Below are 57671 nucleotides of genomic sequence, written 5' to 3'. Positions count from 1 at the left end.
ATTTTGTTTTTGTGATTGATAAAAATAATAAAGTTCACCGACAAGTTGTGACGACCGGTCCTATTGATGGGGTGGATCGAATAGTTATTACCTCTGGCGTCAAAACCGGGGAACAAGTGGTCACAACGGGGGTCGATAACCTCTCCAACGGTAGTGTGGTGTCGATCATTGCTGCTGATAAGGCTGCTCAATGAATCCATCAAGACTGTTCATTCAGCGTCCTGTTGCCACTATATTATTGATGGTCGGGGTGTTACTGAGTGGCCTGTTAGCCTATAAAATGCTGCCAGTATCCGCTTTGCCACAGGTCGATTATCCCACTATTCAGGTGACGACGCTTTACCCAGGAGCTAGTCCGCAGGTGATGGAAACTGCAGTGACGGCGACTTTGGAAAGACAACTTGGCGAGATGTCAGGGCTCAGTCAAATGTACTCAACCAGCTCCGGTGGGGCCTCGCTGATCACCCTTAAATTTAATTTATCGCTATCATTGGATGTGGCTGAACAAGAAGTTCAGGCTGCGTTGAATTCGGCTAATTCATTGTTACCTTCAGATTTACCGAATCCACCTACCTACAAAAAGGTTAATCCAGCCGATAGTGCCATTATGACGATTGCGGTCACGTCTACGACATTGCCTTTAAATAAAGTACAGGATTTGGTGAATTCACGGATTGCGTTAAAAATTTCGCAGATCTCAGGAGTGGGTATGGTCTCGCTGGCCGGCGGGCACCAATTGGCGGTACGCATTGACGCAGACCCAAATATCCTTGCGGCGCATCAGTTAACTTTGGCTGATCTCTACAGCGTGGTCAAAGCGGGTAATGTCAATGGTTCGAAAGGGGGGTTTGATGGTAAATATCATTCGGTCAGTATTGATGCCAATGATCAACTGCGTAGCCCCCAAGAATATGGCAATTTGATTGTCAAATATGACAATGGCGCACCGCTTCGACTCAAAGATGTCGCAACGGTGACCGAGGGCAGTGAAGATGAATATCAATCCGCGACGGCCAATGGCAAGCCGGCTATTATTCTTCAAATTCGCCGTCAACCTGGGGCGAATGTAATCAATGTGGTATCGCGGATTAAGCAGTTATTACCACAACTTAAGACGCTATTACCGCAGAGCATTCAATTAACTATTTTATCAGATCGTACCCAGACGATTCGCTCGTCGATTGCAGATGTACAGTTTGAGTTGATGCTATCCATTGCCTTGGTGGTGATGGTGACCTTTTTATTCTTACGCAATATAGCGGCGACTTTGATCCCCAGTGTGGTCGTGCCACTCTCGCTCATTGGTACGTTTGGGGTGATGTATTTGTCGGGGTTTAGCTTAAATAATTTAAGCTTGATGGCACTGACGATTGCTACCGGATTTGTGATCGATGATGCAATTGTTGTAGTGGAAAATATCACTCGTTATCTTGAGCAAGGTGACTCGCCGCGCAGTGCAGCGTTAAAAGGTTCTAAACAGATCGGCTTTACTATTATTTCACTGACCTTTTCGCTAGTCGCAGTACTTATTCCGCTCTTGTTTATGGGGGATGTGGTTGGTCGATTATTCCGTGAATTTGCCATTACGTTGGCTGTTTCAATCATCGTGTCGATGTTCATCTCGTTAACCTTAACGCCCATGTTGTGTGCTTATTTATTGCGCCATATTCCAGAAGAGCAGCAGAGTCGATTTTATCAAAAAGGGGGCCAGATTTTTGATGCTGTGTTAGCTGGCTACGAGCGGCTATTGAATATAGTCCTTGATCATCAGCGTCTCACGTTAGCTTTTTTTACCTTGATTTTGGCATTGACTGTTGGTTTATATGCGCTGGTCCCCAAGGGTTTTTTCCCAGCGCAGGATACGGGTACCATTCGAGGGATCACGGTTGCCAGTGATGGGGTCTCTTATCAAAAAATGGCGCATTTACAACAACAGGTGGTCAATAAGTTACTCAGCGATCCAGCAGTAGCTAGCATCAGTGCCACAGTAGGGGTGGATGGACAAAATATCAGTCTTAATCGGGGCCGGCTTTTAATCGATTTAAAACCATTTTCACAACGTCAAGAACGCGCACCCGCAATTATTAAGCGAATGCAACAAGAGGTGGGCGGCATTGCGGGGATTCATTTATATCTGCAAGCACTGCAAGATCTTACCGTTGATGACCAGGTGACACCCAGCCAATATCAATTCACCTTAGCGGATACGGATAAAAGTTCGCTGATAAAATGGACGCCGAAGTTTATCAGCGCAATGCGTCAAAGTGGGCAATTTAAGCAGGTAGTCAGTAACTTACAGATGCAAGGCCGCGTCGCTTATGTAACCATCCATCGGGATGTCGCCTCTCGTTATGGGATTAGTGCCGATGATGTGGATACGGCGCTGTATAATGCATTTGGCCAACGGCTAATTTCAACGATTTTTACTCAGTCTAATCAGTATCGGGTGGTGTTGTCGGTAGGTGCTAATCATCAGCAAGGCCCTGTAGATCTGAATGACATCTATCTGGCGGGGACTACGAGTTCATCGACAAGTACATCTGCTAGCTCATCAAGTAGCCAAACAGTGATGGTTCGTCTAACCGATATCGCTTCAGTAAAACTACAAAATGGATCACTGATGCAGGCGCGGCTTAACCAAATTCCTGCAGTGACTATCTCATTTAACTTAGCTGATGGTGTGTCGCTTGAGCGCGCGCAGCAGAGTATTGCTCATATTCAACAGCAATTACACTTGCCGGAGCGGGTGAGTTTAGCTTATCAGGGCTCGGCATTGGCCTTTGACCATGCGACGGGCAATACGTTGTGGTTGATTTTGGCAGCGTTACTGACGATGTATGTGGTACTTGGCATCTTGTATGAAAGCTTTATTCATCCTGTTACGATTTTATCGACACTCCCAACGGCGGCAGTGGGTGCCTTTTTGGCTCTTTTATGTACCCATACTGAATTTAGCTTGATTGCGTTAATTGGGGTGATTCTGCTCATTGGTATTGTGAAAAAAAATGCCATCATGATGATCGATTTTGCTTTGGAAGCTGAAATCAAACAGCGTCTGAGTGCCCGTGATGCGATTCATCAAGCTTGCTTGCTGCGATTTCGACCCATTTTAATGACGACTATGGCCGCGTTACTCGGTGCATTGCCGCTGATGTTTGCGCATGGTTCAGGGGCTGAATTGCGAGTGCCACTAGGATTGGTGATTGTGGGCGGGTTGATCTTTAGCCAACTGCTCACCTTGTTCTCAACGCCGGTTATTTATTTAATGTTCGATCGTCTGGCCCATCGCCGGGGGCGTGGATGAATATCTCGCGTCCGTTTATTATGCGGCCGGTAACCACTTGGCTACTCAGCTTGTCATTGATGCTCTTAGGGGGAATTGGCTTTCAACTGCTTCCTGTCGCACCGCTGCCGAATGTATCATTCCCAGTGATTATTGTGCGGGCCAGTTTAGCGGGAGCGAGTCCTGAAACTATGGCCGCCACGGTCGCCACGCCGCTTGAGCGGGCATTTGGTCAGATTGCCGGTGTCAATGAGATGACCTCGAGAAGCTCAAAAGGCTCAACTCAGGTGGTGTTACAGTTTGATATCAACCGTGATATTAACGGTGCTGCGCGCGACGTTCAGGCTGCCATTAATGCTTCTCGCAGCATGTTGCCCAGCAGTATGCGCACACTCCCAACCTATTTTAAGGCTAATCCTGCTGCTGCGCCGGTGTTAATGCTGTCATTGACCTCTAAAAGTGCCAGTCCTGGAGCTATGTATGATCTGGCTTCTAGTCAGTTAGAGCAGCGTATTGCACAGGTCAAAGGCGTTGGCGAAGTTTCCTTGTTTGGTGCGTCGTTGCCCGCGGTGCGTATCGATTTGCACCCTCAGGCACTGACTCATTATGGCATTTCGTTAGAGACTGTGCGTAAGGCGATTATTTCTGCCACTAATATAACGCCCCAAGGGGTTATTCAAAGCCAAAATTATGCGTGGATAATCGATAGTAATGGGCAACTCACAAATGCCAACGATTATCGTTCGCTGATTATCACCTATAAAGATGGGGCTGCGATTCATTTAAGCGATGTTGCGCATATCTATGATTCGGTGCAAAACCGATTTAATGTCGCCTATTACAATAATCAGCCAGCCATTAACATCGGTATTTCGCTCTCAGCGGGGGCTAATATGCTCTCCACAATTGATGCGATTAAAGCCAAACTGCCGGTTTTTAGACAACTGCTACCAAGCGATATTCAGTTACACACCGCACTTGATCGCTCGCCGACAATTCGCGCCTCATTGCACGAGACCGAGCGCACCTTAATGATCGCTGTATCGCTGGTGATTGCTGTGGTTTTTGTATTTTTACGTAATGGTCGCGCGTTATTTATTCCGGCGGTTGCCTTGCCCTTGTCATTGGTGGGAACCTTCGCGGTGATGTATCTACTGGGTTATAGTCTGGATAATCTCTCGTTGATGGCTTTGATTGTTGCTACGGGCTTTGTGGTGGATGACGCGATTGTGGTATTGGAAAATATATCGCGCTATTTAGAAGAGGGGTATGGGCCAGTTCGTGCCTCGTTAAGCGGTTCCAAAGAGGTCGGTTTTACGGTCTTGTCGATGACACTCTCTTTGGTGGCTGTATTTATTCCACTGCTGTTAATGGGCGGGATTATCGGACGATTGTTTCGCGAGTTTGCGGTCACTTTGACCGTGTCGCTGTTAATTTCGATGTTGATTTCGTTGACATTGACCCCGATGCTTTGTTCGCGGATGTTACGGCGTCAATCACCCAAGTCTGCACCGCGCTTTTATCAGTGGATAGAGCGCGGATTTAATCACTTACAAAGTGGCTATCAGCGATCGCTGCGCTTTGTGTTACGCCATCGTCGACTGACGATATTATCGTTGTTACTGACTATTTTCTTTAATGGCTACCTATTTACTATCGTCCAAAAGGGATTCTTCCCCGCACAAGATACAGGGATCATTTGGGGTGGTTTATCGGCTGATCAGAATACTTCTTTTGCCCAGATGGTGCCGCGACTGCGTCAATATACCGCGCTGATTCGAAGTGATCCGGCTGTGGCTAGTGTCTTAAGTTCGGTGAGTAGTTCTGGACATGGGGGCAGTAATTCAGGGCGATTTTATATTCGCCTCAAAGCGCTCGATCAACGTCAAGCCTCAGCGGCGCAAGTGGCCAACCGACTCTACGTTAAAGCAAAAAAAATGGCCGGGGGAAATCTGTTTTTGATGGCGGCTAGTGATCTACGTTTTGGCGGTCGTCAATCAGATGGGAGTTATCAGCTCAGTTTGCAATCTGATAGTTTAACGCAGTTAAGAATATGGGCGCCAAAAGTCCGCAAGGCGTTGGCCCAACTCCCTCAGTTGTCTGGCGTGAATAGCAACCAGCAAGATGGGGGCCAGCAAGTTAAATTAGTCATTGACCGCAGTGCTGCTAAACGTTTAGGTGTGTCGGTTGAGGATATAGATGCGCTGCTAAATAACGCCTTTAGTCAGCGTCAAATTGCTAATATTTATCAGCCACTCAATCAATATTCTGTGGTAATGGGCTTAACGCGAGACTATACGGACAATAGTGATGTCTTAAAATACTTACAGATAGTCAATAACTCAGGGAAAGTGATTCCACTGAGTGATTTTGTCACGATTAAAGGTTCGAATGCCCCCTTAGAGGTTAATCATCAGGGACATGCGGCAACCGTTACGATTGCTTTTAACACTGCCGATGGGGTGGTGCTGCAGCAAGCACAGCAAACGATAAAACAAGCGATCGCCAAGCTGCAATTACCCAGCTCTGTAGTCGTAAACTATGCCGGTAATGCGATGTTATCCAATCAATTTGTGAGCAATATACCGTGGCTGATTTTAGCCGCCTTAGCCACTGTCTATATCGTGCTGGGAATGCTTTATGAGAGCTATATTCATCCGTTGACTATTTTATCGACGCTGCCGTCGGCGGGAGTTGGCGCGCTATTGTTGATGGAATGGACCAATACGCCCTTGACGGTGGTGGCATTGATTGGGATTTTATTGCTGATTGGGGTCGTGAAAAAGAATGCCATTATGATGATCGATTTTGCGCTAAACGTCCAGCGCACGCAAAATAAGACGCCTGAAGAGGCTATTTATTTGGCTTGTAGCAAACGTTTTCGACCGATTTTAATGACGTCGTTAGCGGCCTTTTTTGGTGCCTTGCCGTTGGCTCTTGACTATGGCGGAGATGCCGACCTGCGTCGGCCACTTGGGATTGCTATTTGCGGTGGGTTAGTGGTTAGTCAATTATTGACCTTGTTTACCACGCCTGTGGTGTATCTGTATATGGATAAATTGAGCCGGTTGACGCGTGGTCTGTGGCGTCGAATGATGTCTAAAAAGCCTGCAACTGATGAGTAAGGATAGATCTTTGCAAATGAAAAAACAGTGGAAACATGGCGCTATCACGTTCCTGATGGTGAGCTCGCTGGCTGGGTGCAGTATGGTCGGGCCTGATTATAAGCCGCCCAAAGTGGATCTTTCTTTGCAATATAAGGCTGCCAAAGGTTGGTTGGTGGCCACGCCGCAAGCAGCCCAAGCGAAAGGACCGTGGTGGCAGGTGTATCATGATCCAGAATTGTCGCAATTAATGAGTAAAGTTGCCGTTAATAACCAAAATGTTGCTCAGTATGCTGCTCAATATCAGCAAGCGCGATCATTAGCTGTTGAAGCGGGCGCCAATTTAGCACCTGAACTTTCTGCGAGTGCCAGCCAAAGCCGAGCGCGTTCTAGCAGTAACGTGAGTTCAAGCCACTCATTGAACGCTTCGCTGAGCTGGGAGGTTGATTTGTGGGGAAAACTGCGCCGAACACGCCAAGAACGCCAAGCGAGTGCGCAAGCCAGTGCCGCTGAGCTTGCCTCCGCTACATTGAGTGCGCAGTCTGAGTTGGCTCAAGACTATTTTCAAACACGGGTATTGGATGCTCAGATCAAGCTCTATCGTGATAATATTGAAATTTATCAGCGTTATCTTAAAATTGTAAACAACCAATATAAAGCAGGGAAGGGTTCTCAGGCTTCAGTGGCTCAAGCTAAAACGCAGCTTTATAGTGCGCGTGCATCTATGCTGGCACTCACCTGGCAGCGTGCTCAGTTAGAACATGCGATCGCGGTGTTAATGGGCCAGCCGCCAGCGACATTCTCGCTTGCGGTGAAACCTTTGGACTACCATTTACCTTCAATCCCAGCGAGTATCCCTGCTTCACTATTGCAGCGTCGTCCAGATATCGCGAATGCCGAGCGGAATATGGCATCGGCCAATGCCGCCATTGGCGTGGCGATTGCGGGCTATTATCCAGAACTGTCGTTATCCGCCAGTGGTGGTTTTTCCAGTGGTAGTTGGAAAGACTTATTAACATGGCCAGCCAGAATGTGGTCAATTGGTCCATCTGTAAGTGAAACGCTATTTGATTTTGGTCGTACTAAAGCGCAGGTTAATCAGGCTAAAGCAAACTATCAGGCTAAAGTCGCCAATTATCGACAAACGGTTTTGGATGCGCTCAAAGAGGTGGAAGATTATCTATCTGAAACGCATATATTAAGTAGCGAAATGCAGGCACAGCAACAAGCGACCGCTTTTGCCAAAGAGTCAGCTCGCGTCACCTTCAACCAATATCGTGCCGGGATGATTGCCTATTTAGATGCGGCGACTACGCAAGTGACTAGTTTGAATCAGCAGCAAAATCTATTAACATTGCAAAAAACGCAGTTAGTCACGAGTGTAAAATTGATTGCAGCTCTTGGCGGGGGATGGAGCAAAGCTGCCATAATGAGAAGTGGATCGACTAACTCCCTTGATTCAGCAGCAGCCAGCGCAGTACCGAATACAGCGCCAACACACTAAACAATGTGAGACTGAACCACTGCTTGATCTCAAGTGGTGGTTTGCCAACAATTGTCCCATTGGCTAACTGGACACGAGTGACGGAGCGACGGGCATGCCAATGTCCCAGCGTTACAATCATCGGTTGACCGGTGAGTAAAGCTGCATAGACTTCGGTTTTCATCAATAATGGTCCTTCGATCAGGTGCCCATCGGAAAACTCAATGTAAGCGCAGCGCACCCATTGATGCTGCGCTTTTGGACAGATTGTCAAATTATTCTGACCGACTTCTCTTACTTGTCCCTTGATGATCATAACCGAAAATACTCAAAGTAAATATACGTCTATTTTATAGCCAATTTGGAAAAATATCAGCTTTTGTTCATTATTTATCTAAATCGTTCATGTTGCACCGCGACCCATTCCCTCTGATGGAAAAAATGCGCATTACGGCGGTTAAATAAAGGGCGTTTTTTATCCCATGGATGAAACGAGTGTTATTTTTACTCACTGATAGTCAATGTTTTATTCTCTATGATTGGGAAATAGTTGCACTTGCTAAACCACTGTATATACTGACAGTGACTGTATAAAAAAACAGGTTTGCTATGAAAGCACTTACAAAGCGACAAAGTCAGGTTCTCGATATAATCAAAACTCAGCTGCTTGCCACTGGTATGCCCCCTACTCGGGTTGAAATTGCCCGTGAATTGGGGTTTCGCTCGGCGAATGCTGCCGAAGAACATCTCAAAGCCTTAGCTCGTAAAGGAATGATTGAGATGATCCCAGGTGCCTCTCGGGGGATACGTTTGGTAGAACATGAACCCGCCCAACCCGCTCAAGAGATACCAAAAGAGTTGAATTCTCAGATAAGTGAATCAGCGAATGATAACTTAGGGCTGCCACTGGTGGGCCAAGTTGCCGCTGGCGAGCCAATTTTAGCGCAGCAACATATTGAATCTCATTACGCGGTAGACCCTGCCTTATTCCATCCTCACGCCGATTTTTTGCTCCGTGTTCGCGGCGAAAGTATGAGAGATATCGGTATTATGGACGGTGATCTACTGGCTGTTCATAAAACGCAAGATGTACATAACGGCCAAGTGGTTGTGGCACGAGTTGGCGATGATGTCACGGTGAAACGTTTTGAAAAACATCATCATAAAGTGTTACTTCATCCGGAAAATAGTGATTATACCTCTATTGAAGTGGACCTTTCATGTGAAGAACTTAGCATCGAAGGGCTTGCAGTTGGGATCATCCGCAATTCTGATTGGTTATAAATGATTAGCATTGATATTGGCATTAAGTGGCGCTCGCAAGGATGCGTCTTAAGGTAACATTCAATCAAGGATTTAGTGCATGCTAGTTGATCGGCTGCAAATTAAGGCGATCCTAGCTATCGCCATCCCCATGATACTGTCAAATATAACAGTTCCACTATTGGGCCTGGTGGATACGGCAGTGATTGGTCATCTCCCCTATAGCTATTATTTAGGCGGTGTCGCCATTGGTTCAACGGTGATTTCCTTTATCTTTTGGATGGCTGGCTTTTTGCGAATGTCGACCACTGGGATGGTTGCGCAGGCGATAGGACGAGAAGATTATCTGCATGGTGTGCAGACGTGGCGCCATTCGGTCTTTTTAGGTTTATTGGCGGCGCTGGTGCTGATTATTTTACAGCAACCGATTTGGCATGTTGCTGCCCAATTAGCCGGCGCTGATCCGAAAGTGGCCTATTATGCGCATATTTACTATCAGATCCGTATTTGGGGCGCGCCTGCTGCATTATTAAATTTTGCCACTTTGGGTTGTTTGCTTGGCATGAAACGAGCCCGAGCGCCGATGTTGCTACTGATCGTCACTAACGTCATTAATATCGTTTTGGATCTGTGGTTGGTGATGGGGTTGCACTATGGTGTGGCTGGGGCGGCGAGTGCATCGTTGGTTGCCGACTATGTGAGTGCGTTGTTGGGTCTTTGGATCCTCGCTAAATTGTGGCATGAGCGCGGTCAAACGCTGTTACCTCAGTATCTTCGCGGTATCGTTCATTTGAGCCAAATGATGGCGTTGCTGCGACTGAATCGGGATATATTTTTACGCACGTTATCGCTGCAGCTGTGCTTTAGTTTTGTCACGTTTGAAGGGGCCAAGCTTGGCACTGTCGTGGTGGCGACAAATGCGGTCTTGATGAACTTTATGATGTTTGCCTCTTATGCGCTCGATGGTTTTGCCTATTCTGTCGAAGCCATCGCGGGGAGCGCTGCAGGGCGACGAGATCGCCACGCATTTAATCATTGCGTTGTGTATACCCTGACGTTGGGTGTGTTAACTAGTGTGGGCTTTTCTATTATCTATGCACTATTTGGTCAACAAATTGTCGCGAGCTTAACGAGTATTGATAGCATTCGCCAAAGTGCTGACCTGTATTTACCCTGGTTGATTGCTATGCCATTATTGGCCGTGTGGAGTTACATTTTTGATGGCGTTTACATTGCTCTGACGCAAGGGCATGTGATGCGCAATGGTATGTTGGTTTCTGCTTTTGTGATCTTTTTCCCCGTCTGGTGGTTCACCCAATGGCTGGGCAATCATGGTTTATGGCTTGCGCTAAGCTGTTTTATGTTGGCGCGCGGCGTCACGTTGATGATCCATTATGGCTGGCGTGCTTCTCGTTGGTTTGATAAGCCTATGGCCACGGCTCGCTCGGACAACCCCCTCAATTAGTTATCACGCTAGACAGATACGAAAGCCACGCAGTTGTATATAATGAGGCGATTGTATGGTATTCAAAAGAGGTTGTTGTGTTTCATATTGCGTTGTTTGAGCCGCAGATTGCTCCAAATTGCGGTAATATTATTCGTCTTGCGGCGAATAATGGCTGTCAGTTACATCTCATTGAACCACTGGGATTTGATCTCGATGAGAAGAAGTTGCGTCGAGCGGGTCTGGATTATCATGATCTGATTAATCTGACCACCTATCCTGACTATTGGAGCTTTGCTAATGCGATGGGAGAGCGGCGAATTTTAGCGTGTACTACCAAAGGCTCTCGCCCTTATACTGAGATCCACTATCAGCCTGAAGATGTGCTACTTTTTGGTGCTGAAACCCATGGATTAGCTCCCGATGTGATGGCCTCAATTGAACCTGAACAGCGGATACGTATTCCAATGTTGCCGACTAGTCGGTGTTTGAACTTATCGAATTCAGTGGCCGTCATCAGTTATGAGGCATGGCGTCAACAGGGGTTTATTGGGGGACAATAGTATGGCGTATGGACGATAACGTCAATTCTTTGTCCTAAGTCAAATCTATGACACTTTTCCCCTCTATTATAGATGCTTTCGAGATCGCTATCGAAAGCATCGACAAATCATTTGTTACTTCGTTTAGTTATTTTCCGCTTAATGACCTATGTGGTCGATTTGTTTGACAGGGATGTGTTATGCGCCAAAATTTACCGGTGACGGAGCATGAAGTACTTTTTCCACAGCATTACAATTTACTTTCAACGACAGATCTTAAAGGCATTATTACCTATGCAAGTCCTGACTTTTGTCAAGTGTCGGGGTATACCCAAGCAGAGTTAGTTGGCCAAGCACATAATATTGTGCGTCATCCTGATATGCCAGAGTTGGCATTTGCCGATCTATGGCAAACCATCAAAGCGGGGCGTGCTTGGCATGGAGTGGTTAAAAATCGCTGTAAAAATGGTGATTTTTATTGGGTTGATGCGTTTGTATCGCCTGTCACGGAAAATGGTCAAGTTATTGAATACCAGTCAGTGCGACTGAAGCCTTCACGAGAGCATGTTAAGCGTGCTCAGCATGATTATCAGCAATTACGCAAGAATGGCTCTTTTCAACACAGCAAATTGCGGCAGATGTCACTGGCAACTCGCCTTATCGGTGCGCAGCTATTGTCAGCGATGGTTTCGCTTCTGGTCGAATATCGCTTTGGCGGCGCGGCGGGGATTGCAAGCTTCACCCTATTGGCATCTGTGGCTTGTTATGCGTTGACGCGGCGGTTGGCTCAATTAAGCCAGCAGGTTCGAAGTTCTGTTAATCATCCGTTGGTGACCAAGATTTATCAGCAATATACTGATGATGTCGCATGTATTGCTCAAGCGTTCAAAATGGGGCAAGCTGAGCTCAACGCGGTCATTGGCCGGATCCTTGATTCAAGTGAGCGGATCCGCCAGTTTGCGGCTGATTCACACGATAATAGCCAATTGAGCTTAAGCCAGCTCTCAAACCAAGTGAATGAGACGCAATCGGTCAGTACGGCGGTTAGTCAAATGCGTCAGGCCACGGATGATACGGCCGAAAATATGCAGGTGACCGCTGATGCTGCACAGCTTGCATTGCAAATGGTTGAGCAATTGTCGCAAGGTGCCATGTCAGGGACACAAGCCACAAGCGATCTGATTGTAAAACTGAATCAAAGTAAAGGGAGTCTGCATGCTTTACATCAACAAGGTCAGCAGATCCAAGACGTGTCACAATCGATTACGCAAATTACCGACCAAATTAATCTATTGTCGCTGAACGCGGCGATTGAGGCAGCTCGTGCTGGGGAACATGGTCGCGGGTTTGCTGTGGTCGCCGATGAGGTGCGTAGTTTAGCCCATACCACCCAGCGCTCGACCGTGCAAATTCAACAAGTCACGCAGTCTATTTTAGAGCAATCGCAGCAGGCGGTTATCGCGATGGAACAAAGCGAAAAGATGGCTGCATTTTGTCAGAGTCAATCACAGCAAGCCTATCAGCAGTCGCAGCAGACCCAACAGCAAGTGCAAACTATCAATGAGCGTAATCAGCAAATTGCGGTTGCAGCGCAAGAGCAGGCACAAGTTAGCCATGAAATAGAACAAAATATCCGGAAAATCCATCAGTTGAGTCAACATTGTAGTGAACTGACCGAACAAACAGTGGCTCAATGCGATCAACTGGCGGGCTCGATGGGCGAACAAACACGTCTTGCCCATCAACTAAGGCGTTTAAGTTAGGCGCTAGTGCGCCGTTAAGGGGCTAGGCCTGTGCGCCGAGGTAGACGGATAGTGACACATAGGCCATTGTGATGGGAGCGATTATGCGCGGCGATATTACCGCCATGTTGGCGCACCGCCCAGTCGGCGATGGCAAGCCCGAGACCGACGCCACCAGAGTCACGATCACGAGCTGCACTAGCACGATAAAAAGGCCGAAAGACTTGGACCAACTCATTGTCGGGGATCCCTGGGCCATCATCGGTGACAGTAATAATAATGTTATTGCCTTGTTCTATGATGGTCAGCTCAATCTGCTGCACGGCATATTTGATGGCATTGCGACATAGGTTTTCGATGGCGCTCAGTAATGACTCAGGGAAACAGTAAAGCGTTTTTGGACCATGATGGGTAAGTTGAAAAGTTTTACCTACTTGACTGGCCTCAAATTGACAATCGTTATCGAGATCACTAAGCAGCTGCGCTAAATCTTGTTTTTCAATTTTACTTTCATCTAGTTGCATCCGCGATAAACCAAGTAGTGCATGGATCATCTCCTCGAGTCGTCCCGATTCACGTTCAATACGGCACAGTTCGTTAGTTGAACCGTAACGCTTATAACTGAGAGCAACAGCCATATTCAGCCGAGTGAGTGGCGATCTGAGTTCATGAGAGATATCACTGAGTAAACGCTGTTGGTTAGTGATGGCATTGGCAAGAGTGTGCGACATTTGCGACAAACTATCTGCTAATTGCCCGACTTCATCACGACGATGAATATTGGGCAGCGTTGCACTTAAATCCCCCACGGCAATTTGATTGGCCGCATTGCGCAGCTTCTTAAGAGGAGTCGCAATATGCCAAGCGAGAGCCATACACGCAATTAAACTAAAAATAATTAAAGCGCCCAGTAAGATCACTGGGCGCATCGCAAAGCGACTGAGCTGATCAAAGCGAGGCTGACTGATGGGTCGGTGTATATACAACAGATAGGTTTGGGTGCCCCGCTGGATAAGCCTTGGGCCAAAAATAACTTGTTGGTGTCTGAGAACCTTCAGTTTAGGGGTATGCGGATCATCGCTACTTAATACAAAACGCAAAATTTCACGGCGATCACCATTGAGAGGCACTGCATTGACGATCTGCCCCGATTTATTGACGAGAATAAACTCAGCTTGTAAAGGTGGTAATGGGTGGCCGAATTCGCTCACCATCGGTGGGGGAAGGAATTCAGGCGCAAATTCTTTTAATCTGAACATAAAATCACTATGTTCAAGTTCTTGTTTCGCCCACCCTGGCAGGCGATGGTCACTATTAAGACCAAGTTGAATGATCAATAGGGCGGTGATCAAGGTTAATAGTAAGATCACCCAAAATGACAATAAGATTTTAACAAAGAGGCTGTTGGCCCACTGCCATAGCCGATTTACCATTGCAACCATAGATACCCTTTACCCCGGATCGTCTTGATACGGGGGTGTTGATCATTGCGATCAGGAATTTTTTTACGCAAATTGGAAACATGCATATCGAGGCTACGATCAAAGGGCATCAGCTTCTTCCCCAGTACCTGTTCGTTAAGCTTGGCTTTATCAAGGATTATTCCAGGATGACGCAGAAACTGTTCGAGTAGTGCAAACTCAGTACTGGTCAAATCGAGCGGTTGATCATAGTGAAGGACTTCTTGACGGCGGGGAGAGAGTACTAAGTCATCATGACAAATTTTATCATCATTACTTTCATCACCTTGATTGGCTTTACGTGTGCGGCGTAAAATTGCTTTAATCCGTGCTAATAGTTCGCGATCGCTAAAGGGTTTAGGAAGATAATCATCGGCGCCCAATTCTAGGCCAAGCACGCGATCAAACTCATCCCCTTTGGCGGTTAGCATTAATACGGGGAGCTGTGACCGTGATAAACGTAGCTCACGTAATATGTCAAATCCATTTTTGCCGGGCATCATCACATCTAGCAGAAGTAAGTCGACATTTTTATCTTTTAGTTTCTCAAACGCGAGTGAACTGTCGTTGCATGCTTCAAATTCAAATCCCTCTAGTGTGAGTAAGTCACAGAGTAATTCACAGAGCTCCTGATCATCGTCGATCATCAGCAGTTTCATAATGTTATTCCTTATTTGGTGAGCTTATCGCTCCCATGATGCGGTTGTAGTCTGAATCTGTATCAATCGCTCAGTGTTGTTTTATCACTTTGCGCTCTATTATCAAGGCAGTGTAGCGAAATTGTCGCAGCTAATTTGCTGGTTTTACCCTCTTTTACGTAATATAACGGGTTTTGACAGCATATGCGTAAGTCGATGGTATCTATGCGGTAAATCTGGGCCCAAAAATTAATAAATCGGTTACAATAAAGCGCACTGTCGATTATAGATTAAGGAACGCCGTGGCCAATCAAAATTACTCTAAGCTGGTTCGATCAGCGAGTCTACTTGCAACATGTACAGCTATTTTATTGCTGATGATTAAGAGTGTCGCGTATTTGATGACGGGAGCTGTGAGTATTTTAGCCTCGCAAGTGGACTCATTAATGGATATCGGCATGTCGCTGATTAATTTGTTTGCGGTGCGCTATGCGCTGCGACCACCGGATAATGAACATCGTTTTGGTCATGGTAAAGTGGAGCCTGTCGCGGGGCTTATTCAGGCCGCATTTATCTGTGGGACGGCTATCATTTTGTTTTATACTGGGGTCGCCTCGATTTGGGCGCCCAAGCCATTGACGCAATCGGGTATCGGTATTGTTGTGATGTTGATCTCCACCGTTGCGACCTTACTTTTAGTCCTCTATCAGCTTTATGTCGTGCGTCAGACACACAATAGTGTGATTAAAGCGGACTCACTGCATTATAGCATTGATATTTTGATGAATTTAGCGGTAGTTGCTGCATTGGTCTTAGATGAATTCGGTTGGCGCTGGGCCGATGGCGTGTTTACTATCGCTATCGCTGTCTATGTGTTGCACAGTGCTTGGCAAATTGGCATTGATGCATTTAATCACCTATTAGATCGTGAATTGGATGAAGCGACCAAAATTGACATTCTGGCGATTTCTCAGGGGGTCGAAGGCGTGGCGGGTACTCATGATTTACGCACCCGCCAGGCGGGACACATCAAGTTCATCCAACTTCATTTGGAACTTGAAGATGACTTGACGCTAATTCATGCACATCAGATAGGCGTGGAAGTTGAAAAACGACTAATGGCACGCTGGCCACAAGCTGATATATTGGTTCACTTAGATCCCTTGTCTGTTGTGGGCGACGATGTGCGCTCAGAGTATTATTATTAGCCAGATAGTGATTTGAGTCTATAAGGAGTGCAACGAAAGCATCATGACATTAACTCGTCAGCAAGTTTGGGAACATATCTTAAAAGAAGCACGTCAATTAACCGTTGATGAGCCGATGTTAGGCAGCTTTTTCCACGCGACAATTTTAAATCACAAAAGCTTACGTTCAGCATTAAGCTTTCAGCTCGCGAGCAAACTTGATAGTACAACGGTACAATCGATTGTATTGCGCGAGATTATCGAAGAGGCTTTTCGTAGCGACACCGATATACTCGAAGCGGCGACAGCGGATATCGTGGCTGTGGTTGAGCGAGATCCGGCGGTCAGCTTATATGCTATTCCGCTATTATATTTAAAAGGATTTCATGCGCTGCAAGGGTATCGAGTGGCTCATTGGTTATGGACGAATAATCGCCAGTCACTAGCTAGCTATTTGCAAAATCAAATTTCAGTGGTATTTGGGGTCGATGTTCATCCTGCAGCAGTGATTGGGCGGGGTATTATGTTTGACCATGCAACGGGCATTGTGGTAGGTGAAACGGCGATTATTGAAGATGAAGTATCTATTTTACAATCGGTTACGTTGGGTGGTACCGGCAAAGAAGGCGGTGATCGTCATCCAAAAATTCGTCATGGTGTGTTAATTGGTGCTGGCGCTAAAATTTTGGGGAATATCGAAGTGGGTTGTGGCGCAAAAGTTGGTGCAGGCAGCGTGGTCTTACAAGCGGTTCCGGCACATACTACCGTGGCTGGGGTCCCTGCTAAAATTGTTGGTCGTCCTGAATGTGATTGCCCGGCAACCACTATGAGTCAGTCTATTTAGCAATGTGGGTGATTATCAGCGTATGCACCGCGCTGATTTATGCTGGAATTTGCCAGCTTAATCAAGGTAAAGCGCATACAGCTTGCCCCGTTTTTTTCGGCAGGTTGATTAAATAAGCTTAACGGTCGTACCCAAAGTGCTCGCTCGCCATAGCAGGGGCGATAGAGCACCATCCACTCCTCTGTTTCACTATGGCGAACCACATCTAAAACTTCGTAATTATTTCCCTTAAAATGGCGATAAAGGCCGGGGAGAGGAATGTTGTTGTCTTTTTCGACAGATGGTGAGTCACTCATCTGGTTCTCCTTGTTGACTAGCCTTGACAAGGGTATGCTGCAGGCAGGCAGTTAATTGTATATTTTGCATTGGCCATTTTACTTGATAGGAGCATCTATGTCGTTTGAATTACTCGAAGAACTGGAAGGCAAGATCCAGAGTGCTGTAGAAAATATTGAGCTATTACGCATGGAAATAGACGAACTCAAAGAGCAAAACAGTCAGTTAAGCGACGAAAATAGTCGCCTTCACCAAGAGCAAGACGCATGGCAAGAACGGCTCAAGTCATTACTTGGGCGTATGAGCAATGTGAATGCCGAGTCATAATTGACGACGAACCACGCAACAGTATCTGCTACTTGCTGCTGCGTGGTTTAGGTCTATTATTATTCAATATCTAATGGGTCAGGAGAGAGGATGATGCCGGTGGTATCGGCATAAAGATGATCCTCAGGTAAGAACGTCACGCCAGCAAAATTCACTGGAACGTTGATCTCACCATACTCATCTTCAAAATCAGCCCCGACAGGAATTGAGCCAATTGACTGGATCCCGATATCAAGATCTTCGAGTGCGTCCACATCGCGAATACAACCGTAAAGCACAATGCCTTCCCAGCCATTTTCAATCGCAGTACTTGCGATTGCTTCATCAACGAGTGCGCGACGCATTGAACCGCCCCCATCAACGAGCAGTACTTTTCCTTCGCCATTTTCTTGAATGACTTGATTAATGAGACCGTTGGCTTCAAAACATTTGATAGTCACAATAGAACCGCCAAATGAAGTGCGACCACCGTAGCTGGCAAATATGGGTTCAACTACATCCACTGTGTCTGCGTAGATATCACATAATTCTGATGTGTTGTATTCCATAACTGAGATCCTGCTGCTGATGACTTATGGCCCAAGTATAAACCCTAAGTTGCCGTTTTCAATTGAAAAAATATGACGAATTGATGAGATTGCCCACTGTGTGCTCATTTTTTTGAAAAATTGTAAGAAAAACCAGTTGTTAAAGTGAGTTAATAGAGTTGGGTTTTATGACGGTGAAATAGCTTAGTGAGGAAAAAGAGTAATGAACCAGCGACAAAGCTGGCTCATTACCGTTGATTTATAAGATGAAGCGGGTGAGATCTTCGTCTTCAACCAATTGATCTAAGTGTTGATTGACATACGCAGCATCGATGATGATGGTTTCACCCGCATGGTCCGCGGCGCAAAAGCTAACATCTTCAATTAATTTTTCCATCACTGTATGCAAGCGGCGTGCGCCGATATTTTCGGTACGTTCATTCACTTGCCAAGCGGCGTTAGCGATGCGCTCAATCCCACTTTCGGTAAACTCGACATTGACGTTTTCAGTGTTTAGCAGTGCTTGATATTGCATCGTCAGTGAGGCATTTGGTTCAGTGAGAATGCGTACAAAATCACCGGCGGTCAAGGCATGCAAGTTGACGCGAATGGGTAAACGACCTTGTAGCTCAGGGATCAGGTCAGATGGTTTTGAGACCTGAAACGCACCTGAAGCAATAAACAGAATATGGTCGGTTTTAACCATACCATGTTTGGTATTGACCGTTGACCCTTCAACTAAAGGTAACAGATCGCGCTGAACTCCCTCACGGCTTACATCAGGCCCTGAGCTTTCACCGCGTTTACAGATTTTATCAATCTCATCTAAGAACACGATCCCTTGGTTTTCGACTGCAGCTAATGCCTTTTCTTTGAGCTCTTCTGGGTTAAGAAGCTTCGCTGCTTCCTCTTCGATCAGCACTTTAAACGCGTCTTTAATCTTCATTTTGCGTTTTTTAGTGTTTTGCTGACTTCCCAAATTCTGGAACATGCTCTGTAGCTGGTTGGTCATCTCTTCCATGCCAGGAGGTGCCATGATTTCGACACCGACTTGAGGCTGAGCTACATCAACCTCGATTTCTTTGTCATCGAGCTGACCTTCGCGTAATTTCTTACGGAACACTTGACGGGTATGACTACTCCCTTCTTTTTCCTCGTGCTGACCCTCGCTCCAACCGGTATTTTTAGCTGGGGGCAGCAGTACATCTAAAATCCGTTCTTCGGCGTGTTCTTCGGCGCGATAACGCATTTTTTCCATCTCATGTTCACGCGTCATTTTCATGGCGACATCGGTGAGATCGCGAATGATAGTGTCGACTTCTTTACCAACATAACCCACTTCGGTAAATTTAGTGGCTTCAATTTTGATAAATGGTGCTCGGGCTAATTTGGCTAAGCGGCGCGCGATTTCGGTTTTCCCTACACCTGTTGGCCCAATCATGAGAATGTTTTTGGGTGTAACTTCTTGGCGCAACTCAGGATCAAGTTGCATGCGGCGCCAACGGTTTCGCAGTGCAATTGCGACGGCTCGCTTGGCTTCAGCTTGGCCGACAATATGGCGGTCGAGCTCGGATACGATTTCGCGGGGAGTCATTTCAGACATAACAGAGTCCTGTAAATCAGTAGTTATTCGGTATCGAGTTCTTCAATCGTTTGGTTGGTATTGGTAAAGACACAGATACCCCCAGCAATTGTTAAGCTTTTTTCAACGATTTCATGTGCCGATAGATCGGTGTTTTCCAGCAGCGCCAAGGCAGCTGATTGAGCGTATGGCCCCCCTGAGCCCATCGCAATGATGTCATGCTCGGGTTGGAGTACGTCACCATTACCAGTAATAATAAGCGAAGCGGTTTTATCTGCAACGGCCAATAAGGCTTCGAGGCGGCGCAGCGCTCGATCAGTTCGCCAATCTTTTGCTAACTCAACGGCTGCTCGCATCAATTGCCCTTGGTACATCTCTAATTTTGCTTCAAAACGTTCAAATAAGGTAAACGCATCAGCTGTGCCGCCTGCAAAGCCAGCTAATACTTGGCCATTATAGAGCCTGCGAACTTTGCGTGCGTTGCCTTTCATAACGGTATTACCCAAGGAAACTTGGCCATCACCGCCCATGACAACTTTGTTGCCGCGACGTACGGATACAATTGTAGTCACAATAAACCTCTCTGTTGCTTTATGTGATCATCTGCGATCAGCAAATAATGAAGAAGATATGGGGGAGGAATCGGAATTTTTCAAGGGAAAAGTAGGGATTATCCTCCTGCCTCTGAGAAGCAGGAGGTGCTTAAGCGTTAATTATTGTTCCAATACCACATCTGACAGCCATTGATGCCATTGCGTTGTAATAAATGGCGGTCACTATCTCCCGCGCGGCGATTGGGGTATGGGCCTAACATAACGCGAAACCACACACCACTTTTGCCTTCACTGCGCTTCACCTGACTGGACAGGCCTGTAAATGCAACTTTCGCCTTGAAACGTTCTGCATCCTCACGATTACGAAAGGATGCGCATTGCAGTTGATACTGATGCGTTGATTTTTTCTGCTCAGGTACTTTAACCGTTACCTGTTTATTTTCGAGCTCGGTAATATAATCAGGCGCTTTGGGCTGCTTTGGCAAAGGCTTGAGCGTCACTGGTTTAGCCGTTTTAGGCACCACTGCTTTAGGTAATGGTGCGGGCTGTTTAGCGCTATGATTAATCTTCCACAACACCGTTACAAAGGCGGCAATAGCGACCACTAAGACCACAATAGCGGCTACCGGAAAACCTCGTTTCGGTGGCGTTGGTTTTTTACTATGACGTTTATTTCCGGCAGGCTTTCGCCCGACATAATCACGAGCCATGGTTACATCCGTTCTAACGTATTAATGCCCAACAAGGCAAGCCCTTGTTTGAGCACTTTAGCGGTTAATGCAGCCAGTTGTAAACGTGAGGCCTTTAGTGAGTCTTGTGCGCTGAGCATTGGGCAAGCTTCATAGAAACTCATAAATAAGCCGCTTAAGTCATACAAGTAGTTACAGAGTATGTGTGGCATGCCTTTGTCAGCCACTTGATGGACCACATCATTAAAGGCGATTAACTGCTGCGCAAGGGCTTCTTCTTGGGGCTGATTAAGTATAACGGCGGCGTTATGCTGGTCTAAATCCACATCGGCTTTGCGGAAAATGGCACAGATCCGTGCATAAGCATATTGCAGATAGGGTGCGGTGTTGCCATTAAATGCCAACATGTTGTCCCAGTCAAAGATATAGTCCGTGGTGCGACTTTTGGATAAGTCGGCATATTTGACAGCAGCTATGGCAATGGTCGTAGCGACTTGCGCTTGCTCGTCGGCAGTTAAATCAGAGTCGCGCTCTGAGATCATCGCTTCGGCCCGGGTCTGCGCTTCATCGAGTAGATCGCGCAGCTTAATTGTTCCACCACTGCGTGTTTTAAATGGTTTGCCATCTTTACCGAGCATCATGCCAAACATGTGGTGTTCTAATGAAACCTGTTCGGGAATATAACCGGCTTTACGCACAATTGACCACGCTTGCATTAAGTGCTGATGTTGACGGCTGTCGATAAAATACATCACTCGGTCGGCGCCAAGGGTCTGGTAGCGATATTTAGCACAAGCAATATCGGTGGTAGTATACAAGTAGCCACCATCTTTTTTGCGGACAATCACGCCCATGGGCTCGCCATCTTTGTTTTTAAACTCAGGTTGCATCACCACGATGGCCCCATCATTTTCTTGTGCAATCCCGCGTTTGAGCAGATCATCAACAATCTCGGGTAGCATATCGTTATAGAGACTCTCGCCCATTACATCTGATTTACTAAGTGAAACTCCCATGCGATCATAGGTTTGCTGATTGTGATTTAAGGTGATATCTACCAATTTGCGCCACATTTGATGGCAATACTCATCGCCACCTTGCAGACGGACTACATAGTTACGAGCGCGCAAGGCAAATGTTTCGTCACTGTCATAACGCTGTTTGGCTTGCCGGTAAAACCCTTCTAAGTCAGCTAAACTGATTTGCGTGGGATCAATTCCTTGTTCTTTAGCAACATCTTCAAGATTGGCAATCAGCATCCCAAACTGAGTGCCCCAGTCACCGATGTGGTTGGCGCGAATGACTTTATTGCCCAAGCTTTCTAAAACTCGAACCACTGCGTCGCCGATAATGGTCGAACGGATATGCCCAACGTGCATCTCTTTGGCAACGTTTGGCGCTGAGTAATCAACGACAATCGTTTGCTGCTGATCGTGGATAAGGCCTAAGTGCTCTGAGCGAGCCATTTGCTCAACTTGCCCTGCCAGCCAATGGCTATTTAAATAAAAATTAATAAATCCGGGCCCTGCGATCTCAGTTTTTTCCACTAATGCTGATTCAGGTAGATGGGCAATAATAAGTTCAGCGAATTGGCGAGGATTTTGACCTGCTTGTTTGGCGTTGACCAAGGCTAAGTTGGTGGCTAAGTCACCATGACTTTTATCTTTGGTTTTATCGACCATGATACGAGCGTTCAGATCACTCGGCACCAGTGCCTGTTGCTTGAGTGAGTTGATCGTATCTTCGAGAAGGTTATGGATGAGCTCTTTCATGGTTGGATAATACCTGTTTAACGTCATTGGTTGGGATAAATTTCAGGGCGATTATTTTAGCGTCAAATCACCTGAAACACTACTGCTCATTAGTCGTGCTGTTGCGTATCAACTACAGCATGTCGATTGGGTCAATATCGACTGACCACCGGACTTGTTTGGCTTGCGAAGATTGCTCGAGCCAATCAATCAATATGCTGACTAACTGATGCAACTGGCGCCGATTCGGTGCTTGCAGTAGCTGTTGCTGACGATATTTTCCTGCGCGCTTAGGAATCGGAGATTCGGTCATAGGGAATACCCAACATGATCCAGGGTTAGATTGCTTGGCTAGCGTCTCTAGAGGCTGCGCTAGTTGTTGCAGCTTTTCTAGCGCGGTAGCTTCAAAGCGCAGTAAGGCGTGATAACTAAAGGGCGGAAGTTCAGTGGCTTGGCGCTCGGCTAAGGCAAACCGAGCAAAATGCCCATACCCGTTATTAACCAGATCTTGCAATAATTCATGCTCTGGGTGGTGGGTTTGCAGTAGGACTTTACCTGCTTTTCCTGCCCGTCCAGCTCGTCCAGCGACCTGAATAAACAATTGTGCGAGGCGCTCGGACGCGCGAAAGTCGCTGCTAAATAACGCATGATCGATGTCAACAATAGCCACCAATGTGACATTGGGAAAATGGTGACCTTTGGCCAGCATTTGGGTGCCGATGAGGATTTGATGGCGATTATCACTAATCGATTGCAACATTGTATCCAACGAACCTTTTCGACGAGTACTGTCACGATCGATGCGGGCAATGGAATAGTCGGCAAATAACGTTTTGAGCTGACTTTCTAATTGTTCGGTCCCCACGCCAGTGGTGACGAGATTCGTCGAACCACAATGCTGACACTGCACGGGAATGGGACGCTGTTTACCGCAGTGATGGCAGGCCAGATGTGGCGGCGCCTGATGCAGCGTATAAAATCGCTCGCAGCGATCGCATTCGACGACTCCGCCACATTCATGGCATAACAGCGCAGGTGCATAACCACGGCGATTGAGAAACAGCATGACCTGTTGCCCTTGGCGCAGCGTTTGTTGCACCGCGGCGAGCAGCTGAGGCGATAGCCCAGCTTGCAAGGGTTGGTGGCGAATATCAATCAGCTCATATTTAGCTAATGCGGCATTGCCGGCGCGCTCGGTTAGCTCCAGATGTTGGTAGCGGCCAGTGAGGGCGTTATGCAAGGTTTCTAATGCGGGCGTTGCTGTTCCCATTACCACGGGGATTTGTTCGAGTTTCGCCCGCATTAATGCCACGTCACGGGCGTGATAACGAAACGTATCTTGCTGTTTAAATGAGCTATCATGTTCTTCATCAATAATGATTATGCCGGGGGCTTGCATTGGCGTAAAGAGCGCTGAACGAGTCCCGATAATAATCGCTGCATCACCATTTCTAGCGGCCAACCATGCATCTAGCCGCTGGCGGTCATTGAGTCCGGAGTGAAGTACCACCATCGGAAGCTCAAAGCGCTGTTTAAAACGAGCGATAGTTTGAGGTGTTAAGCCAATTTCAGGAACGAGAATAAGTGCTTGGCGCCCGGCTTTTAAAATGGGCTCAAGGATCTGTAAGTAGACCTCTGTTTTTCCCGAACCGGTGATCCCCTCTAATAGATAAGGGGCAAATTGCTGCACGTTTTGATTGATAGCCGCGACGGCCACCGCTTGTTGACGGTTGAGTGTTAGGGGCGTTTGTGCCAGATGCACGTCTGCTTGCCAGTTTTGTGATTGAGGATGAATAACTTGAGTACGGATCCACCCTTGTTTTTCCAGCGTTTTAAGGGTTGCTCTGCTTATCTTCGCGGCGCTAAACAGGCTGTGAGGTTGGGGCTGCTGACTGTCATCAAACAGTGCCAGTGCTTGGCGCTGTTTGGGCGCTTTGGCCGATTGCGAGAGCTCAATCAAACGAGCTTGGCCTTTATCAGTGATTTGCCAAGCGTCAATCGGAACGGGGCTCGCAGGCGAGCCTTGGCGTAATAATTTTGGCAGCGCCTGTAAATAGACATCCCCCAGATTATAATGGTAGTAATCGGCTGCCCAAATAAGCAGTTGATGCAAAGAATGTGGTAGCAGTGCTTGCGTGTCAATAATGTGATGAATTGGGCGTAGTTTGTCTGCCGCCACAGTACTTTGGGTAGGATGTGAGAGTACAATCGCCGTCATCTGACGATTACCAAATGGGACACTCACTCGGCTACCCACCGCAGGCAGCTGGGTCTGTGCCGGGAGGCTATAATCAAAATTACGGCGCAGATGCGTCGCCATGCCGACACGGATCAAATTCATGACAGGATAATTCCTTGCGATCTTATGGCTTCGATGAGACGACTTAGTGTAATCAGCTCTGTAGGCAGATGCCATAGTTAAACCGATTCGTGCTATGTATGGTGAAAAAATCAGCGTAAACTGATTGCCTGATAGCGCTGGATCAGCTAATATGCGCGCCCTGAATATAAGAGTATTTCTCTTTTTTATAATGATTCGTGTGGTGTCTGGCTACGGGCTGGATAGCGACACGGCCTGACAATGAGGTTTCCCCATGAAAGATGGTATCCACCCAGAATATGCAGAATTGGTTGCGACCTGTTCTTGCGGTAATGTCATCAAGACTCGTTCAACTCGCAGCGGTAACATCAGTTTAGATGTATGTGGCGCGTGTCACCCATTCTATACTGGTAAACAACGTGTTGTTGATACTGGTGGTCGTGTTGATCGCTTTAACAAACGTTTTGGTAAATTCGCTAAGTAATAGCGGATTTAAGTACGTTTGGCTCAGTTGTAACCATTAAGCATGTTACTCAATGGATCAACCGACTGGACGTACAGGTTTAAAAAAGTCCGATGATTGAGCGATCATTGGACTTTTTTATGCGTGCAACGGAAGGCAATTTTCACGGTTATGCAGTACCTCTATTTGCTTTATCTAGCCTCGATGACTATCGAGTCATTGCCATGAACTGATCTGTAAGGGGTGTCTTAAGGATATGACGCCGAAGTTAGATATGGATTAGTGCACTTCAATTACTTCTGATCATGATAAGCAATCTGGACTAAGGCTGCGTTTGCACTCAGCTGTAGTGTTCTCATACCCCAATAAATACAACATGGAATCAATTAGTGGCATCGTTGCCATGATAATTCTCGGCAGGCGCCATAGCGCTTTGCGTTGATTTGGACAATTTATAAAAATGACAGAACAAACAGAAACTGGTGTCGTGCCAGAGCAGGTAACTATACATAAAAAGCGGGCGTTTACCGCCTTGTTCATGATCGAAATGTGGGAGCGTTTTGGTTTTTATGGAATGCAGATCCTGATTGTGGTGTTCGCCATCAATTATTTAGGATTTGATGACGCCCGTGCTAATTTAACATGGGGAGCTTTTGCTGCGATGATCTACCTGACGCCCGTGCTAGGGGGATGGATTGGTGATCGCATTTTAGGCGCACGGCGCACGACTATTCTGGGCGGCATTGTATTAGGAATAGGCTATGCACTATTAGCGACACCTTGGGATCAATGGTTTCAGATGACGTCACACACCATGGTTTTTCTCTCAATGGGCGTGATTGCGGTTGGAGCTGGTCTGTTTAAAGCTAACCCGAATAACTTAGTGGCAAAACTTTATGAAGATGATGAGTCGCAGCTTGATGGCGCATTTACCATGTACTATATGTCTATCAATGTTGGGGCGTTCATGTCGCAGCTGTTGACCCCCATTATCCGGGTTCATTATGGTTGGCATTGGGCCTTTTTAGTTTGTGCGCTGGGTCTATGTTTTGGGGTTGCGCAGTTTTTATTGCAGAGTAAATTTTTACAAGGTGTTGGTTCCAAGCCTGATTTTGCCCCCATGCATATGGGTAAGCTGATTGCAGTTTTAGCCAGTGTGGTGGTGTTGTCCGTGGCGGTTGGCAATGTGATCGAACATTTGGAGTTGGCTAACTGGGTGGTGCGTATTGCAGGGATAGGCTTGGCGCTGTTTTTTGTTATTTTACTGGTGCGAGCGAGCTCGGCTGAGCGTAGCGGATTGATCGCGATGGTGATCCTAACATTACAAACCATTCTGTTTTTTATTTTTTACCAACAAATGTCCACTTCATTAACGTTGTTTGCTAAAAATAACGTTGATTTAATCCTCTTTGGTTACCATATCCCCCCTGAACAATTTCAAGTGTTAAATCCGTTTTGGATCGCCGTGATGAGTCCTGTTTTAGCATGGTTGTATGGCTCGCTAGGCCGCCAAGGTAAAGATCCGTCTTTGGCCAGTAAATATGCGTGGGGTTTTGCGTTATTGGCGATTGGCTTTTTCCTGTATGGCATAAGTGGCATCAGTCAGCATCATGGATATGTGTCGCCGATGTGGATGGTGGGTGGGTACTTCTTTCAGTCGGTCGGAGAGCTGCTCATTTCTGGTTTAGGCTTAGGGATGGTCGCGCGCTACGTGGCACCCTCTCTACGAGGCATGATGATGGGCGCTTGGCTGCTGGCAACGGGGTTGTCGCAATACCTAGGGAGCGTCGTTGCCAACTTTGCTAACATCCCTAGTGGTGTGGCCAATCCCATTGAAAGTTTGGGTATCTATACCAAGTTATTCCGAGAGTTAGGTTTCGTAGCCGTTGGCGCAACATTGATTGCAATAGCGTTAATTCCTTATCTGAAACGCCTTGACCAGCAAAGTAAGGTGTAGAGCCATCCATGCTCAAGCCAGCAGTGCTGGCTTGAATGCTGTGCGTGTAGTCTTCAAGCTATCTCGCATCAGATGCTATCTAAAGCACTTGCCTGATATGCTTCTTTGGCCGCGTTGTCTCATGCCGTCACGTGGTGATAGGATGGGTAATCATGATAGCCTAATTGACTCGATAGTGTCGCCGCAGCTTCATGTAACATGGCGATATATTCATCACGCCGAGCAATGTCGAAGCGAATCGTTGGAAATGAAATACTCATCCCTGCAATAACGACCCCAAAGCGATCAAATACAGGTACCGCTAAACAGCGCAGTCCCTCTTCTTGTTCTTCACAATCCTCACCGACTGCCTCTTGGCGAACTTTGGCTAGTTCTTCAATAAATGCATCTAAATTTTTTAAAGTATGTTGGGTGTGGGCAATGAACTCAATGTTTTTGAGGATTTGTCGAACCTCATCTTCAGGGCGATAGGCTAATAGCACTTTACCAATTGCGGTACTGTAGAGTGGGTTTCGTCGACCAATTCGTGAATACATGCGTAAATTATAACGCGAGTCGATCTTGTGAATATAAATGATGGCATCGTCATCAAATGCCCCTAAATGCAATGCTTCACCAGTTTTTTTTGTGATTGAGCGCATTTGACGATCGGCTAAGGCGATCATATCAACATGCTCTAAGGCTTTTGATCCGAGCTCAAAAAGTTTGAGAGTGAGAGAATACTTTTCACTGTCCCCTTCTTGGGAGACGTATCCAGCGGTTTTCATCGTTTGTAAAAACCGATATACCGTGCTTTTGGACATCATTAATCGCTGCGCTATATCTGTAATACCGATCTCTTGCTGTTCACCGAGTGCTTGTAAGATCCCAAATACCTTGAGTACAGAAGACACTGACTCAATCTGTTTTGTTGTGCCCATAATAGTCGTTACCTTTATATATATATAAATTTTTAGGCTTATTTACATTTAAGAAAAGGGCCTGAACTTTAAGACGACGATCAGCAGGCCGCTTATGAATAAGAGTACGCTAGTTTTCATATTTTATAAAACATGATTTTAGCCGTACAGAGAATAAACTTCAAAAAAATTGTGAGCTAGATCGCTAACTCAAATTATGAAAATAAAACACCTTTTCATAATCATTGAAAAGAAGGTTCTCTAGCGTTATATTAAACATCAACAGATACCTATGATGGTGTGTTCCGATTAAGTGAGGAAATTCGAATGATTCTGAATAAATTTGATTTGGCTGGTAAAGTTGCAATTGTTACAGGCTGTGATACTGGTTTGGGTCAAGGTATGGCATTGGGGTTAGCCCAAGCAGGTTGTAAAGTTGCGGGAATTAATATTGCGGAGCCAAGCGATACCATTGCAAAAATGGCTGAAGGCGAACATCAATTTCTCGATATCCGTGCTGATATGTCCGATATAAGTCAATTTGATGGCCATGTAGATAAAGTGATCTCAGAATTTGGTCAAGTCGATATTTTAGTGAATAACGCTGGGATCATCCGTCGTCAAGATGCTATCGAATTCACAGAAAAAAACTGGGACGATGTGATGAATTTGAATATCAAAGCGGTATTTTTCATGTCTCAGGCCGTTGCCCGTCAATTTATCAAACAAGGCCATGGTGGTAAAATTATCAATATCGCTTCGATGCTCTCTTTCCAAGGTGGGATCCGCGTTCCTTCATATACCTCTTCAAAAAGTGCGGTAATGGGTGTAACTCGTCTATTGGCTAATGAATGGGCCCCTCACAACATTAACGTCAATGCGATTGCCCCAGGATATATGGCGACTAACAATACTGCGGCGCTGCGTGCTGATGATGATCGCTCTAGCGAGATCCTTGAGCGGATCCCTGCTGCTCGTTGGGGCACACCAGAAGATGTCGCTGGCCCTGCAATATTCTTAGCGTCATCGGCTGCTGATTATATTAATGGCTACACTGTGGCTGTTGATGGTGGTTGGCTAGCGCGATAATTTAGGGATCATTAACCGCGATGATGTATTGATTAAACTATGATCGTTATCATGGTTGAGCGCCGCCATTGGGGGGCGCTTTTTTATGCGATGGAACCATTGTATGGATCCACAGTCCAAGAAAGTGAATATAGTATGATCAGCGTTTATATTGCCTTCCAAGGGGCCGTATCTCGCTATAACAAGCCGGTTAACATCGCATCTTTCGATAGACGTAATCGCGAAGTTAAGTATCAGGGTTAGTCTAGATAGACAATGTGATTGGCTTTGGTAAACTATTATTAATATCGGTGTGCGGGTGGGGCTAGGCATTGGCAATGCGAGAGTCTACATGGTAGACTCATAATCAGTATGACCTAGTTATTTCATCATGTGTTGAGGTTAGCGAATGAGCGATAATTTAACGTCGATGGCTTTAGTTCCCCAAGGGAGCATTGAAGCGTATATTCAAACTGTCAACGGCATTAGCATGCTGACAGAAGAAGAAGAAAAGGCGTTGGCACTTCGCTGGTGGGAACAAGGTGATCTGAAAGCGGCTCGACGCTTAGTTATGTCCCATCTGCGGTTTGTGGTGCATATTGCCAAAGGTTATTCTGGGTATGGGTTACCTCAATCTGACCTCATCCAAGAAGGCAATATTGGCCTGATGAAAGCGGTGAAACGCTTTGATCCGCATCATGGTGTTCGGTTGGTGTCATTTGCGGTCCATTGGATCAAAGCTGAAATTCACGAATATGTGCTGCGTAACTGGCGTGTGGTTAAAATTGCTACAACAAAAGCACAGCGCAAACTATTTTTTAACTTACGTAAATCTAAAAAACGTCTCGGGTGGTTTAACCAAGATGAAATTGCGACCGTTGCTAATGCACTGGGCGTGTCTGAGCGTGAAGTGGTCGAGATGGAATCACGGATGTCGGCTCAAGATCAGGCCTTTGATCTGAGTAATGATGATGATGAGCGTGAAGGCAGCTTTGCTCCTGTACAATATTTGCAAGATAAATCATCAGATATTGCCCACAGTATTGAGCAAGACAACTGGGAAGTGCATGCCGCTAATAAATTATCCAGTGCACTTAATACATTAGATGATCGTAGCCGTCATATCGTCACGCGTCGTTGGCTCGATGAAGAGAAATCGACATTACAAGAACTTGCTGACGAGTATCAAGTCTCGGCTGAACGTGTACGTCAGCTGGAAAAAAATGCAATGAAAAAACTACGTCAATCGATGCAGTTATAATCGTGATTTAATCCCATGAAACCTCGCCATTTAGCGGGGTTTTTTATTGTTTTGATATTGTTCGCGATTTGATGATTAACAGCACGCTTAAGTTTCTTTATACTTTGAACCAGATTGCATAAATATTGGTCAAATGTATGAGTGAACCGTTCGATACCCGCCAAGTCAATTTTATTGTCGATGCCAAGGGCCACCGCCAAGCGGCGATTATGCCTATTCGGATGTATCAGCAATTGCTCGCTTTGCAGCAATTACTCGACAGCTCCAGTTCTACCACCAAACCTAGCGGTGATTTTCAATTTGAAGTGAAACAAGCAAAAGCATTTGGCTACCCAGTCGGCAGTAAAACTCGGCCACGGTTTGTCGTGGTCAAAGGCTCCAGCGCCAATTTGGGTTTGACAGATTCGATGCGCCCAGCCGTGCGAGCCTTGCGTGAGCAATTAATCGCTGATGGGGTGTTAGCTGAGGGCCCTAATGGATATGATTTTTTACGTGATTATCAGTTTGCTAGTCCTAGCTTAGCGGCTTGTTTGATCGCGGGAAATGCCCGCAGCGGTTTAGATGCCTGGCACGATCAGTGGGGACGCAGCCTAAAAGAGCGAGGGTATGGCAAAAAGCAACGCAGTGAATCGCGTGCAAAGGGATGATAGCGGCGGTCACTTTAGCCAATCTTTGTTGTTAGGTTAAAAGGACCAAGGGATCAACATAGTCAATATTCAAACTTTCGGCGACCCTGAGGTCAGTGATCCGTCCCTGATGAATATTTAAGCCATCTTTGAGACCGGGATTATTTCGCAAAGCGGCTAACCCTAAATCTGCAATTTGTTGAATATAGGGCAAACTGGCTTGATTCAATGCTAGCGTAGCCGTACGGGATACTGCTGCAGGCATGTTGGTAACACAATAATGAACAATCCCATCCATCAGATAGGTGGGATTTTGGTGGGTGGTGGGCACTGATGTTTCACAACATCCTCCTTGATCAATGGCCACATCGACGATCGCGGCTCCAGGTTGCATCAAACCGACTAGCTCGCGCGTGATCACTTTCGGAGCTTTAGCGCCGGGATTGAGTACCGCACCGATGACTAGATCGGCATCACTGAGCACTTGTTTAAGGGTGTGCGGATCGGCGTAAGCGGTTTGGACTCGCCCATGATAGTGTTGTTCTAACTGTCGTAACCGATGAATATCTTTATCTAATACATACACTTGGGCACCCATCCCAAGGGCAATCATTGCTGCATTACTTCCCACCACGCCACCGCCGACAATGACTACTTTAGCCGCAGGGACACCCGCAATGCCACTTAATAGCACGCCTCGACCTGAATGCAGCCGTTCTAATGACATAGCGCCTGCTTGAATGGAAAGTCGTCCAGCAATTTCTGACATGGGTTGTAGCAGTGGTAATCGTTGCTGTGAGTCGGTAACCGTTTCATAAGCAATACAAGTCACCCCACAGGCAAGTAATTCTTCTGTTTGAGTGCGATCAGCGGCCAAATGTAGATAGGTAAAGAGTATTTGATCGCTATGCAGCTGTGCTCGTTCTGTGGCCTGGGGCTCTTTGATTTTGATGATCAGCTGAGCATCACTAAATATTTCTTCCACGTCATAGCAGATCAGAGCCCCTACTTGCTGATAGTTTTGATCGGTGAAGCCACTGGCTTTACCTGCATCATGTTCAACTAATAGATGATGCCCACTCTGTACTAATTGGCCGACGCTCTGGGGTGTTAGTCCGACGCGATCTTCTTGATGCTTAGTTTCTTTAGGAACGCCAATACGCATGAAAACTTCCAATGAGTTACTGATAAGCTTGGGTATAGCTGATCGCTATCCGATCTGGGTCAAAGACTAACTAATGTGTGATCTTAGTAAGATGCCAAGAACCCTTGAATGATAGAACTGTGATCCTGCATAGCTGAGTCTTGCTCATGAACCTTGATTGCTTCACCTGTTGCATGGATGCCTAGAGTGTCTGTAGCGGTTCTATGATAAAATAATAGATTCTTTCTATATTTCAGGGAATAACCTGTCGTGAATCAAGAGCTTGTCTATCGTTTTGCCGAAGTTACTGAAGCTGCGGCTTTAGCTGGATTTAACTGGCTGGGGCGCGGGAATAAAAATGCTGCTGACGGCGCTGCCGTTACGGCCATGCGGCAGTGTTTGAACCAACTATCTATGCAAGGTGAAATCGTCATTGGAGAGGGCGAGATCGATGACGCTCCCATGCTTTTTATTGGCGAAAAGCTCGGTCAAGGCGGCGTTTGCGTGGATATTGCAGTTGATCCTATTGAGGGAACCCGTATGACGGCGATGGGACAAAGCCATGCTGTTGCAGTTTTAGCTGCCGGCGAGCAAGGCTCGCTGCTACGTGCACCAGATATGTACATGGAAAAGCTGGTCGTTGGCCCCAAAGCTCGCGGCGTGATTGATTTACACAAGCCTTTATTAGATAACATCAAAGCGGTAGCTGAAGCACTTAACAAGCCTCTGTCAGAGTTGACGCTTATCACCTTGGCCAAGCCACGTCATGCAGCATTAATTAGCGAGCTACAAGAGCAAGGTGTCCGGGTTTTTGCTGTACCTGATGGGGATGTCGCCGCTGCATTATTGACGTGTACTCCAGAAAGTGGCATCGATATGATGTATTGCGTGGGAGGTGCGCCAGAAGGCGTAGTTTCGGCGGCTGCGATTCGAGCATTAGGCGGGGATATGCAAGCACGTTTGTTACCACGTCATCAGGTTAAAGAGAATAATGCGGCTAATCGGATGATTGCTGATAGTGAAATGACGCGCTGCCAAGCGCAAGGCGTTCATGTCAATCAAGTCTTGTTGCTCGAACAATTGGTTAAAAGCGATCGCGTTATGTTTGTCGCAACAGGGATTACGCAAGGTGATTTACTGGCAGGTATTACTCGTAAAGATGGCCAATTGTGCTGTGAAACACTGTTAATTAACGGCTTGGGTTCGGCTAAAATTCGTCGTCTACAATCGTGGTATCCTCTTGATCATGCTATTCATGTATAGAAATAACCCCAGTCATCTAGGGCCTGTGTATGGATAAGCCCGCATGCCGAGCCGGCTGTGGTGCTTGCTGCATTGCGCCGAGTATCTCATCGGCTATTCCGGGTATGCCACAAGGGAAAGCGGCCGGTGAGCGCTGCGTGCAGCTAGATGACAATAATCTGTGCCGTTTATTTGGTCGCCCCGATCGGCCACAGGTTTGCTGTGACTTCCAGTTCAGTGAGTGGGCTTGCGGGACGCATCGTGATGAAGCGATTGCCATTTTAACCGATCTTGAAACGCTAACCGGCGCTGACTAATCAGCGCACGAAGCGATGTGGGTTTTCGACTTGTGATTTATATCGGATCTGGAAAAATAACGATGATTGCTCTTGACCGCCAGTGCTACCGACCGTTGCAATCTCCTGGCCTTTTTTGATTCGATCGCCCACTTTATGTAACAGCGTTTGATTGAAACCATAGAGCGTCAAATAGTTATGGCCATGGCTGAGTACAATCACCAATCCATAACCGCGCAGCCAATCAGCAAAGACCACTTTCCCATCCGCAACCGCTTTGACAGGCGTTCCAGTATCGGCCTTAATAACAACGCCATCCCAACTGTTACCACCAATTTGTGGTGAGTGATAATCATGGATAATGCTCCCTTTGACCGGCCAGCTTAGGCTATTTCGTGATAAACCGTTGAGCGAAATCGCTACATTTTGCGGTGTATCTTTGATTTGTTGGTTGAGATAATTTTTAGCTTGGGTGAGCTGCTCACTTTTGAGCTGATTATTGGCAAGTAATTGGTTGGTTTGCTTGAGCGTTTGTTGGCGTTTCTGCCGTTTTGCCAGTAACTTTTGCTGTTGGTCTTTTTGGGTGTTGAGCAATGTTTTTAGCTGAGCAAGCCGTTGCTGTTGCTTACTTTGGTTGGTTTGCAACTGCTCCGTCGTGGCTTTTAATTGCAAGATGGCTTTGAGTCGTGATTGATTCAGGTATTGATAATAGGCCATCAGGCGTTCCATCTCCGCCATTTTATTTTGGTTCAGCAACATTTTTAGGTAACTGCCTTGCCCCATCTGATAGGCCGCGGCAACTTGATCGCTTAATAGTTGTTGTTGATGATGTTGCTGTGTTTCCAGGGTCTGGGCTTGTTGCTGAAGCTCGCTCAGTTGTTGCTTGGTCGAACTCAGTTGACCAGCCGTACTTTGTATTTCACGCTGTTGACTTGCGAGTGCTAGTTCGTCTTGTTTGAGTTGACGCTGTAATTTGGCTAGTAACTGCCGTGCCTTTTGAGTCACTTGGTGGGTATGGCGTAGCGATTGGGTCACACTATCGAGTTGCTGCTGACTAATATTATCAGCAAAGACGCTGGTCGCAATCAGCGCGCAGCCAAAAGTGCCAGCTATTAAGCTGGCACGAACAAACCGACTGAACTTTAAAACTATGTGCTTCATAAGCGCATTATTTCAAAACCACCAATGGCTGACCAGTCATTTCAGCAGGAATTTCTTCACCCATTAAAGTCAACATGGTTGGTGCGATATCGCTCAAACGGCCCCCTTCTTTCATGGTGGCATCTCGACCAACATAAATAAAAGGCACAGGAAGACTGGTATGAGCGGTGTGAATGCCACCTGTTTTAGGGTCAACCATCTGTTCTGCGTTACCGTGATCTGCTGTGATTAAGCATTCGCCCCCAACTTCTTTGAGTGCTTCAACCACGCGTCCGATACTTTGGTCAACTGCTTCACATGCTTTCACTGCGGCTTCCATGATCCCAGTGTGGCCAACCATATCACCATTTGGATAGTTACAGATAATCACATCATACTGACCGCTTTTAATTGACTCGACCATTTTATCGGTCAATTCTTGAGAGCTCATCTCGGGTTGCAGATCATAGGTCGCAACCTTTGGTGAAGGAATGATTTCGCGGTTTTCACCCTTAAATGGTTCTTCTTTACCACCATTGAAAAAGAATGTGACGTGTGCATATTTTTCAGTTTCTGAAATACGCAGTTGTGTTTTACCCTTTTTCTCTAGCCATTCGCCCAACGTATTGACTAGATCTTCAGGTGGGTAAGCAGATTGGGTGGCAATGTCAGCCGCATACTGCGTGAGCATCACAAAATCACATTGAGGCTTAGCGCTGCGAGAAAAGCCTGTAAAGTCACTATCGACAAAGGCGTGAGTGATTTCACGAGCGCGATCCGCACGGAAGTTCATAAAGATGACCGCATCGCCATCGTTAATAGTGATTGCGTCACCGATTTGAGTGGCCTTGACAAATTCATCGTTTTCACCGCGAGTGTAGGCATCCGCCAGTGCTTGGGTGGCCGTCGTGGCGCTAAATTCACCATGCCCTTGCGTGAGTAGGTCATAAGCTGCTTGCACGCGTTCCCAGCGGTTATCGCGATCCATCGCATAATAGCGACCAATCATTGACGCGAAGCGCCCTTTGCCCAACTCTTTAAATTTGCTTTCAAATAAGTCAATCGAACCTTGCGCACTTCGTGGGGGCGTATCACGGCCATCGGTGAATGCGTGCACGTAGATCTGTTCGGCGCCTTGTTTTACTGCCAATTCCACCATAGCGAGCATATGTTGTTCGTGACTGTGTACGCCGCCTGCTGACAACAGCCCTAAAATATGCACCGCTTTACCGTTTGCCACCGCCTTATCAACGGCAGGTTTAAGCACGGGATGGTTAAAGAATGTGCCTTCAGCGATATCTTTATCAATTCGCGTCAGATCTTGATAAACGATACGTCCGGCGCCGATGTTGGTATGGCCCACCTCTGAGTTGCCCATTTGACCATCGGGTAGGCCAACATCTAAACCTGAGCCTGAAATATGAGTATTGGCGCAAGTAGCCGTTAAATGATCCAGCACTGGGGTCTTGGCTTGTGCAACCGCATTATTGGTTTGGTCAACTCGATAGCCCCAGCCATCCATGATGATCAATGCTAATGGTTTTTTGCTCGCAGACATAATAAGTACCTGTATTGAATTAAAAGTTTGTTAGTGATTGGGTAGCTTTGATTCATGAATATCATGCTTTGATGAACACTCTCATGATGTAGCCCTCGATCGAGTAACTTTTTCGTAATTTGAATGAAATTTTACTACATTTTTGGGCTTCGTCACCTGTCAGTTTTTAAAACAGATCAATTTATCGCCAGAATTTAGTACTACTGACATAAAAATTGATTTAAATTCGTGCGCTGAGTTGGCTGATCTTGCTAAGCGCTCGGTGTATACTCAGCAGCGAGTTATTGTTTAACCAAAGGATTATTGTTGGGAATGCAGCAAATTATTGAGTTTGTCCATCTTCATCCGATGTTATGCTTGATGTGGGGTGTGTTATTAGTAGCGGTTGTTTATAGCTATCTATTGCCTCTTATATCAGGTGTGAAAGGGGTGCCATACCAACAGGTGACCCAGTTGATCAACCGGCACGACGCAGTTGTGCTTGATATCCGTCCTGCTGAGCAATATCGCAAAGGACATATCGCTGGGGCAGTCAATGCACCACAAAGTCAGTTAAAAGCAGATCAACTTTCTGCTTATGACAAATATCGAGAGCAGCCTCTTGTAGTTGTTTGTGATATGGGAAATAAAGCTTCCTCTGTGGCGCGAACTTTCACTAAAGCAGGTTTTAAAGAAGTTTATTACTTGCAAGGTGGGATGGGTGCTTGGACGGGTGCTAATCTACCATTAGTAAAAAAATAACAACATCATTGCATGGGATGGTGGTTCAACGCTCTTCCCTGATGATGACTTACCATTTCAAATAAAGGGTTTTTATTATGGCTGATGCCAATACTGAAAATATGGAAGTTGAATTTGCAATTCAGCGGATTTACACCAAAGACATCTCCTTTGAAACACCTAATTCTCCCGCTGTTTTTCAGCAAGAGTGGGCCCCTGAAATCAGTGTTGATTTGGATAACGATGTCACCGAATTAGGTGAAAGCGTTTATGAAATCGTATTGACGTTGACTGTTACCGCTAAGCACGAAGAAAATGTGGCGTTCTTATGTGAAGTTAAACAAGCTGGGATCTTCACTTTAGGAAATATGGAGCCTGCGCAATTGGCTCATGCTGTGAATGCGTACTGCCCCAATATTTTGTTCCCGTATGCTCGTGAAGTCGTCGCAGGTCTAGTGAACCGTGGCTCATTCCCACAATTGAACTTGGCCCCCGTGAACTTTGATGCCATGTTTGCTAATTATTTGGAACAGGCTTCTGAAGAAGAAGACGAAACGTCGACTGTCCAACATTAATATGAAACAGCTACGCAATGCGCCACTGGCTGTGTTAGGCGCCGGTTCTTATGGAACGGCGCTCGCTATCGCAGTTGCTCGCAATGGCTACCCAACTATATTATGGGGTCATCAGAGTAAGCATGTCGCGACATTGGCCGCAGAGCGGCAAAATAACGCGTTTTTGCCCGGTTGCCCATTTCCGGATACATTACAGTTGTGTGATGATTTAGCGACTACATTGGCACACTCTCAGGATGTGCTGGTGGTGGTGCCAAGCTCTGCATTTGCTGATGTATTAACTGATATTAAGCCGCTATTAAGTGAACAGGCGCGTCTTGTTTGGGCGACCAAAGGATTAGTGCCTCATACTGGCCAACTACTTTCAGATATTGCGACTCAGATCTTAGGGCCACAGCGTACTTTTGCGGTGATTTCTGGGCCGACCTTTGCCAAAGAGTTAGCGCAGGGCTTACCAACGGCGATTTCAGTGTCATCTGCTGACAATCAATGGGTGAGTGATTTGGCCGCATTATTGCACAGTGAGCGCAGTTTTCGCGTTTATACCAATCGTGATATGGTCGGTGTGCAGCTTGGCGGTGCGGTCAAAAATGTGATCGCTATCGGCGCGGGAATGGCCGATGGCTTAGGTTTTGGTGCGAATGCCCGCACTGCCTTGATTACTCGCGGTTTAGCTGAAATGATGCGCTTAGGGTTAGCCTTAGGGGCGCAGTCTGATACCTTTATGGGGATGGCAGGTCTTGGCGATCTGGTGTTAACCTGTACGGACAATCAATCTCGTAATCGTCGTTTTGGTTTGGCACTGGGCGGTGGTTTGTCAATTGCTGATGCGCAGGCACAGATAGGCCAAGTGGTGGAAGGCTATCGGAATACCCAAGAAGTATATCGCCTTGCCCAGCAATACCATATTGAGATGCCCATTATCGAACAGGTGTATCAAGTGCTCTATCAAGGTAAATCAGCCCAAGATGCTGCTGTTGCCTTGTTGGCGCGTGCTCAGCGCGATGAATAAAAATCATATATAGAGTGACTGGCATGGGTCAATCACTCTATTATTGAGAGCCTCTATTACTAGCCATTTACGCTGCTGATGACTGACTTCCCCCGTTGCAACCTATGAGATGATTTCGTTCAGTGAACTTTTCTCTGTTTTTCAAGAAATTCTTTATTGATTGCTGATTGACGGTTGTCTGTTTTGGTGATGTGTCCACCCTAGGTAGATGATGCAATCTCTCGAACTAATCCATAGGTGTAGTGGTTTATGATCACAATGGCATACTTTGGACTTAGATCTAATATTAATACTGTCATTATAACTGCAAAAGTGTTATATCAGATTGAAATAAAAAGATATTAAGGAAATTAAAGATAATGAATAGTTGTCGCAAGGGATTTGTTATGGCTCTTATGCTAGGGGCTTTTCCGGTGGCGGCGAATGCCGCGTGGAGTGATATTCAGCCTCAACCATACGTAGGGGTTCAGTTGAGCTCTCAACATCTGAAAGATAGTTCAGATTCGCTCAATTTTGGTACGGTAACGCTACTGACTGGGGTCAATATTAATTCGTTTTTAGCCTTGGAAGCGCGTTATGGTAAAAGTTTTAACGATAATGAAATTAACGGCGTGAAGCTTTCGATTCAAAGTTATTATGGTGCGTATCTAAAATTGGGAGTGCCTACCGGAAGTCTATTTACTCCGTATGCCATTGTGGGTAAAACCTGGGAAAAATTCAAAGGGGAAGAGTCGGGTCAACATGGCACCGCTTCACTCAATGATATCTCGTGGGGGCTTGGCGTGCAGGCAGCAGTTTCTCGTCATAGCGCTGTGGCAGTGGAATATATGAATCTTAGTCACAAAGATCAGACTAAAGTTACGAGTATCGGGATAAACGTAAACTATGTATTTTAGCTTAACGAGCGCTTAATCGTTGCTGCGACGAGTGCCGCAGCAGCACAGTTTATTTAATAATAAGAATGTTCGCCAGCTTGATGCTCGGTACTATCACGCACCCCTTTGAGCTCATCGGGAAATGCTTCTAGTAGCTGTTTTTCAATCCCCTCTTTTAGGGTCACATCGACCATGCTACAGCCGTTACAGCCACCACCAAATTGAACAATGGCAATCCCATCATCGGTGAGTTCTAGCACGGTTACTCGACCACCATGTGCCGCTAAGTTAGGGTTTATCTCACTCTCAAGTACATATTCGACACGTTCAATCAACGGCGCGTCGTCGCCTACTTTGCGCATTTTGGCGTTAGGTGCTTTGAGAGTTAGCTGTGAGCCAATTTTATCGGTCACAAAATCGATCTCTGCATCTTCTAAAAAAGGTGCACTAGCGGCATCAACCATCGCTTTAAATCCCTCAAATGGGATCTGAATGTCGTCGGTTTCAACACTGTCCGTAGGGCAGTAGGAAACGCCGCATTCGGCGTGTGGGGTGCCTGGGTTGATGACAAAAACACGAATGCTGGTGCCTTCTGGCTGAGCATCTAACAACTTCGTGAAATGTTGTTGTGCTTCGGTTGAAATTGAAATCATTGTCTCGTCCTCAGATACCTGACTTGTTTAGTAGGTTTTATTATAAATTGAATGGGAATTCAAAAGCTAGTCGAACTTATCAATACATGACCTTGCCCTTTAGAGGGGATTAGATTAGTTGACTAATATGTTTTTTATCAAAAATAGTTGAATTGTTATTTTTGATAAATCATTTCATTAAAATTAAATCTATAGCATCAATTTCAACAGTGGCTAAAGCTGGTTACTGAACGAAAGGGATTATTCTGCTATTTGAGTACACCTAGCTCTGCGGCGTAAATACGCAATAGCTTGATGTTAGCAAAAAGCAGAGCGTTACACATCGTGGCGGTTACATCATTTGCATGTATCGCGACCATCCACTGTATTTTAAGGAGAATACGATGCGTTTTTATTTGAGCCGATGGACGACTATCGCCACTGGAGTTGCACTCACACTGTGTGGGTCGGTGGTGCAAGCGGCAACTACCGTTAATTTAATAAGACCATTTAGCCTCGTTCGTGAGCTAAACCCTGTGGCGTGCGAGCCATCACCCAACAGTCGACGCGGTGCACCCCTGTCTGTTTGAGCTGACGAGCCAATTCGTTTAAGGTGGCGCCAGTAGTCATTACATCATCAATAAGAATCACATGGTTAGGTAACGTGCTGTAATGACGCAGTTGGTAACTATGTTGCACGGCTCGCTGACGTTCCTCTTTAGATAATCCAATCAGATCGATGCTATTTCGATGTCGATAAAATAGATCACATTGCGGTAAATGATAACGAGCGGCGAGCGTATCACAGAGAATAGCACTTTGATTAAAACCGCGGCGCCAGCGCTTGTACCAGTGCATGGGTACCGGGCAAAGAGTGACCGAGGCTGCACTATCCAGCGGGTGTTGCGTAAAAAATAGCGCTGCTAATCCTTCACCGAGTAATGGTTGATGTTGGTGTTTAAAGCGACGGATCAATTGGTCGAGTGGCCAGCGATAGTCATCCAATACCCAAGTTGTATCAAAGGCGGGTGGATGTTTTAAGCACTCACCACAGTGTGTTCCTGAGGCAATCGCCAAACCACACTGAATGCAGCGTCGTGTCGGTGTAGGTTGCAGAAGAGTTTGGCAATTTGTACACCAAAGCTGCTGGGGTGCTATGGGCTGAAAACAGCCCAAGCAACGTCGAATTGTCGGGTAGCACTGCAATTGGGACTGTATTGCTTTTAGCCAAATAGTTACCATAGTGACATGATCTATTCAATGAATTGAAATGAACAATGTTGCATATTGAGTCCAAGGGGACTGGAACACCTCTTATTTTACTCCATGGTTGGGGTATGAACAGTGGCGTATGGTCACAACTGAGTGATTTGTTATCAAAAAATTATCAGGTTTACTGGCTCGACCTTCCCGGGTACGGTTTCAGTCAACCTTGCAGCTCACTCGATTGGCGTCAGACGGTTGATCTTTTAGCCAACTCATTGCCGCGTGGGATCTGGCTAGGCTGGAGCTTAGGTGGATTACTTGCTCAGCAAGTCGCAATCAGTTATCCGCAAAAAGTGATGCGTTTGGTCACTGTTGCCAGTAGTGCGCGGTTTGTTGAACAACCCAATTGGCCTGGGATGAAAGCGCAGGTATTGGAATTATTCGCCCGCAGCTTAGTACATGATTATCAAAAAACTCTAGAGCGGTTTCTAGCGATCCAAACCTTGGGAAGTCCCCAAGCCAAAGCGGACATTCAAACCATTAAAAAGCAACTTGAGCAGCGTCCATTACCGGATTTGAGCGTATTACAACAAGGACTGCAATGGTTAGCGCAGATCGATTTACGCGAACAAGTCCAAATGATCCAAGCGCCATGGCTACAATTATATGGCCATTTAGATTCACTGGTGCCTCGGCAAAGTCAATTAATGCATGCTCAGCTCACTCAGGCGCAGCAACATGTTTTTGCCAAAGCGTCACATGCCCCATTCATCTCACATCTGAATGATTTTGTAAGCACGCTGAATCATTTTTTAAAAGTTGATTAAAAACCATCCAATCATCTATACTGTATTTAAGTGTGACTTTTATGAATGGGAGGTCCTATGGAAGTTCAAAGTGCCCGTGCATCTGGTATGCAGATCATTCGCCAAGCGGATCAACAGGTTTCTCGTTCAAGTCAGGATCTGGCGAAAGTTGCAGCTCATGAGCCAGTAAAAAATGGCGACGGCTCGGTAACCGATGCTATGATCGGTTTAAAACAGGGTGAGTTGTACGCCAAAACTGGTGCTAAAGTGATTCAGACCCATGATCAAATGGTGGGTAGCCTATTCGACGTTCAAGCGTAATGCCTCACGATGAATGTCAATATGGCGCTACCCAACATTACGCCGTTGGCGGTCAATCCGCCCACTGAAGCTGCGCGCCATGATAATCAACAACGCCCGCAAATTGCGCCTCTCAGTGAGATGGCCGCCAATGCCAATGGTCGCCAAGTGGCAAGCGATCACGATCGTACGCCGTTTACACCGATTAAATCCAACTCGAATCAGTCCGCTCGTAGTGAATCGAATGTTCAAATTAATGAGCGCCAAGGCAGCCAAGAGCGACAGCAATCCTCTGCAGAAAACTCGGAACAAGGCAATGGTCATGAACAGCAACGCTCACCATTCTCCAATATCAGCTTGGATGCGCTGTTGTCGCGAGCAAAGGCCAGTCAGCATCAAGATCGAGATTATTATCATCGAGCTCCTGTCGGTGCTCCGAGTACCCCTGACGAGGTCAAAGCCATGCGGCTTCGCAACCAAGTGATCGCAAACCGCTACCAGTCTTCCTATCAAATCCCCCCGCCAGCCGAGATGACGGTTACGATTTAGCTGCTAATTGCTGTGGTGCGAGTGCTGGTTTTGTCTGTTGATGTTAGCTTTGCTTTGATAGGTAGAGCAACATACAATGCCAAAGACGATTAGAATTAACGCGACAATGTGGTAACTGTGGAGTTTCTCACCCAAAAAAATAATTCCCAATAGTCCTCCTGAGAGTGGGATACCATGGGTAAATATTTCACTGCGGGTTGTGCCTAAACTTCCCACGCCTTTACTCCAAAATACATAGGAGAGGTATGAGGGGAATATCACTAGGTAGGCGACGCCTAAAAATGCGGCCCATGAAGGGGACGCAACAAATATAGCGGGTGCCGCTGCATAGAATAGGTAGATAAGATAGATTGGGATTAAAATAATAGTGCCGATGAGTGAGCAAAAACTAACGAACGCGGTATTTGTCAAACGTTTATCTTTTAAGCGTAATAGCGAACAATAACCAGCCCAGCTAAGAGCTGAAATAATGGTCATGATATCGCCCCAGCCAAATTGGCTTAACGCATTTTGACTACCCGAGTGGACGTTGAAAAATGCCAGATAGAGTACCCCCACGGTACTGACCATGACACCCAAAATATTGCGATAAGAGATACTCTCTTTAAAAAAGATACGGTTAATAAATAACACTAAGCAGGGTGTGCTGGATATATAAATAGCGGCATTCAACGAGCTGGTGTACTGCAGACCAATGTAGAGCGTTAGGGGGAACATCACTTGGCCAAGCAACGCATAGATTGAATTCATGCAAAGATGTTCGACTAACAGGGGCCACTCTTTCTTTATAATACCAGCGTAAATCGTAAACATCAGTACCGTCGTTAACCCCCAACGAATCAAGCTTAAAAAGTAGGGGTTGATGGTATTGACGACAATGTGTCCAACCACGTAATTTCCACCCCAAAATATTGAAGCAAAAATGAGCAATAGATAGGGCATCACATTCTCCATAAATATGCCTTTAGCATGTCAATGTTTCAGCGTCATCTTTGTAGCGAGTTGGCAAGCTGTATGTGGGACGCAGAGCGGACTATTTTATATATAACGTATTGATCATTATTTCATAAATAACAGAAGAACATTGCTGAGTGATTCTGTTGAGCAAACGCTACGCGGTTACTCTTTTTATCACCAACTAGTGTCACTCATTTAGCATCATTTAATATTATTTCTCGTTTCACGAACAAACTGGGTCAAAATAACCGAAATTTAATATCAAAACGTCAATGTGCATACGCGTTAGATATGAAAGATTAAGATTTAATTGATTCTATGTAGGCTATTCTATTTTATCCCTGATTTAAATATCAACAAGTGAATAAAAACAGTAGATTTTTATATTACTTTTAGTTCTGGTTTTTAGTTTCAATAGTCTGATTTATGTATTGACATACCCGCGGTTTTTGTCTGAATTGCAACAAACCGCAGGCATTTTATGCTGCTCTTTTGTGGAGTGATTAACGATTTTTCAATCCTGCTTTAGCAAACGCATCAGCTAACGCACCGAGCCCTGCAGGGCTGGCGGGCGGTGACGTTTTAGCCGTACGAGACTTTGGCTTGGTACGACTCGCTATCGATTCGTCACTTTTTGGACTGGTTTGTTCATCCATTCGCATGGTGAGCGCGACCCGTTTGCGGGCAAGGTCAACATCTAGCACTTTGACACTGACCACTTGGCCCGTTTTGACTACATCACGCGGGTCTTTGACAAAATGATCGGCTAGCGATGATATATGCACTAAACCATCTTGATGAACCCCTATATCGACAAAGGCACCAAAATTGGTCACGTTGGTGATCACGCCTTCTAGGCGCATCCCTTCTTTGAGATCGTTTAAGGTTTCAACGCCTTCTTTAAAATGGGCTGTTTTGAACTCAGGACGAGGGTCGCGGCCGGGTTTCTCAAGTTCGGCAAGCACATCTGTTACGGTGGGTAAGCCAAACTGTGCGTCCACGTAAGCTTGGGCTTCAAATTGTCGCAGTGCGCTGCTATTGCCCATCAGTGTCTTAATATCATGGTGACTGTCAGCCAGCAGTTTTTTCACCAAAGGATATGATTCAGGGTGAACGGCGCTGGCATCCAGTGGGTTATCACCGCCGCGAATGCGTAAAAATCCAGCGGATTGCTCAAATGCTTTTGGGCCTAATCGCGGCACTTTGAGTAATGCTTTGCGATTGACAAAGGCGCCATGTTCATTACGATATTGCACAATATTTTGTGCCAATGCTTTGGAGAGCCCTGAGACATGTTCAAGTAAGGCTGGTGATGCCATATTCACATCGACACCCACAGCATTCACACAATCCTCGACCACATCGGCTAAGCGTTTCGACAGGGCAACTTGGCTGACATCATGCTGATATTGACCGACGCCAATGGATTTTGGATCAATTTTGACAAGTTCCGCGAGTGGATCTTGCAGCCGCCGGCCGATGGAGACGGCGCCGCGCAGTGACACGTCTAGGTTGGGCATTTCACTGGAGGCAAGCTCTGAGGCGGAATACACCGAAGCTCCCGCTTCACTAACCACCACCCGTTGCAGTTTAAGCGCTGGATAGTGTGCTTCTAAGTCGGCGACAAGTTTGTCTGTTTCCCGCGAGGCGGTTCCGTTGCCAATACTGACCAAGTTGACTTGACTGTCGCGGCACAGTTTGGCTAGCGTTTGCAAAGACTGATCCCAGCGTTTGTGCGGAGCGTGCGGATAAATGGTATCGGTGGTAAGGATTTTCCCGGTGTCATCGATGACGGCGACTTTAACGCCAGTGCGAAGCCCTGGATCAAGGGCGAGTGTGACGCGAGGACCTGCTGGTGCAGCCATCAGCAGATCTTTGAGATTGTCTGCAAATACCGTAATCGCATCACTATCCGCGCGCTCGCGCAGTTGACTGAGTAGTTCATTTTCCAGTGATAAGCTTAATTTAACTCGCCAAGTCCACTGTACCACGCTCTGTAGCCAAGTATCCGCCGCACGACCTTGATCGCTGAGGCCAAAATGGCTGGCGATCAATGATTGCGCGGGAGATCTTGGTGCTTCAATATCGCCCCATTGTAAAGCCAGTTGCAAAATACCATCATTACGTCCACGTAACATTGCTAGCGCGCGGTGTGATGGAACCTGTTTAAGGGCTTCTTGATAGTCAAAATAATCCCGAAATTTTTGCCCCGCTTGTTCTTGTCCGGCAATGACACGTGACACCAACTGTGATTCATCCAACAGATGCGTGCGTAGTTGACCAATTAAGCTCGCATCTTCGGCAAATCGTTCCATCAAAATAGCACGGGCGCCATCGAGCACTGCTTTGGAGTCATTAAATCCTGCCTCAATATTCAGGTAGCGCTCACTTAAGATCGTGGGGTCCTGATTGGGATCATCAAACAATGTGTTGGCTAAAGGCTCAAGACCTGCTTCTTTGGCAATCTCACCTTTAGTTCGGCGTTTGGGTTTATAGGGCAGATAGAGATCTTCAAGAATGGTTTTGCTGGTGGCTTCAAAAATTTGCTGGCGCAGTGTTTCGGTGAGTTTTCCTTGAGATTCGATGCTGTCAAGGATCGAGTCACGGCGCTGATGAAGCTCCCGCAGATAGCTTAATCGAGTAAACAAGGTGCGTAATTGGGTGTCATCCAAGCCACCAGTCACTTCTTTACGATAACGGGCAATAAATGGAACGGTTGCGCCTTCATCAAGTAGGGCAACCGTCGCGCGAACTTGCTCTGTTTTTACCGCAAGTTCGTCGGCAATTTGGCGATCAATAACTATGCTCATCAAACACAGATCTCATGGTGAAGGAAATTGTGGTTGATTGTAGCGAGCTTTGTCGATGGGGGCAAAATCCTCATCGACAAATTAAGCAGTCACTATTCGTTATTCGTCGTCGTTCGGTTCAACCCCTAACTCTCGCATTAAGGCGAGTGCGCTGTCAGGAACGGGTTGGTTTTTATCTTTACTTAAGTCATCGTCAGTAGGCAGCGGTTGCCCTGTGTAGGCATGTAAAAATGCTTCACACAACAGTTCACTATTGGTTGCGTGGCGCAAGTTTTTAACCTGCCGGCGAGTTCGCTCATCGGTCAGAATTTTCAAAACCTTTAGCGGAATAGATACTGTGATCTTTTTGACTTGCTCATTTTTTTTGCCGTGTTCAGCGTAAGGGCTGATCCACTCGCCATTCCATTCAGTTGCCATAAGCTTAATAATGTGACTAATGTTAGGGGTAATTGTACCCAGTCTAATCAGAGAAGACAATCTGTACGGCAGGAGCTTTAGACGTCTAGAAGTGTTGACGTCTTTATTGTGGGGTTGTAACCTAGCTCAAAGTCGCGCAATTGTCCATAATGAGAAGCCCATGAGTAAACGTCAGATCAACACCATAGCCGTGCGGACCGGGATCGAAACTGATACCACACACGGCGCAGTGGTTCCGCCCATCTATCTGTCGACCAATTATAGTTTTCTTGGATATGATAGAAAGGGCGACTATGACTATAGTCGCAGTGCCAATCCAACGCGCAACTTGCTCGCCCAAGCGCTAGCGGAACTTGAAGGTGGGGCAGGGGCGGTTATTACCAATACAGGTATGGCAGCCGTGCATCTGGTCTGTGCGTTACTCAACCCTGGGGATATTTTAATTGCGCCGCATGATTGCTATGGGGGAAGTTATCGATTATTTGACTCACTCAGCGCTCGCGGACTGTTTGAAGTTATCTTTGTCGATCAAAATGATGAAGATGCGTTGGGTCAAGCATTTGCTCGCGGCGCTAAGTTAATCTGGCTGGAAACACCGAGTAACCCACTGCTGCGCTTAGTTGATATTAAAAAAATAGCAGAGCAAGCGAAGTCTCATGGCACACTGGTCGCCGTAGACAACACCTTCTTATCGCCTGCGCTGCAACAACCGTTATATTTAGGTGCGGATATCGTGGTGCATTCGGCAACCAAATATATTAATGGTCACTCTGATGTGGTGATCGGCGCAGTCATTAGCAAAACCGTTGAGCTACATGAAAAGCTGGCATGGTGGGCTAACTGTCAGGGACAAACAGGCTCGGCATTTGACAGTTATTTAACCCTTCGAGGGCTGCGTACACTTGGGCCTAGGATGCGTACGCATCAGGAAAATGCCGCCGTTGTTGCTAATTTTTTAGCCACTCAATCACAGATCAAACATGTTTATTATCCAGGTCTTAGTACCCATCCACAGCATGATTTAGCCAAATGTCAACAATCTGGATTTGGCGCTATGTTAAGTTTTGAGCTCGATGCTGATAAGTCGCAGCGGATTGAATTTATTGAAAAACTACAATTATTTTGTTTAGCTGAATCACTTGGCGGCGTAGAAAGTTTGATTGCCCATCCGGCAACCATGACGCATGCCGGAATGTCGGCCGCAGCGCAGCTTGAGGCTGGCATTACGCCAGAGTTGTTTCGAATTTCGGTGGGGCTAGAAGATAGCCGTGATTTAGTTGCTGATTTAACTCAAGCTCTTAGCGTTATAGGAACGCGCAATGAGTAAAATTCAGCGACACGTGCATAAGTTTGGCGGGTCTTCACTGGCCGATGCTAGCTGTTTTCAGCGCGTGGTTGATATTCTTGGCAAATATAGTCAAGCCGGCGATCTAATCGTTGTTTCGGCGCCGGGTAAAACCACCAATCGATTACTGGAGGTTCTCGATCGGTATGAGCCGCTCAATTCGGCTGCCGCTCGAGTTCTCGAATCATTAATTAGTTACCACCACGAACTGATTGCTGAATTGCTCACCGGCCAGAGTGCTAAGCATTTATCCGAGATGCTTGAGCAGGATAAATTAGCGATTACCCGTTTATTAACACAGGCCTGCGAGTTACCCATTCGCCATGAAGTGCTCTCTTTTGGTGAGCGCTGGTCGGCGCGTTTATTAAGTTCGTTATTGAATCAATCAGAGTTAGCCAGTGACTGGTTGGATTCACGTGATTTTTTAAGAGCCCCTGCTTCAGCTCAGCCTCAAGTAGACTTTCAAGCGAGTCAGCCATTATTTGCTCAGCAACTCGCTCAATATTCATCGACTTTACGCCTGGTTGTAACCGGTTTTATCGCTCGTGATTTTGACGGTCAAACCATTACGTTAGGGCGTAATGGTAGTGATTACTCGGCGACTGAAATAGCGGCGTTAGCTGATGCGGTGCACACTACGATCTGGAGTGATGTTGCTGGGATCTATAGCGCTGATCCACGTAAAGTTCGAGAAGCTAAACTACTCAACAAATTAGCATTAACAGAGGCGTGTGAACTGTCGCGCATTGGAGCCAGTGTTCTGCATGCGCGCTCGTTAGAACCTCTCGCGCGTTCAGCGCAGCAGTTAACCCTGCGCAGTAGCTATACACCCGAAGAGGGGAGTACACAGATATTGCGTCAGACGCAAGGCTCAAGTGGGGCGCGCATTGTTTCAACCTTAGATGAGGTGTGCCTGATTGACATTACTTTTGATGGCTTGCCTAAAAGTGTACAGTCGCTACTCCATTTTTTGCAACAGCAGCAAATTACCCCACTAACATGGCAGCAGCGCCGTGACTGCCATATGCTGCGCCTTGCCTATACTTGTGAGCTTTTTGAGCAGGCGCGTTTGATCGTCAACCAATGGGCGAGCGCGCATCAATTTAGTGTTGAAGGGGCGCGCGGTTATAGCCTGTTGGCTTTGGTCGGCCGAGGGGTGAGTGAACATGCCAACCACAGCGGTCAATTTTATCGGTTACTCGCACGCCAACCCGTTGCTTTTATTCAGCAAGGCCCTGCACATGGCAGCTTAATTGCTGTTTTGCCAAAAACGACTTTGGAACCGTTACTTAATGAACTTCATCAAGCGTTATTTATCCAGCCGCGAAGAATGGGTTTAATGGTGTTTGGTAAAGGCAATATTGGTCAGCAATGGCTACGGCTATTTGCTCATGAACGGGCTGAACTGGAACGGCGTTATAACTTACGCTTAGTGCTTGCCGGCGTATTTGGCCGTGACGGTGGTGTGGTCGATTTTCATGGGCTAGATCCTACTCAGGTGCTTCACTCCTTTCAAAGTAAGCCGGTCGTTTGGTCAGAGCTTTTAGAGCGCTTAGCTGAACATCCTTTTGATGAGATGATCGCCATTGATATGACTGCCAGTGAATCGATTAGTTACTACTATCCCCATGTAGCGCGATTAGGACTCCACCTGATTAGCGCTAATAAGTATGCTGGCTCAGCAGATGGCGCATTTTATCGACAGGTTCAGCAAGCATTTGCCGATCATGGTGGGCGCTGGTTATACAACGCAACCGTTGGTGCTGGATTGCCGATTCAATCTAGCATCAATATGCTGCGTGATGCAGGTGATCATATTCAAGAAATCAGCGGCATTTTCTCTGGAACTCTCAGCTGGTTGTTTCAACAATTTGATGGTTCCCAGCCCTTTTCACAGCTGCTCAATCAAGCTTGGCAGCAAGGGCTAACAGAGCCTGATCCGCGTGAAGATTTATCGGGTCAAGATGTGCAGCGTAAGTTGTTGATCCTTGCCAGAGAAGCTGGGTATGCGTTAGAGGCACGGCAGATTGAGCTGCAGTCATTGGTTCCTGCATCATTGGCCTTGTTATCGATCACTGATTTTATGATGCACTTAAATGCACTTGATGAAGCAATGAACCAAGCGTTACAAACTGCCCAGCAACAGGGGTTAGTGCTTCGCTATATCGCGCGCTTTAATGCCAATGGACAGGCTAAAGTGGGGGTTGAAATGTTACCTATCGAGCACCCGTTTGCCAATTTATGTCCTTGTGATAACGTGTTTGCCATTCGCTCTGAGTGGTATCAGCAAAACCCGTTGGTCATTCAAGGGCCCGGTGCGGGTCGAGAAGTCACCGCGGGCGCTATTCAAAGTGATTTAGTGACGTTGTGTCAGCGTTTAACTTAAGATTGATAAAATTGACGGCTTAGCCAGTTGTAAATGGCTTGCTCAGTCCCTTCAAATAATGGCTCTGGCAGCTGGGATGGTTTAAACCACTGCCATTGCTTACAACGATGTGGCTCACAGAGTTTGGGTTGCTGGGTGACATTCGTGGCGGTTAAAATAGCGACAATAAAGTGCAGTCCTTCGCTTCGATAGGTTGCTATATTATTAGTCAGCCCAATCAGTTGCCAATGTTGGATACTGATAGCTGTTTCTTCAAACAGCTCTCGGCTGGCAGTTTGTTCGAATGTTTCGCCAAGGGCCATTTTACCGCCTGGTAATGCCCAAAAAGGGGCATGGGTATTGCTGCGTTTTCCCAGCAAAATTTCACCTTGAGGGTTTACTAGCAATGTGCCGACGGCAGCCAAGGGGGAATTCATAAGCTCTCCTGAGATATATTTGATCTGCGTATGGTATTTGTTGAATGTGTGACGTCACCGAAATGAATGTTGAGGAGCTCAAATGAAGGCATCCTATCAAGTGATGGGGCTCGCTGCGCTGATTGGTTTAAGCGGCCATGCCTGTTTATCGATGGTTACACTGACTGTGGTTCCTCTGTCAGTTTTTCCATGGTTAGTACTTGGTTTAGCCGCTTGGCTGCTTTATCCCTGTGCTATCAATGGCGATGGTATTCACTATATTCCCATTTATGCCGCCGTTTGCTTGGTACTTGGTGCGCTGCTTTACTCAGTTATATTACGCGTCCAACATCCTGAACTTGGGAGTAATTTCCTCCCTGTTCTATTGTGTTTGGCCATCTTGATTTGGTTGGCGGTTAAACTAAAGTGGTTTAGCCGCCAATGATCCGCACCAATTAGCGAGGCGTTAACCAGACGCCAACTTCGGCATGGTCAGTGTAGGGGAACTGATCAAAAATAGCCCATTTTTCGATGACGTGTGTGCTGTTCAATCTCTGTAAGTTATCGAGTAAGGTGCTAGGATTGCATGAGATATACAAAATATTGGCATATGTACTAACCATTTCTAATGTTGCTTCATCAAGACCTGCACGCGGGGGATCAACAAAAATGGTGTCACATTGATAGTCATCTAAATTAACGTCGGCTTGTGTTAGGCGCTGAAAGCTGCGGCCATTCATCGCTTCGGTAAACTCTTCAGCAGACATGCGCAAAATTTTGACGTTATCAATCTGGTTGATGGCGATATTGTACTGCGCCGAATCAACGGATGGTTTGGCAATTTCGGTCGCTAGTACGCGCTTAAAATTTTGTGCTAGGGCCAATGAAAAGTTGCCATTACCACAGTAGAGCTCCAGCAGATCGCCCTGCTGTGCATTGGTGACAGAGAGGGCCCATTCAAGCATTTGTTGGTTGATGCCAGCATTGGGTTGGGTAAAGCTGTTTTCGACCTGTTTATAATGGATAGGCTTGTCGTTGACTTGCAACGTTTCAACTGCAAAATCATGATCGAGCAAGATTTTTTGTTTGCGAGCGCGACCGATCAAATGAACATCAAATTGCTGGCGCAGGCGCTCACAAAGTTGTCGAGCTTGTTCTTGCCAGTGCTCATCCAAGCGTTTGTGATATAACAAGCTAATCACGGCTTGCCCACTTTGAGTAGAGAGAAAATCGACTTGAAACAATTTGTGGCGCAGCAACATATTGTTTTTTAATTCGCTTATCAGCGTTGGCATCAATGTATTGATCAATACACTGGCTGGTGGAAATTCATCAATGCGGATTTTGGCTTTGGTGGCAGGATCAAACATGATGTAGTACAGCTCTTCACCGTCATGCCATACTCGAAATTCTGCGCGCATTCGGTAATGCTTCGGGGCCGATTCACCAATCAGGGGGATTGATTCGGTTAATGGCGCAAATTGTTGACGAATACGGGTCACTTTTTCGGCTAATTGGGTTTGATATTGTTGCGGATGGTAGGCGATCTCAGCCATAAATACCCTCTTGACTACATTAATCGAATAAACGCGCCATTTTAGGCTAGCGCCAGCTTAGCACAAGGGGGAAAAAGATGCTTTTTTCATAATTGATGTTGCGTATAATCCACATGCACTGAGGTGATAGTTAGCACTATTTAAAAGGGAATCTGGTGGAAATCCAGAGCTGTCGCGCAGCGGTAACGATATTTAGAAAATGTTCTAAAGAGGCTCAGCAGCCACTGTGTTATCACGGGAAGGCGAGCCAGCTACACAACGATGTAGCGTCGAAGTCCGAATACCTGCCTCATATATTAATTCTTCATTTGCATAACTAACGCGTTCTTTAGGATAATCATGAAACTCAATTGGACTGTCTATTTATTGCTACCACTTGCTGCAAGTGGCCAAGCTGCGAGAGCTGACTCACAACAACCTAACTTAATTGTCACCGCGAATCGAATGCCGCAATCGACGAGTGATATTTTAGCCCCCTACACAATTATTAGTGCCAAACAAATCGCGCAGATGCAAGCTAAATCGATTACCGATGTTTTAGCGATGCAACCCGGCGTTGATGTTCGCGCGAATGGGGGGATTGGCCAACCGAGTTCTATTTCGATTCGCGGTGGCACCAGTAAACAAACGTTAATACTCATTGATGGCATGCGAGCCATGTCGGCCAGTACTGGGAGCGGCTCATTGGACTTTTTACCCGCGAGTATGGTAGAGCGGATTGAGATTATCCGCGGTCCAAGAGCGGCCCAATATGGTGCTGATGCTATGAATGGCGTGGTGAATATTATTACTAAGCCAAGTTATGCAGAGCAGGTGAATCGCTTGATCGTCGGGGTCGGGCAACATGACTATTGGCAAAGTGGCTGGCGCTTTGTTCATTCACTTGGGGAACAAACACAGTTTCAAGCCAACATCAGTGCTAAAGGGAGTACCGGTTATAACTTTAAACCTGATTCCACCCCTGCGCATAACTATGGTTATAGCAATCGGCAAGCACTATTTACGCTCAGCCATGCACTGAATTCAAGCTGGTCTGCTGATGGTGAGGCGATCATTAATCGTGGCCATAGCCAATATAATGGCTATGGTGTAGCAGCTGAAGCGCAAAAAACTCTGATTCAGCAGTTTTATAGCGGTACCTTAAATTATGACATCGACCATTATAGTTCGCATTGGAATATGAATTACAACGTTGATGACTCTCGCTCGATGAGCTCGTCATACTCGCGTTATGTCACGCAGCGTTATGCTGCAAGTTGGCTTAACAGCTGGCAATTGAATGAACGTTGGCAAGTGGATGCGGGTCTTGATTCAAGGCAAGTTAATCTGAGTAAATCGAGCGTCGATTTTAATCAAACCAAACGTTATAACATCGGCGGCTACTCTAGCGTGGGCTATCGGATGGGAGCATATCAGCTCGATGCAAGTCTGCGCCAAGATCATAACCAGCGTTATGGGAATAATACCAATTACTCTTTTGCCGGAGGATGGCAATATTTGCCGCGTCAACAGATTAAGTTGAGTTATGCTACCGCGTTTCACGCGCCCTCATTTAACGATCTCTTTTCACCATTGAACTTTGGCTATCAAGGTAATCCAAACCTCAAACCGGAAAAATCGAAAAATATCGAGCTAGGGTTAAAAGGGACGTTAGGGCGTGTACACTATGAGTGGAATATTTACCGTACACAGTACCGCGATTTAATTGAAATCACTCCTGACTTTTCAACATCCGATAATATCAGCCAAGCACGAATTACCGGCAGTGAGATGATTGTAAAATTTGCTCTTGGTCCTATTCATCAGCAGTTAAGCTATACTTATATGGATAGCCAAAATACGCGTACCCATAAAGTGCTGACTTACCGCCCATGGAATAATGCGAAGTGGCTGGCCGATTGGTCGCTGACACCTAAGTTGAATGTGCATACGGGTATTCACTGGAATGGCCATCGATTTGCAAGCTCGACTCAGCGGTTACCCAGCTATTGGACTGTGGATGTTGCCGCAGGGTACCAACTGACACCATCATTGAAACTCGCTGTATCAGCGGCGAACTTGCTTGATCGACATTATCAAACCACTTATCAATATATGGCTAGTGGTCTACAGGCTGATCTAACCGCACAATACGACTTTTAGTGTCGATGAATGCTCCGATATATTGATTTTGAACTTATCGGGGCTCTTCAAGTGTGTTCAATCACTATTTCGTGGACGTTACGCTGGTGTGGTATTGCCTATTATCTTGTCGATACAATAGAGATAGCAATAGATAGTAAGGCAAAGGTTACAGCGGATCGATACTCCCTATATTAGACATGAGAGTTGGGCTTTTGGCCTTTTCTGAGAGGCTAGCAATGTAATTCATCAGAATTTGCCAGTCTGATGAGTATCACTAAAAATAGTCAGGCTCAACGCCAGTGACTTGCTATTTCAGACTTGCTATTTCAAATCAATCGCCATGGCTGAGTTTATTTGGCTTTCTTTTACACATATTATGAAATGGCGACTGGCCTGCTATTTTCAGCTATACCATGTTTGGCTATATCGATTTTTCCAGTTCAGTTTTTGTCTCACTCTATTCTATATAGGTGATACAAAGGGTTTGTCGCTGAGTGCTTTTCCAGCGTAAACTTATAGCCCTTACAATGAATTCAGGTTAGATGAGGCTCATGTCAGCGCATATCGTGGTTTTTGATTCGGGTGTGGGTGGTTTATCAATTGTGCGTGAACTGGATCAGTACATTAACCACTATCAACTCAGCTATCTATTTGATAATGCGCTTTTCCCCTATGGCGAGCTCAGTGAAGAGGTATTGTGTCAGCGCGTTCTTTCACTGCTTGTCCCTTTTTGCCAATACCATCATCCTGATTTGTTAGTTGTCGCTTGTAATACGGCCAGTACTATTGTGCTTGAACCTTTGCGTCGTTATTTGGCTATTCCAGTGGTCGGGGTTGTCCCTGCGATTAAACCTGCCGCGCAGCGTTCAATCAATAAAGTGATTGGTTTGTTGGCCACACCTGCGACAGTTAAACGGCGTTATACTGACCAGCTTATTACTCGTTTTGCTCCTGACTGTGAGGTGCTACGACTAGGGTCAAGTCATTTAGTCCAACTGGCTGAACAGCATTTAGCCGGCGATCTGATCAGTGCTACACAGCTTGAGTCAATCCTTTTACCGTGGCTTACCCTGGGAGCTAGGCAACCTGATACTGTCATCTTAGGATGTACCCATTTCCCTTTGATAAGAGATGCGTTACAACAGGTATTGGGTAACTCGGTGTACTTAGTTGATTCGGGCCAAGCGGTTGCTCTGCGAGTGTTGCAGCTCTTAAAGCTGCATACAGCGGGTTGTCAGTCCAGTACTCGCGAAGCCTATTACACCAAAAAAAATGCCCACAGTGAACAACTGCGGGCATCATTTGAACAGTTTCGGTTTAGTCAGTTCACTCGTCTTCCTGACCGTCTTTACGCTCATTGGCAGGACGAACCTTCAGCGTGCGCTGCTGGAATTCTTGGTCATTAAGCGCTTGTTGGGCTTGTAGTGCGCCTGATTGGCTCATTTCGACAAAGCCAAATCCTCGACGTTTGCCTGTATGCTTATCCTTGAGCAACCGTACTGAGACGACATGACCATATTGAGCAAAGAGTTCACGAACAGCAGTTTCGTTGGCTCGATAAGGCAGGTTGCCTACATAGAGTGTCTGTGTTTCCTCTAACACATCATCTGCAGTAGGTTGTAACGGTGTCGATGAAGAGGGTTTGGCAAAAGTAACCACTAAACCCGTTATGATACTGCCAATACTAATAGCCATTGGCACTGAAAGATTGGCCTTAGTTAAAGCCGTGATAATCGCTAATACAACTGCGCAAGCGATAGTTAAAACAATAGATACAGATAAAGATGTTTTCATAATCAACCACTAATTAAAGAAGAATCCATTTCGAAGTTTGATTGTGCATTTCCAAGGAAAATATTCTAACCCATGCCTAGATAATCGTAAAAGAAACATTACTAGAAGGCTAAACTTTCAATGTAGCACAAAAATAGTCAATATTTCGCCATCTTAGCCGACAGATTTTTAGTTTTGTGGATAACTCTGTGGTTATCTTGTTTTTTAGCTGTGAGTTTAAAAAAGTTTCAAAATTATTGCAAAAAGCACTTGCGTAAAACCGAGCTATCCCTATAATGCGCAACCACTGAGACGGCACACCGCTTCACAGCGACAGCCACTCAGGGTTCAGACGGTTTAACCGGATGAACGGGAAACAAAAAACGATAAATAATCGTTGACATCGTTTCCCCTGGTGCGTAAGATTCGCATCCGCTTCAACGAGTTATAACGCTCAATGAGGCAACGTTCTTTAACAATTTATCAAGCAATCTGTGTGGGCACTCGCAGAAGATGATTCGCAAAGTATTAAGAAAAATCATCATTTTGTAAGTGACTAACAC

At 46.2% G+C, this 57671-nt stretch carries 52 protein-coding genes and 1 riboswitch (1 of these 53 running past the window's edge); of the genes, 30 read left to right on the top strand and 22 right to left on the bottom strand.

Annotated features, from left to right (window positions below; translation table 11 throughout):
* The 4 genes in view from ABUE30_RS13880 to ABUE30_RS13865 are tightly spaced (at most 16 nt apart) and all read left to right on the top strand, a layout consistent with a single transcriptional unit that may run on beyond the window.
* Positions 1 to 194, top strand: partial view of an MdtA/MuxA family multidrug efflux RND transporter periplasmic adaptor subunit gene (locus tag ABUE30_RS13880; RefSeq protein ID WP_408624421.1) — the final stretch only. Its footprint begins 1027 nt before the window's first position; 194 of the gene's 1221 nt are visible here — the last part of the coding sequence; its start codon lies off the left edge, out of view; its stop codon occupies positions 192 to 194.
* Positions 191 to 3304: an efflux RND transporter permease subunit gene (locus tag ABUE30_RS13875; RefSeq protein ID WP_408624420.1), complete on the top strand. Its 3114-nt coding sequence runs from the start codon at positions 191 to 193 to the stop codon at positions 3302 to 3304. Before ABUE30_RS13880 ends, ABUE30_RS13875 begins: the two co-directional genes overlap by 4 nt.
* The gene (locus tag ABUE30_RS13870; RefSeq protein WP_408624419.1) at positions 3301 to 6408 is read left to right on the top strand and encodes an efflux RND transporter permease subunit; all 3108 of its coding nucleotides are present in this window, start codon (positions 3301 to 3303) and stop codon (positions 6406 to 6408) included. Before ABUE30_RS13875 ends, ABUE30_RS13870 begins: the two co-directional genes overlap by 4 nt.
* A gap of 16 nt (positions 6409 to 6424) precedes the next feature.
* The gene (locus ABUE30_RS13865; protein WP_408624418.1) at positions 6425 to 7891 is read left to right on the top strand and encodes an efflux transporter outer membrane subunit; all 1467 of its coding nucleotides are present in this window, start codon (positions 6425 to 6427) and stop codon (positions 7889 to 7891) included.
* Here the strand turns inward: ABUE30_RS13865 and ABUE30_RS13860 are convergent.
* Positions 7833 to 8186, bottom strand: coding sequence for a hypothetical protein (locus tag ABUE30_RS13860; protein ID WP_408624417.1), 354 nt, complete (start codon positions 8184 to 8186; stop codon positions 7833 to 7835). The two genes, ABUE30_RS13865 and ABUE30_RS13860, sit on opposite strands and share 59 nt — an antisense overlap.
* A gap of 293 nt (positions 8187 to 8479) precedes the next feature.
* On the opposite strand from ABUE30_RS13860, the gene lexA reads away from it, so the two are divergent.
* The 4 genes from lexA to ABUE30_RS13840 all read left to right on the top strand — a co-directional run bounded on the left by lexA (position 8480) and on the right by ABUE30_RS13840 (position 12882).
* Positions 8480 to 9154, top strand: a complete 675-nt coding sequence (gene lexA / locus ABUE30_RS13855) for a transcriptional repressor LexA (RefSeq protein WP_408624416.1) — start codon at positions 8480 to 8482, stop codon at positions 9152 to 9154.
* Positions 9155 to 9233: 79 nt separating this feature from the next.
* Positions 9234 to 10598 (top strand): MATE family efflux transporter DinF, encoded by a 1365-nt coding sequence (gene dinF, locus ABUE30_RS13850; RefSeq protein WP_408624415.1) that lies wholly within the window; start codon positions 9234 to 9236, stop codon positions 10596 to 10598.
* A 77-nt stretch (positions 10599 to 10675) separates the two neighbouring features.
* Positions 10676 to 11140, top strand: a complete 465-nt coding sequence (locus tag ABUE30_RS13845; RefSeq protein ID WP_408624414.1) for a tRNA (cytidine(34)-2'-O)-methyltransferase — start codon at positions 10676 to 10678, stop codon at positions 11138 to 11140.
* A 179-nt stretch (positions 11141 to 11319) separates the two neighbouring features.
* Positions 11320 to 12882: a methyl-accepting chemotaxis protein gene (locus tag ABUE30_RS13840; protein ID WP_408624413.1), complete on the top strand. Its 1563-nt coding sequence runs from the start codon at positions 11320 to 11322 to the stop codon at positions 12880 to 12882.
* 14 nt (positions 12883 to 12896) lie between these two features.
* Here the strand turns inward: ABUE30_RS13840 and ABUE30_RS13835 are convergent, their stop codons facing one another.
* A complete protein-coding gene (locus ABUE30_RS13835) occupies positions 12897 to 14303 on the bottom strand; it encodes an ATP-binding protein (RefSeq protein ID WP_408624412.1) in 1407 nt (468 codons plus the stop codon).
* Entirely contained in the window at positions 14288 to 14983 is a 696-nt protein-coding gene (locus ABUE30_RS13830) for a response regulator (RefSeq protein WP_408624591.1), read from the bottom strand. Before ABUE30_RS13830 ends, ABUE30_RS13835 begins: the two co-directional genes overlap by 16 nt.
* 278 nt (positions 14984 to 15261) lie before the next feature.
* Between ABUE30_RS13830 and ABUE30_RS13825 the strand changes: the two genes are divergently transcribed.
* Both ABUE30_RS13825 and cysE read left to right on the top strand, forming a co-directional pair.
* On the top strand, positions 15262 to 16167 hold the full coding sequence (locus tag ABUE30_RS13825) for a cation diffusion facilitator family transporter (RefSeq protein ID WP_408624411.1): 906 nt from the start codon (positions 15262 to 15264) through the stop codon (positions 16165 to 16167).
* 43 nt (positions 16168 to 16210) lie between these two features.
* Positions 16211 to 16990, top strand: coding sequence for a serine O-acetyltransferase (gene cysE, locus ABUE30_RS13820; protein WP_408624410.1), 780 nt, complete (start codon positions 16211 to 16213; stop codon positions 16988 to 16990).
* Here cysE and ABUE30_RS13815 read toward each other — a convergent pair.
* Entirely contained in the window at positions 16987 to 17286 is a 300-nt protein-coding gene (locus tag ABUE30_RS13815) for a DUF1653 domain-containing protein (protein ID WP_408624409.1), read from the bottom strand. The two genes, cysE and ABUE30_RS13815, sit on opposite strands and share 4 nt — an antisense overlap.
* Before the next feature lie 97 nt (positions 17287 to 17383).
* Between ABUE30_RS13815 and ABUE30_RS13810 the strand changes: the two genes are divergently transcribed.
* Positions 17384 to 17593, top strand: coding sequence for a cell division protein ZapB (locus ABUE30_RS13810; RefSeq protein ID WP_408624408.1), 210 nt, complete (start codon positions 17384 to 17386; stop codon positions 17591 to 17593).
* A 59-nt stretch (positions 17594 to 17652) separates the two neighbouring features.
* On the opposite strand, the gene rraA is transcribed toward ABUE30_RS13810, so the two are convergent.
* The 6 genes from rraA to priA all read right to left on the bottom strand — a co-directional run bounded on the left by rraA (position 17653) and on the right by priA (position 25037).
* Complete coding sequence (gene rraA, locus ABUE30_RS13805) at positions 17653 to 18141, bottom strand: ribonuclease E activity regulator RraA (protein ID WP_408624407.1); 489 nt, start codon at positions 18139 to 18141, stop codon at positions 17653 to 17655.
* Between the two features lie 238 nt (positions 18142 to 18379).
* Positions 18380 to 19723: an HslU--HslV peptidase ATPase subunit gene (gene hslU, locus ABUE30_RS13800; protein WP_408624406.1), complete on the bottom strand. Its 1344-nt coding sequence runs from the start codon at positions 19721 to 19723 to the stop codon at positions 18380 to 18382.
* 23 nt (positions 19724 to 19746) lie between these two features.
* Complete coding sequence (gene hslV, locus ABUE30_RS13795; protein ID WP_408624405.1) at positions 19747 to 20274, bottom strand: ATP-dependent protease subunit HslV; 528 nt, start codon at positions 20272 to 20274, stop codon at positions 19747 to 19749.
* Positions 20275 to 20411: 137 nt separating this feature from the next.
* Positions 20412 to 20966, bottom strand: coding sequence for an SPOR domain-containing protein (locus tag ABUE30_RS13790; RefSeq protein WP_408624404.1), 555 nt, complete (start codon positions 20964 to 20966; stop codon positions 20412 to 20414).
* Positions 20967 to 20968: 2 nt separating this feature from the next.
* Positions 20969 to 22717 (bottom strand): arginine--tRNA ligase, encoded by a 1749-nt coding sequence (argS, locus tag ABUE30_RS13785; protein ID WP_408624403.1) that lies wholly within the window; start codon positions 22715 to 22717, stop codon positions 20969 to 20971.
* A 112-nt stretch (positions 22718 to 22829) separates the two neighbouring features.
* Entirely contained in the window at positions 22830 to 25037 is a 2208-nt protein-coding gene (gene priA, locus ABUE30_RS13780) for a primosomal protein N' (protein WP_408624402.1), read from the bottom strand.
* A 253-nt stretch (positions 25038 to 25290) separates the two neighbouring features.
* On the opposite strand from priA, the gene rpmE reads away from it, so the two are divergent.
* Positions 25291 to 25500: a 50S ribosomal protein L31 gene (gene rpmE / locus ABUE30_RS13775; protein ID WP_408624401.1), complete on the top strand. Its 210-nt coding sequence runs from the start codon at positions 25291 to 25293 to the stop codon at positions 25498 to 25500.
* Positions 25501 to 25939: 439 nt separating this feature from the next.
* Positions 25940 to 27436 (top strand): peptide MFS transporter, encoded by a 1497-nt coding sequence (locus ABUE30_RS13770; protein WP_408624400.1) that lies wholly within the window; start codon positions 25940 to 25942, stop codon positions 27434 to 27436.
* 119 nt (positions 27437 to 27555) lie between these two features.
* On the opposite strand, the gene kdgR is transcribed toward ABUE30_RS13770, so the two are convergent.
* Positions 27556 to 28356 (bottom strand): DNA-binding transcriptional regulator KdgR, encoded by an 801-nt coding sequence (gene kdgR / locus ABUE30_RS13765; RefSeq protein WP_408624399.1) that lies wholly within the window; start codon positions 28354 to 28356, stop codon positions 27556 to 27558.
* A 306-nt stretch (positions 28357 to 28662) separates the two neighbouring features.
* On the opposite strand from kdgR, the gene kduD reads away from it, so the two are divergent.
* The 3 genes from kduD (at position 28663) to ABUE30_RS13750 (ending at position 31311) form a co-directional block, all read left to right on the top strand.
* A complete protein-coding gene (kduD, locus tag ABUE30_RS13760) occupies positions 28663 to 29424 on the top strand; it encodes a 2-dehydro-3-deoxy-D-gluconate 5-dehydrogenase KduD (RefSeq protein ID WP_408624398.1) in 762 nt (253 codons plus the stop codon).
* Between the two features lie 388 nt (positions 29425 to 29812).
* Entirely contained in the window at positions 29813 to 30664 is an 852-nt protein-coding gene (gene rpoH / locus ABUE30_RS13755; protein WP_408624397.1) for an RNA polymerase sigma factor RpoH, read from the top strand.
* Positions 30665 to 30801: 137 nt separating this feature from the next.
* Positions 30802 to 31311 (top strand): DUF4357 domain-containing protein, encoded by a 510-nt coding sequence (locus ABUE30_RS13750; RefSeq protein WP_408624396.1) that lies wholly within the window; start codon positions 30802 to 30804, stop codon positions 31309 to 31311.
* Between the two features lie 31 nt (positions 31312 to 31342).
* On the opposite strand, the gene ald is transcribed toward ABUE30_RS13750, so the two are convergent.
* Entirely contained in the window at positions 31343 to 32455 is a 1113-nt protein-coding gene (gene ald / locus ABUE30_RS13745; RefSeq protein ID WP_408624395.1) for an alanine dehydrogenase, read from the bottom strand.
* A 249-nt stretch (positions 32456 to 32704) separates the two neighbouring features.
* Between ald and glpX the strand changes: the two genes are divergently transcribed.
* Positions 32705 to 33697, top strand: a complete 993-nt coding sequence (gene glpX / locus ABUE30_RS13740) for a class II fructose-bisphosphatase (protein WP_408624394.1) — start codon at positions 32705 to 32707, stop codon at positions 33695 to 33697.
* Positions 33698 to 33726: 29 nt separating this feature from the next.
* Positions 33727 to 33993, top strand: coding sequence for a YkgJ family cysteine cluster protein (locus tag ABUE30_RS13735; RefSeq protein WP_408624393.1), 267 nt, complete (start codon positions 33727 to 33729; stop codon positions 33991 to 33993).
* Here the strand turns inward: ABUE30_RS13735 and ABUE30_RS13730 are convergent, their stop codons facing one another.
* Both ABUE30_RS13730 and gpmM read right to left on the bottom strand, forming a co-directional pair.
* Entirely contained in the window at positions 33994 to 35133 is a 1140-nt protein-coding gene (locus tag ABUE30_RS13730; protein WP_408624391.1) for a murein hydrolase activator EnvC family protein, read from the bottom strand.
* A 7-nt stretch (positions 35134 to 35140) separates the two neighbouring features.
* The gene (gene gpmM, locus ABUE30_RS13725; protein WP_408624390.1) at positions 35141 to 36670 is read right to left on the bottom strand and encodes a 2,3-bisphosphoglycerate-independent phosphoglycerate mutase; all 1530 of its coding nucleotides are present in this window, start codon (positions 36668 to 36670) and stop codon (positions 35141 to 35143) included.
* A 312-nt stretch (positions 36671 to 36982) separates the two neighbouring features.
* On the opposite strand from gpmM, the gene ABUE30_RS13720 reads away from it, so the two are divergent.
* The 4 genes from ABUE30_RS13720 (at position 36983) to ABUE30_RS13705 (ending at position 39873) form a co-directional block, all read left to right on the top strand.
* Positions 36983 to 37411 carry a rhodanese-like domain-containing protein gene (locus ABUE30_RS13720; RefSeq protein ID WP_408624389.1) on the top strand — a complete coding sequence of 143 codons (429 nt, stop codon included), beginning with the start codon at positions 36983 to 36985 and terminating at the stop codon, positions 37409 to 37411.
* 77 nt (positions 37412 to 37488) lie between these two features.
* The gene (gene secB, locus ABUE30_RS13715) at positions 37489 to 37965 is read left to right on the top strand and encodes a protein-export chaperone SecB (protein ID WP_408624388.1); all 477 of its coding nucleotides are present in this window, start codon (positions 37489 to 37491) and stop codon (positions 37963 to 37965) included.
* 1 nt (position 37966) lies between these two features.
* Positions 37967 to 38977 carry an NAD(P)H-dependent glycerol-3-phosphate dehydrogenase gene (gene gpsA, locus ABUE30_RS13710; RefSeq protein ID WP_408624386.1) on the top strand — a complete coding sequence of 337 codons (1011 nt, stop codon included), beginning with the start codon at positions 37967 to 37969 and terminating at the stop codon, positions 38975 to 38977.
* A gap of 386 nt (positions 38978 to 39363) precedes the next feature.
* Positions 39364 to 39873 carry a porin family protein gene (locus ABUE30_RS13705; RefSeq protein WP_408624384.1) on the top strand — a complete coding sequence of 170 codons (510 nt, stop codon included), beginning with the start codon at positions 39364 to 39366 and terminating at the stop codon, positions 39871 to 39873.
* Between the two features lie 53 nt (positions 39874 to 39926).
* Here the strand turns inward: ABUE30_RS13705 and nfuA are convergent, their stop codons facing one another.
* Positions 39927 to 40505: a Fe-S biogenesis protein NfuA gene (nfuA, locus tag ABUE30_RS13700; RefSeq protein ID WP_408624383.1), complete on the bottom strand. Its 579-nt coding sequence runs from the start codon at positions 40503 to 40505 to the stop codon at positions 39927 to 39929.
* Positions 40506 to 40994: 489 nt separating this feature from the next.
* Positions 40995 to 41726, bottom strand: coding sequence for a ComF family protein (locus ABUE30_RS13695; RefSeq protein WP_408624382.1), 732 nt, complete (start codon positions 41724 to 41726; stop codon positions 40995 to 40997).
* A gap of 35 nt (positions 41727 to 41761) precedes the next feature.
* Between ABUE30_RS13695 and bioH the strand changes: the two genes are divergently transcribed.
* The 3 genes from bioH to ABUE30_RS13680 are packed head-to-tail and all read left to right on the top strand — an operon-like array spanning position 41762 to position 43345.
* Complete coding sequence (gene bioH, locus ABUE30_RS13690; RefSeq protein ID WP_408624381.1) at positions 41762 to 42517, top strand: pimeloyl-ACP methyl ester esterase BioH; 756 nt, start codon at positions 41762 to 41764, stop codon at positions 42515 to 42517.
* A gap of 57 nt (positions 42518 to 42574) precedes the next feature.
* On the top strand, positions 42575 to 42817 hold the full coding sequence (locus ABUE30_RS13685) for a hypothetical protein (RefSeq protein ID WP_408624380.1): 243 nt from the start codon (positions 42575 to 42577) through the stop codon (positions 42815 to 42817).
* A gap of 9 nt (positions 42818 to 42826) precedes the next feature.
* The gene (locus ABUE30_RS13680; RefSeq protein WP_408624379.1) at positions 42827 to 43345 is read left to right on the top strand and encodes a hypothetical protein; all 519 of its coding nucleotides are present in this window, start codon (positions 42827 to 42829) and stop codon (positions 43343 to 43345) included.
* Between the two features lie 3 nt (positions 43346 to 43348).
* Here ABUE30_RS13680 and ABUE30_RS13675 read toward each other — a convergent pair whose 3' ends face one another.
* From ABUE30_RS13675 to metJ, 3 genes are all read right to left on the bottom strand, one after another.
* Positions 43349 to 44287, bottom strand: coding sequence for a DMT family transporter (locus tag ABUE30_RS13675; RefSeq protein WP_408624590.1), 939 nt, complete (start codon positions 44285 to 44287; stop codon positions 43349 to 43351).
* Positions 44288 to 44805: 518 nt separating this feature from the next.
* Complete coding sequence (locus ABUE30_RS13670; protein ID WP_408624378.1) at positions 44806 to 47112, bottom strand: Tex family protein; 2307 nt, start codon at positions 47110 to 47112, stop codon at positions 44806 to 44808.
* Positions 47113 to 47211: 99 nt separating this feature from the next.
* The gene (metJ, locus tag ABUE30_RS13665; protein WP_408624377.1) at positions 47212 to 47529 is read right to left on the bottom strand and encodes a met regulon transcriptional regulator MetJ; all 318 of its coding nucleotides are present in this window, start codon (positions 47527 to 47529) and stop codon (positions 47212 to 47214) included.
* 160 nt (positions 47530 to 47689) lie between these two features.
* Between metJ and metB the strand changes: the two genes are divergently transcribed.
* Both metB and ABUE30_RS13655 read left to right on the top strand, forming a co-directional pair.
* Positions 47690 to 48856, top strand: a complete 1167-nt coding sequence (metB, locus tag ABUE30_RS13660) for a cystathionine gamma-synthase (RefSeq protein WP_408624376.1) — start codon at positions 47690 to 47692, stop codon at positions 48854 to 48856.
* Entirely contained in the window at positions 48849 to 51260 is a 2412-nt protein-coding gene (locus tag ABUE30_RS13655; protein ID WP_408624375.1) for a bifunctional aspartate kinase/homoserine dehydrogenase II, read from the top strand. The genes metB and ABUE30_RS13655 overlap by 8 nt, the downstream gene beginning before the upstream one ends.
* Here ABUE30_RS13655 and ABUE30_RS13650 read toward each other — a convergent pair.
* The gene (locus tag ABUE30_RS13650; protein ID WP_408624374.1) at positions 51257 to 51676 is read right to left on the bottom strand and encodes a nucleotide triphosphate diphosphatase NUDT15; all 420 of its coding nucleotides are present in this window, start codon (positions 51674 to 51676) and stop codon (positions 51257 to 51259) included. The genes ABUE30_RS13655 and ABUE30_RS13650 overlap by 4 nt on opposite strands.
* An 82-nt stretch (positions 51677 to 51758) precedes the next feature.
* On the opposite strand from ABUE30_RS13650, the gene ABUE30_RS13645 reads away from it, so the two are divergent.
* The gene (locus ABUE30_RS13645; RefSeq protein ID WP_408624373.1) at positions 51759 to 52100 is read left to right on the top strand and encodes a DUF1422 family protein; all 342 of its coding nucleotides are present in this window, start codon (positions 51759 to 51761) and stop codon (positions 52098 to 52100) included.
* A 10-nt stretch (positions 52101 to 52110) separates the two neighbouring features.
* Here the strand turns inward: ABUE30_RS13645 and trmA are convergent, their stop codons facing one another.
* Positions 52111 to 53211, bottom strand: a complete 1101-nt coding sequence (gene trmA / locus ABUE30_RS13640; protein ID WP_408624372.1) for a tRNA (uridine(54)-C5)-methyltransferase TrmA — start codon at positions 53209 to 53211, stop codon at positions 52111 to 52113.
* Positions 53212 to 53315: 104 nt separating this feature from the next.
* Positions 53316 to 53517: riboswitch (cobalamin riboswitch) on the top strand.
* Between the two features lie 33 nt (positions 53518 to 53550).
* Here trmA and ABUE30_RS13635 point away from each other — a divergent pair.
* Both ABUE30_RS13635 and murI read left to right on the top strand, forming a co-directional pair.
* Positions 53551 to 55353: a TonB-dependent receptor domain-containing protein gene (locus ABUE30_RS13635; RefSeq protein WP_408624371.1), complete on the top strand. Its 1803-nt coding sequence runs from the start codon at positions 53551 to 53553 to the stop codon at positions 55351 to 55353.
* A 533-nt stretch (positions 55354 to 55886) separates the two neighbouring features.
* Positions 55887 to 56741: a glutamate racemase gene (gene murI / locus ABUE30_RS13630; protein WP_408624369.1), complete on the top strand. Its 855-nt coding sequence runs from the start codon at positions 55887 to 55889 to the stop codon at positions 56739 to 56741.
* Here murI and ABUE30_RS13625 read toward each other — a convergent pair.
* Complete coding sequence (locus tag ABUE30_RS13625; protein ID WP_408624368.1) at positions 56662 to 57129, bottom strand: RNA recognition motif domain-containing protein; 468 nt, start codon at positions 57127 to 57129, stop codon at positions 56662 to 56664. The genes murI and ABUE30_RS13625 overlap by 80 nt on opposite strands.
* Positions 57130 to 57671 lie beyond the last annotated feature (542 nt).

Source organism: Celerinatantimonas yamalensis (assembly GCF_046054155.1).
GTDB lineage: Bacteria > Pseudomonadota > Gammaproteobacteria > Enterobacterales > Celerinatantimonadaceae > Celerinatantimonas > Celerinatantimonas yamalensis.
This window is presented reverse-complemented; position numbering and strand designations above follow the sequence as displayed.

Coding starts and splice junctions, on each gene's coding strand:
- ABUE30_RS13875 (WP_408624420.1), top strand. CDS start 191: ATGAATCCATCAAGACTGTTCATTCAGCGTCCTGTTGCCACTATATTA.
- ABUE30_RS13870 (WP_408624419.1), top strand. CDS start 3,301: ATGAATATCTCGCGTCCGTTTATTATGCGGCCGGTAACCACTTGGCTA.
- ABUE30_RS13865 (WP_408624418.1), top strand. CDS start 6,425: ATGAAAAAACAGTGGAAACATGGCGCTATCACGTTCCTGATGGTGAGC.
- ABUE30_RS13860 (WP_408624417.1), bottom strand. CDS start 8,186: ATGATCATCAAGGGACAAGTAAGAGAAGTCGGTCAGAATAATTTGACA.
- lexA (WP_408624416.1), top strand. CDS start 8,480: ATGAAAGCACTTACAAAGCGACAAAGTCAGGTTCTCGATATAATCAAA.
- dinF (WP_408624415.1), top strand. CDS start 9,234: ATGCTAGTTGATCGGCTGCAAATTAAGGCGATCCTAGCTATCGCCATC.
- ABUE30_RS13840 (WP_408624413.1), top strand. CDS start 11,320: ATGCGCCAAAATTTACCGGTGACGGAGCATGAAGTACTTTTTCCACAG.
- ABUE30_RS13835 (WP_408624412.1), bottom strand. CDS start 14,303: ATGGTTGCAATGGTAAATCGGCTATGGCAGTGGGCCAACAGCCTCTTT.
- cysE (WP_408624410.1), top strand. CDS start 16,211: ATGACATTAACTCGTCAGCAAGTTTGGGAACATATCTTAAAAGAAGCA.
- ABUE30_RS13815 (WP_408624409.1), bottom strand. CDS start 17,286: ATGAGTGACTCACCATCTGTCGAAAAAGACAACAACATTCCTCTCCCC.
- ABUE30_RS13810 (WP_408624408.1), top strand. CDS start 17,384: ATGTCGTTTGAATTACTCGAAGAACTGGAAGGCAAGATCCAGAGTGCT.
- rraA (WP_408624407.1), bottom strand. CDS start 18,141: ATGGAATACAACACATCAGAATTATGTGATATCTACGCAGACACAGTG.
- hslU (WP_408624406.1), bottom strand. CDS start 19,723: ATGTCTGAAATGACTCCCCGCGAAATCGTATCCGAGCTCGACCGCCAT.
- ABUE30_RS13790 (WP_408624404.1), bottom strand. CDS start 20,966: ATGGCTCGTGATTATGTCGGGCGAAAGCCTGCCGGAAATAAACGTCAT.
- argS (WP_408624403.1), bottom strand. CDS start 22,717: ATGAAAGAGCTCATCCATAACCTTCTCGAAGATACGATCAACTCACTC.
- priA (WP_408624402.1), bottom strand. CDS start 25,037: ATGAATTTGATCCGTGTCGGCATGGCGACGCATCTGCGCCGTAATTTT.
- rpmE (WP_408624401.1), top strand. CDS start 25,291: ATGAAAGATGGTATCCACCCAGAATATGCAGAATTGGTTGCGACCTGT.
- ABUE30_RS13770 (WP_408624400.1), top strand. CDS start 25,940: ATGACAGAACAAACAGAAACTGGTGTCGTGCCAGAGCAGGTAACTATA.
- kdgR (WP_408624399.1), bottom strand. CDS start 28,356: ATGGGCACAACAAAACAGATTGAGTCAGTGTCTTCTGTACTCAAGGTA.
- kduD (WP_408624398.1), top strand. CDS start 28,663: ATGATTCTGAATAAATTTGATTTGGCTGGTAAAGTTGCAATTGTTACA.
- rpoH (WP_408624397.1), top strand. CDS start 29,813: ATGAGCGATAATTTAACGTCGATGGCTTTAGTTCCCCAAGGGAGCATT.
- ABUE30_RS13750 (WP_408624396.1), top strand. CDS start 30,802: ATGAGTGAACCGTTCGATACCCGCCAAGTCAATTTTATTGTCGATGCC.
- ald (WP_408624395.1), bottom strand. CDS start 32,455: ATGCGTATTGGCGTTCCTAAAGAAACTAAGCATCAAGAAGATCGCGTC.
- ABUE30_RS13735 (WP_408624393.1), top strand. CDS start 33,727: ATGGATAAGCCCGCATGCCGAGCCGGCTGTGGTGCTTGCTGCATTGCG.
- ABUE30_RS13730 (WP_408624391.1), bottom strand. CDS start 35,133: ATGAAGCACATAGTTTTAAAGTTCAGTCGGTTTGTTCGTGCCAGCTTA.
- gpmM (WP_408624390.1), bottom strand. CDS start 36,670: ATGTCTGCGAGCAAAAAACCATTAGCATTGATCATCATGGATGGCTGG.
- ABUE30_RS13720 (WP_408624389.1), top strand. CDS start 36,983: ATGCAGCAAATTATTGAGTTTGTCCATCTTCATCCGATGTTATGCTTG.
- secB (WP_408624388.1), top strand. CDS start 37,489: ATGGCTGATGCCAATACTGAAAATATGGAAGTTGAATTTGCAATTCAG.
- gpsA (WP_408624386.1), top strand. CDS start 37,967: ATGAAACAGCTACGCAATGCGCCACTGGCTGTGTTAGGCGCCGGTTCT.
- ABUE30_RS13705 (WP_408624384.1), top strand. CDS start 39,364: ATGGCTCTTATGCTAGGGGCTTTTCCGGTGGCGGCGAATGCCGCGTGG.
- nfuA (WP_408624383.1), bottom strand. CDS start 40,505: ATGATTTCAATTTCAACCGAAGCACAACAACATTTCACGAAGTTGTTA.
- ABUE30_RS13695 (WP_408624382.1), bottom strand. CDS start 41,726: ATGGTAACTATTTGGCTAAAAGCAATACAGTCCCAATTGCAGTGCTAC.
- bioH (WP_408624381.1), top strand. CDS start 41,762: ATGTTGCATATTGAGTCCAAGGGGACTGGAACACCTCTTATTTTACTC.
- ABUE30_RS13685 (WP_408624380.1), top strand. CDS start 42,575: ATGGAAGTTCAAAGTGCCCGTGCATCTGGTATGCAGATCATTCGCCAA.
- ABUE30_RS13680 (WP_408624379.1), top strand. CDS start 42,827: ATGAATGTCAATATGGCGCTACCCAACATTACGCCGTTGGCGGTCAAT.
- ABUE30_RS13675 (WP_408624590.1), bottom strand. CDS start 44,287: ATGCCCTATCTATTGCTCATTTTTGCTTCAATATTTTGGGGTGGAAAT.
- ABUE30_RS13670 (WP_408624378.1), bottom strand. CDS start 47,112: ATGAGCATAGTTATTGATCGCCAAATTGCCGACGAACTTGCGGTAAAA.
- metJ (WP_408624377.1), bottom strand. CDS start 47,529: ATGGCAACTGAATGGAATGGCGAGTGGATCAGCCCTTACGCTGAACAC.
- metB (WP_408624376.1), top strand. CDS start 47,690: ATGAGTAAACGTCAGATCAACACCATAGCCGTGCGGACCGGGATCGAA.
- ABUE30_RS13655 (WP_408624375.1), top strand. CDS start 48,849: ATGAGTAAAATTCAGCGACACGTGCATAAGTTTGGCGGGTCTTCACTG.
- ABUE30_RS13650 (WP_408624374.1), bottom strand. CDS start 51,676: ATGAATTCCCCCTTGGCTGCCGTCGGCACATTGCTAGTAAACCCTCAA.
- ABUE30_RS13645 (WP_408624373.1), top strand. CDS start 51,759: ATGAAGGCATCCTATCAAGTGATGGGGCTCGCTGCGCTGATTGGTTTA.
- trmA (WP_408624372.1), bottom strand. CDS start 53,211: ATGGCTGAGATCGCCTACCATCCGCAACAATATCAAACCCAATTAGCC.
- ABUE30_RS13635 (WP_408624371.1), top strand. CDS start 53,551: ATGAAACTCAATTGGACTGTCTATTTATTGCTACCACTTGCTGCAAGT.
- murI (WP_408624369.1), top strand. CDS start 55,887: ATGTCAGCGCATATCGTGGTTTTTGATTCGGGTGTGGGTGGTTTATCA.
- ABUE30_RS13625 (WP_408624368.1), bottom strand. CDS start 57,129: ATGAAAACATCTTTATCTGTATCTATTGTTTTAACTATCGCTTGCGCA.